This is a genomic window from Bacillus sp. CH_70, assembly GCF_038007045.1.
Lineage (GTDB): Bacteria > Bacillota > Bacilli > Bacillales > Bacillaceae_G > Bacillus_A > Bacillus_A cereus.
Genome location: NZ_JBBOWL010000001.1, coordinates 1,785,586 through 1,843,256, shown reverse-complemented (window position 1 = coordinate 1,843,256; position 57,671 = coordinate 1,785,586). Strand labels below are relative to the sequence as shown.

Genomic DNA, 57,671 nt, shown 5'->3' with positions numbered 1-57,671 from the left:
AGTAGAAAGTATTGTTATCGTAATCGTCTTACCATTTATACTTGCACACGCTACAAAATTCATTATGAATAAAATGAAAAAAGCTGAAACTCTCGAGAATAAACTCATTCCGTTTTTCAGCTCTGCTCAAATTGTATTTTTAAGTTTAGCAATAGTAGCGATGTTTGCATCACAAGGTAAATATTTACTGCAAAATATGAATGTCGTTTTATTATTACTCGTTCCTGTTCTATTGTTCTTCATCATTAATTTTTTACTAGGACAATTTATCGGGCGCATCATGCATTTATCTTACAAAGATACAGTAAGTCTAAGCTTAACAACGTTAGCAAGAAACTCACCTGTTGCACTCGCTATCGCTGTAACAACTTTTCCAGACGAGCCTCTTATCGCACTTGCACTCGTTATTGGACCGTTGATTGAGTTACCGGTACTAGCTTGTGTTTCACAAGTTTTGTTGCTTATTAAGAAAAAACGGCAATACGCATAATAAAAAACCGTCCCATTTTGGGACGGTTTTTATTATGGAAAGATTACATACAACACTTATTTCTTATTTATCAATACAAATGAAATTACCGAAACTACAAACGTAATAATACCAATTGTAATAAAGTGAAACTTTAATCATTGGGGGTTTTGTTCATCCCCCAATGATTATTAGCCCTCACCACTCCCGCATTAACAGATCCTTTCTAATTAAAAATGATAGGAAACGTAAATATAACGAAAGCTGCCCAAAGTCCGTATATTGGCAAAAACTTCGTAACGGCATCTTGGATAGCTTTTGGTCCTGATTTATTTTGCAAGAAACGCATATAGGCAAACATAATCCAAATGAGATTTGCCCAAATCAGTATGTTTATTCCTAAAACAGCAAGTCTATTAGGCGTAATCCCGTAAGAAGAAAGTCTAAATACTATGGCTGACAATGCGACAGTGTCAATAATAAGCGCCAGAACAATTAAGGAAAAATTTATATAATCTGAAATATTCTTTTTCTCGTCCGAGTCACTTTCAACGATAGAAAATATGGTAACAGCCAATACAACAAGGAGGATTCCGTTGAAGGCCATTAGGAAATTGCGATCCAAGAACGGATTTTTCCCGACCCAAATTACCGTTATAAGATAGATAAGCAACGTGATCAGGACGAGAGGACTAAAAATTTTAGATATGTATGGTGTAATATTTTTAGCAAACTTAAGATTCATTGATACTAAGTATGCAGCCACAATAGCGAGAGCCGCTGCTCCAAATAAAACAACATTACTAAAATAGAATTCTCCTATATCTAAGTCAACAAAGCTAAATAAACGCATGGTGAATACTGCTAGTATCATTCCGCTCACTGCCATGCTCCCGTAGAGAAGACAATATTCTAAATTAAATTTAATATAGGCTAATCTTGTACTGCCTTTTAAATATTCATTTCCTGTAAACGCAAGCCCTACTAAGACCCATAAAAATATAGGAAGATGTAAATAAGCAAGGATGGTACTGTCTTTATAATTTACTGGCAACGTATTAAGATACATCCCGGAAATTAGGAACAACGCTGCAAGGGAATAAATAATACTTTTTTTGGGAGTATTATTGTAAACAAAATAAGCAGCAATAAAGGGAATTACACCAAAAGCCAAGTTAATTGGAGCAATTGCTTCCTGCTCAACAAATTGGAAAATGATCCTGGTGCTTATGCCGGCCAGAATAGCTAAAAGGCCCATGAATAAGAAACCTTTTTGAAACAAAGATGTTTTTTCTTTATTTACTTTCTCCTTGAAATGCAACCTTTCATACCAAGCACCTAGAACCTGAGAATCAGGGTTTTGGTCCCATGCTTGTGAGAATGCTTTTTTAAAAGCTTTCGGATCTTTTCTATACATCTTCTCCAACTCATGGGGGTTATCCATATTTTTAACAATCAAATTGTTAATGTTCATAGTTATACCTCCTCTAATTTTAAAAATAAGGTTGTTACCTTTTAACAAAAGCACCTCACTCATTTATTATGATTTTGATTTTAATACAATATTTATCGTTTTACAATAAAAAATTATTATTTAAAGGATTTTTTTTATCGTTAAATTTTAAATAAAAGAAAAAACAAAAGAGCATGACAGTTTTATGTCATGCTCTTTTAACAAATTAATTCTCAAATACAAAATTAATCTTATTATCTTTCCACTCTAATTTCGCATCAAACGTTTTCTCGCCCTTTTTAAAACCTTTAATTAAATCAGTCTTTTCACCTTTTAAGAGCTTTGTCATATTCTTTTGCGAAATTGTTTTACTTAATATCTTCTTTGAAATGGTGAAATCACATTGCGTTGTATTATAGTTAGAACAACCGTAAAACGTTGACTTATCAATTACATCACCATCACATTTTTTACAGCTACCAACCTTTTTACCCGTTGTAAATTTCGATCCTTTCCGTTCAATCGATTCAACATGTAGTCCCGTGAAATCCCACTTCTCAGACATTTCCACTGCGTCTTCAATAATTTTAGCTGATAGCTTTTTCGTCTGTTCCATAAATGTAGCTGGTGAAGCTGTACCTTCACCAATTTCCGCAAGACGTTGTTCCCATTTCGCAGTCATTTCCGGTGAAGCTAGTATTTTATCACCAATTGCGGTAATTAATACTTTTCCTTTATCAGTCGCATACACTTGGTTTTTCTTTACATCTATATACTTACGGTCTTTCAGCATCGTAATAATACCTGCGCGAGTCGCTTCCGTACCTAAACCTTCTGTTTTCTTTAATACTTTCTCCAGCTCTTCATTCTCTAAATACTTACCAGCTGTTTTCATTAACGTAATAAGTTGTCCTTCTGTATAGCGCTTCGGTGGCTGTGTTTTTCCTTCTTTCACTTTCACCTTTACAACTTTTCCTTCTTCGCCTTCAGCTACAATTGGAAGAATGGTTTCGTCATCTTTATCGTCTTGGAAAATAACTTTACGCCAACCTTCTTGAATTTGCTGTTTTCCTTTTGAAATGAATTCAGCACGTTCATCTACAAGCGTTACAATCGTTGTATAGTCAAAGATTGCAACTTCATAATGAGCTGCAATAAGCCTTCTTACGATCATATCGTATATTTTCTTTTCATCACCTGATAGTCTGCTTGGGTTTGTAACTTGCTCTGTCGGAATAATTGCGTAGTGATCTGTTACTTTCTTTTCATTTACATAACGCTTGTTATTCATAATGGATTCAACCGGAGCCGGTAATAAGCCTTTATATTCATCAAACTGACTCAACTTCTGTAAAATATCAGGGAACGTCGCTGCTTCTCCTTGTGTAACATAGTTAGAATCTGAACGTGGATAAGAAACAATCCCTTTTTGATATAGTGCTTGCGTTATATCAAGCGTCTTTTTCGGTGAAAACTTAAAGGCTTTATTTGCCGTTGCTTGCAGTGATGATAAGTTAAATAAAAGCGGCGGCTGAAACTCTTTACGCTCCGTTTTCATTTCCTTCACAACAGCCGGTTTCCCTTGGCAAAATGCCGCAATTTTATTCGCCATATCAGGATCTTTTAAGCGGGATTCATTATCCTTTTCCCATTTTCCGTCATATTTCTTTCCTTCTATATTAAAGGTTGCAAACACTTCCCAGAAAGGCTCTGACTTAAAGTTTTCAATTTCTTTCTCTCGCTTTACAATCAATGCTAACGTTGGTGTTTGGACACGACCAGCAGAAAATACATCATTCATTCCTTTTTTCTTTAACAAAATACTAAAGACACGTGATGCATTCATACCAACAACCCAGTCAGCGCAAGATCTTGTGTATGCTTCGTAATACGTATTAATTGTATCTGATTCATCAAGTAGATTTTTAAATCCTTGGTAAATAGCTTGCTTCGTTAAAGATGAAATCCATAGACGTTTCATCGGCTTTTGCACGTTACAAAGATTAATAATATTTCGTACGATCAGTTCCCCTTCACGCCCAGCATCTCCTGCGTGAATGATTTCTGTTACCTGTGGATTATGTAACAGCTGTTTCACAACGTTAAATTGCTTATACTTTGACTTTGTTACTTCAAATTGAAAACGTTCTGGAATCATCGGTAATGTATTAAGTGACCATTTTTTCCACTCTGCGTGATAATGCTCTGGATTACATAACTGCGTCAAATGACCAATTGCCCATGTACAGTACGCTCCATTTGGAAATAACTCATTCGCTTCTACCTCTAAATATCCATCTTTCCGGCGATATTTAAACTGTGAAACAAGAGCCAACCCTTGATCTGGTTTCTCGGCAATAATTAATTTCATTTTATAACTCCCTATCTGTATTCCAGTGTTACTTTCATTGTCTATATGTTTAGAAGCGATGATAAAACAACAATCTTATTTATCATTCGCGGTTTGTCTCGCAAATGGGAGACCTATAATATTATACGCTTATTCTTTATGGCTTCACAATAGAAACTCATAATATAACAATTTCTTTCACATGCTTATAATTAAAAAAGACGCCCTAAAAAATCAAGCGTTCCTTTGCTTACATCTATGAAATTGTGCAGATAATATGCAGATATTAATAAGCATAAGTACCCTCCATATAAACATATGATGAAATGAACGATAGGACAAGGAGGTATCATAATGTTTGCTTATACGTTAACTACCTTAACACTTTGCTGTACCTCGATTCTTATTACATCCTATATTTCTAAACGTAAGGGTACCCTAATGGAGTATATGGTATTTATTATGTCTTTTAGTATGAGTATCGGTTTAAGTATTGGTTTTTACTTAGGCATTCTCTTTAAGGGGGAATTACTATATTCTACTTTGCTTGCTATTTTAATTAGTGGTTTTATCGGTTTCTTAATCGGTCTACGTTTTCACCTATATACTGCTTTAGAAGGAATGTTCTCTGGATTAATGGCAAGTATGATGGGAGCAATGATTACAGAAATGTTAAACGCTCAACAAGCTCATAATATATTGTTCATTAGCCTTTTACTTACTATAACGATTACTATGTCCTGTGTGATTCAATTATTATCGGAGAACTTTTCTACTTTTATCCAACAGCGTTTTTTGTTATTACTTTCAATTAGTGTAGTAATTATCGTTGCCGTATTCGCGACATTCCCAGATCATACTCCCTCACCTTCATCCGGGCATGATCAACATATACATTAGTACTTGCAACAAAAATGAATAAGCAGCTATCCATAGGATAACTGCTTCCTATTATTCTGGCTTATTAGGAATGTTTTGGTTTGGAACATAGTCAGATTTATAATCTGTATAGTTCACTTCCGTTACCATCCCTGCTGAAGCATGGTGTAAATCGTGACAATGGAACATCCACTTACCCGGATTGTCTGCTACAAAGGCTACTTCATATTCTTCACCCGCTTTTAAGTTCAATGTATCTTTTACAATTGGAGAACCTTCTATCGGTTTTCCATCTTTACTCAACACCTGGAAAAAGTGTCCGTGTAAATGCATTGGGTGATCATCCATTTTAGAACGATTTACCAATCTCACTTTTACTAAATCACCCTTTTTCACTTGAATTGGGTCAATATCTGGAAATACCTTTCCGTTAATTGTATATACCATTTCATTTCCATTCATTTGCGTATTTAAGTCCATATTATATGTGGCAGTATACTCTTGATTTAACGTGAAATTACCTAATTTTTTAGTACCATATTTCATTATATCTACTTTCGGTAATTTTTCTTTTTCGTCAGTTTTATCTTTCATCTCTTTGCTGCCATCATACTCAATAACAGCTTTCATTCCTTTTGCACCTTTATTTTTTGAATGGTCTTCAACATACCATTTCCCAGGATTATTAGCAGTAAATTCAATATCATAACGTTCACCCGGTGCGATTGAAATTACTTTATCCTTTATAACTTTTGGATCGTTTATTGGTTGACCATCTGTCGCAATTACTTTTATATCATGACCGTGAACATGTATATCATGTGATAGATAACCAGCATTAACGAGTCGAAGACGAACTTTATCTCTCTTATTCACTTTCAATGGCACTACTAAATCACCGCTTTTTCCATTGATTGTGAATAAATCATACATACTCATATCATGACCTTCCATCTTCATATTTCCATGGTCCATTCCTTCCATATTACTAGAGTCTTTTTTATCACTGCCCATGTTCATATCAAAATGATCCATGCCGTTCTTATCATCATTCTTTTCCCCATTTTCATTACCTTTAGATTTATTACCTATTTGCCCTTTTGTCATTTCTTTTAACTGCTTATTAATTTCTTCTTTATCTGTAACCCATTCATCCAACATTAATGTGTAATCTTTATCATATTTTTCCTTTGTATCTTCTACAATGAGCGCTCCATACAAACCTCTATCTAATTGATTTACAGAATCTTGATGCGAGTGATACCAGTACGTTCCTGGTACGTTTGCTTCAAATTCGTAAGTGAAACTTTTTCCTGGTTCAACTGCATCTTGTGTCACACCTGGAATTCCATCCATGTTATTTGGGACAGGATATCCATGCCAATGAATAGATACTGGTGCAGATAATTCATTTTTTAATGTCACTTTCACCTTTTCACCTTTTTTCACCCGAATTTCTGGACCAGGAGATGAGCCATTAAATGTCCAGACTGGAACAACAACACCGTTACTTAATTTTTGCTTTTCTTCTTTCGCTATTAAAGTAACTTCTGGTCCTTTTTCAACCTTCAATGGTGTTGTAGCTGTTTCAGTCTGTAGTGTTTTTTTATCATTCATATTTTTATGATCATTTGTTGTATTTGTCGTCACAGAACAGGCAGCAATTAAAAATATTACAGAGACTGTAATGACTGCTAATACAAATCGCTTCATGGAAAATCCCCCCTTTTTCTTTTTCAAAATCATTATAGAAGTTGATTTTCAAGAAAATAAGGAGATGTAATTAGATCTTACGTAAGCTAATTGGAAGATTACTAAAAGCGGAGACATTACAAGAGGCGAATATTTTAGAAATACAAAATGCTTTCCTTGTAGCGACTATATTAGCCGTTCTCGTATTTGTTTTGACGTTATTTCTTAAGAAACAATAACACTGCTATTATTAAATAAGAAAAATGTAGCTAAAATGCTCTTCACAAAAGAACTTAGATTTTTGTATAATAAGAACTAATGTTCTTTACAGACAATGGACTCAAATTACACAAATATATCAAATAGAAGAGGATTGATATACGATGAAAATTGATAGACCAAAAATTTCACCAGAGTTATCTTCAAAGAATTTTCAAGATATTTTTTATGAAGAAGATCCAACATTAGAAGTGTGTGAAATTATAGACTCCACTTTCGAAAATGAATCTGTAGATAGAGTGCGATTGTATGATGCAGTGATAAAGAATTGTAAATTCACTAATACAGATTTTAGCAATATTGATATTACAGATGTTTGTTTTGAAAACTGCGATTTATCAAATGTTAATTTAAGCAATTCTTCTGTTCATAGAGTCGAATTTAAAAACAGTAAATTAATCGGGGTTAATTTTGCAGAATCTAGCTTAGGAAATGTTAAATTTGAGAATTCAATTTTGAATTTAGCGGCATTTGGAAATTCTAAACTAGAAAAAATTATATTTAATGAAACTTCATTAAATAATGCAGATTTTTTTGACTGTAAACTTAAAAAAGTTGAATTCCAATTATGTAGTCTTGATGAAGCTAATTTTGATCAGACATCACTGAAGGGGATAGATATTAGTTCTTCTACCTTTGATACACTTACAGTTTCAGTGAACGATTTAAGAGGATGTAAAGTATCAACATATCAAGCTGTTCAGTTTGCTACTTTATTAGGATTAATAATTAAAGATTAGTATTTCGAAGAAAAGAACCCTATCCCGAATCATGGATTTTTTAATTGTCCACGATTCGAGATAAAGTTCAAATAAATTAGTGATGACTCTTTTATTATTTAACTACAGCTTGGTTTCCTTTTACATGTTCATTATTTACACTCATAAATTCTTCAATTTCTTCAACTTCTCTAATGATATCTTTTGACAAGTTTTCATACCCGTCTTTCGTTACAAGAATGTCATCTTCAATACGAATTCCAATTGATTCTTCTTCAATATAAAGACCAGGTTCAATTGTTATAACCATACCTTCTTCTAACATTCTATCTTTATATGTTCCTACATCATGTGTATCTAAACCAAGGAAATGGCTGACACCATGATAATAGTATTTTGATAACTCTTCATCTTCTTGAATTAAACCAATTGCTTTACACTCTTCTGCCAGTACCTTTTTTGTATGCTCATTTAATGCAGCGAACTTTAATCCCGGCTTAATAATCTCTGTTGTTTCTTTTAATGCTTTTAATACAATATTATAAATTTGTTTTTGACGACTAGAGAATATTCCATTTGCCGGGAATGTATAACTAATATCAGCGTTATAGTAGTCTTTTTGAGCACCTAAATCTAGCAATACTAAATCACCATTTTGAATTTGTGCATCATTATCTTCATAATGAAGAACCGTAGCATTTTTCCCACTCGCCAAAATTGTATTGAACGCATGATGCTTAATGCCAGATGATTTCAGTGTAAAATCAAATTGAGCTTCTAATTCATACTCCATCATGTCTGCTTTTGCATGCTTAAGTACGTTGTAAATACCGTCTTTCGTTATAGCAATCGCTTCTTTAATAATTTCAATTTCTTCCTCGGTTTTAAAAACTCGTAATTCACAAATGTTCGGATATACATTACCAATTGTTACGTGTGGATATTTTTCTCTTACATGTTTAGCAAATGCTAATGTTTTTGTCTCCGTACCATTCCACTCGCGACGTTCTATATCTAAATATAGATGCTTCGCATTTTCTGTAAAGAGTATATTTGATACTGCTTTTTCAAAGCTATCTAAATATAAAACTTTCTTTATACCTGAAATTCCCTCTGCTTCTTCGCTAGAAACTGTCTTCCCAACCCATTTTTCCATTACTGGATCTGATTTTTCAATGAAAAGTGTCTCTTCTACACTATTCCCAAACTTTTTCAGCATAAAAATAACATTTGGTTCATCGATTCCCGTTAAGTAGTAAAAATTACGATTCGGTACAAATTTATAATGTGCATCAGCTGACATATGCGGTGCTTGTCCCGCAAATAAAATCGTAACGGATTCATCAGGTAATGTTTTCGTTAGTCTTTCTCTATTTTGAGCAAAAAATGTTGATTTCATAATAATCCCCCTAGTGTTCTATGTATACTTGTGAAACTAATCATCAATACAATTTATTCTATTATTGTTATAATTTTTCGTCAATTAATTATACTCATAGCGAAAGGAGAATTTTCATTACTCGGGCCTCTTCCACGCTAAATTATGCATACCACTCCACAATTTCTTGATATTTATTCCATATACTTAAAATCTCATATATAGGAAAGGAGCCATAACTTTGAAACATTATGTAGCAACAGGGTTAGCAATTACTTCTTTATTAATAATTTCAGGATGTTCTAGCAACGTCGAAACAGCACCAGTGAAAAAAGAAACGGTGCAATCTCAGCCAAAAAATATAGAAACAGCAAATACGAGTCCGCAAGACTTCTATAAAGAAATTACATCTGGAAAAATCGAGCACATTCACGGAATTGGCTATGCAGGAAATATGGCTGGGGTTTCTATCGCCACTCATAGCGGGATAAAAGTTTATCAAAATGGAAAATGGCTTGAAACTAAAACTGGACTACATGATTATATGGGCTTTCAGGCAACGAAGAACGGGTTCTTTGCCAGCGGTCATCCTGAACCAGGTGCAAATTAAAAAAATCCTTTAGGATTATTGAAAAGTTCTGATGGCGGTAATACCCTTGAAAAGCTAGCGTTTTATGGAGAATCCGATTTTCATAACCTTGCTGTCGGATATAATACGGAAGCAATTTATTTATACAACGAACGCCCTAATTCTGAATTACAACAAGGTTTTTATTTCAGTACGAACAACGGACAAGAATGGAAAAATAGTAAGTTAAAAGGTCTTTCAAGTACGATTCATTCCTTTTCAGTACATCCGAATCAATCTAGTGTAGTCGCGGTAAGTGCTAAAGACGGTGTTTACTTATCTACAGATTACGGAAATACATTTGAACTATTCGCTAAATCACTTGAATCGACCGCAATTACATTAAGTAATGAAGATGTTATTTACGCCCCTATTAATAAGCAAATCGTAACGAAGAAATCAATTGCTACAAATGAAGAAACAAACATACAAATTCCACCTTTAGATTCTAAAGATGCAATTATGTATATTTCACAAAACCCTCAAAATTCAGCCGAAATCGTATTTGCTACAATGAAATCAAATGTATTCCTCTCTACAGATGAGGGTAATACGTGGAAGCAGATTGCTAATGAAGGAACATTCCAATTTAAGTAGAAGGGTGAATATAACGTGTTTTCAACAATAAGTGAATGGAGCTATCAACTCATGTCTCCTTTAATGGATGCCGCGAATGCTACGAAATCTGTACCTCTTTTATTTTCGTTTTTATTAGGCATAGTAGGTACCCTTGCTCCTTGCCAATTAACAGGAAACATTAGTGCTATTACACTTTATAGCAACCAATCTTTACAAAAGGGACATGTATGGAAACATATACTTTTATTCATTTTAGGAAAAATAATGGCTTTTACGACGCTTGGACTATTAGTATGGTTTTTAGGAAAAGAGATTCAGCAAATATTGACTTTGTATTTTCCATGGTTACGAAAAATGATGGGACCCCTATTAATTTTAATGGGGCTACTGTTGTCCGGTATTATAAAAAGAAGATATTTCTTCTCGATTAAATTTATACGAAATCAAAATGAAGTTGGTTCATTTTCACTCGGATTCTTCTTTTCCTTAGCTTTTTGTCCGACTATGTTCGTTCTATTTTTTGGAACGTTAATCCCTTTATCTTTATCATTTAATTACGGGTACTTGTTTCCAACGTTCTTTTCGATAGGAACTGCTCTTCCTATCGTCGTATTAATGTCCTTCATCTCCTATCTGGGATTAAACGGGGCATTACTAAAGAAGAGCAGGAAAATAGGAAATAGCATTCAGCGTATAGCTGGTTTTCTCCTTATTTTAATCGGATTTTATGATACTGCTCTTTATTGGTAATACATACAAAAGATAAGCTCTAGTGAAATGAGCTTATCTTTTGTAATATTATATTCATTTTTTCTTTTGCTGTAGTTGAGCTAATAAATTCTTAACAAACGCGAGAAACAGCGGGTCATTCTCTTTTTTAGGTGACCATTGCATAATAAGTTGTCGTGGAATTGTAATTTCTATCGGCTGTACAATGAAGTCATGAATAATTTGCTTATGTAGTCCTGATAACGGAACGATTGTTATGCCATTAACTTGTATAGTAAGTGCTAATGCTGAACTAATTGATTCTGACTCCATCACTTTATTAACTGTTATTTCATTTTTCATCAAATACGGTTCGAGCACTTCTTTGCAACCAGAAAGTGGCATAATAAAAGGATAATTTTTTATACCATTAATAGTAAGGTTAGGCGGAACTTTTTTTGAAGAAACCATAACATACGGATCTTCACCAATGACATCATAATGAAATCCTTGTATTAAATTTTCTTTTATAGAAATAGAAAAATCTGCACTACCTGATGATAGCCAATCTAACACTTCTTGATAGCTTCCTTCTCGAACTGCAAGTACATATTGACTATGATCAATATTCCCTAGTTGAATACACTCCGCCAAACAATATACAGTAACGGAAGGATACGTAGCTAGTACAATTTTATACAAGCTTTTATTCTTCAACTGGAAAGCTGTTTCCTCAAGTTTTTCATACTCCATTAGAAGTCGATTCACACCAACTAAAAATTCTTTGCCATTTTCAGTTAGAATCGTTCCTTGTCTAGAGCGATCAAATAACGTTATAGCATATCGTTTCTCTAATTTGTTAATAATATGGGTTATTGCTGGCTGTGTCATATGTAATTCCTTTGCTGCCAGACTAATACTATTTAAACGAGCCACATATGTAAAGACTTTAAAATCAAAAACATTCATTCTGTTCTCCTTATATAAAATATATTTATATCATCTATAAATAACCTTCATTATATTTATGAAACCACTTCATTTACACTGAGTATACATCATCAATATTACAAATAGATGAAACTTATATACCCTAGAGGAGTGTTGATTAAATGAGTACTTACATTTTAGTACATGGAGCATGGCAAGGTGAATGGGCATGGGAATTAGTAAAACCTCAACTAGAGGCTTTAGGTCACACTGTTATTACACTAGACTTACCTGGAAGTGGGAAAGATACAACTCCTTCACAAAATATAACGTTAGATTCCTATGTTGATGCAGTAACAGCTAATATAAATCAACAAAATGAAAAGGTTATTCTTGTTGGACATAGTATGGGTGGAATCGTTATTACTCAAACTGCTGAACTTATACCAAATAAAATCGATAAATTAGTATATCTTTGTGCTTTCTTACCACGAAATGGAGAAAGTCTTGGTAGTAAATTAGACGGAGAAGATGGCCCGCAATTCACTATAAATGAAAATGACTTGACTGCTGAACTTATACCTAATCTAATTGAACAAACATTTTTAAATGCTACAGAAGACGGTTCTATTAAAGAAGCATCTTTTAATCAAATGCGTCCTCAACCACTAGGACCCTTCCAACAAGAGCTGAAAATATCTGAAGAAAACTTTGGAGCCATAGATCGCATTTATATTGAAACGACTCTAGATAGAGCGATTCCAATTGATTTTCAGCGCCGAATGAATACAGAAACACCTTGCAAGAAAATTATTACTTTAGAAGCTAATCATTCTCCATTTTTCTCTAAAGCATCGGAACTTGTTCATTACTTAAATGAATTAAACTAAATTTTTCATAGAATAAATAGACACTCACAGGTGTCTATTTATTTTACTAATTAAAAGCTATCTTTACTCTATCTACATTGCCATGCCCTTTTGCTTCATCTCCCACTTTTTATACAGTAGTACTGCACCAAATAAAAATACTCCCGCAACAAATGAAGCTACTGGTAACATCTTTATCATTCCATCTGGAAATACGAGCGGCAATAATGGAAATGCATACACTGCTGGAATACGTACACCAACAATTTTTAATAAAATAAGCATTAATATCATATTTAATAAAGTGACTACAATCCATGAATCAATCGCAAAGTACAATATTGTTCCAACAGTTGCAGATGTAGTTAATACTACTATTTGTTTAAAAGCCATTTTTTCATTGTACATCGGCTTTTGAAGTGATTCATATACAACAACTAATATTGGTGGAATAACTGCTAATTGTTCATAACCAGTTATCCAACATAAACTAATCCATACGAAATTTAGTATGAGAAATACAGTCATATATTTATACTGTATTTGCACTTTTCGCTTAATACCGTTATTCAATTTAAATATAAGAACACCAACCATTAAAATAAATGTTAAAGCGAATACCGCGATAACAAATGACCATTCCGTCGCATTTGTTACTAATGGTAATAAACCTGTCGCAATAGATGGTGCTAAATTGGATTGAATTACACGTAAAAAAAGCATCATGAATACAAGCGTTAAACTTACTTTCCCTAAATAAACAATATCCATTTGATTCACCATAAAACCAATCACAGCTGTTATTGAAGGTGCAATGAAGATTTTTTCTGGTTGCCTTAACCATCCTGGCTCACGATACGCCCATAAAGCAATTGCCATCGCTGCTATTTCCGGCAGAATAACTTCCGGATCATTTAATAACACACCCGCTGTTACCATGGCTAAAATAAATAAAATAGCAATCGTATATGAGATGATTGTTTCTTTCTTTGAAATTACTGCATTCATTATTACATACTCCTTTGTGCTCATTTCTTTCATAATGTAAAACAACAAATTTTATACCCTACTACGGTATTGTATATTAACATCTTTTCTATTTCAAGTATCATTAAGTTATTCACATCCTTTTTCACTCCATACCCTTACAAAAAAGAAATTTTTATAGACGTTGACACTTAATGAAAGATAGGTTACAATAACTATACATTAGTAAGCAACTAATGTAATTAATTCTAACTAGAGGTGAAAACAAATGCAAAACATTTTATTCCGTATTAATGAATTATCAAAAAAAGAAAGAACATCTGGATTAACAGTTGATGAAAAACAAGAACAACAAATGTTACGTCAAAACTATACAGAAACATTTCGTGGAAGCCTAGATTCCATTTTATTAAATACAAAAATTGTTGATTCGAATGGTCTTAACGTTACACCAGTTGCATTACAAGATGCTCAAATACGTTTAAAATTAAGCAAATGAGTTCCGCGCTAAAGAATTTCAATAAAACATAAACAGAGCTGGATTTCCTATATAGAAATTCCAGCTCTGTTTATTGTCTTTTCTAATTTAGTAAACGAGCGATACATCGCAATTCTCCACGACACAATCATCGCAAATGCTAGTAAGAAAAACATGCCGCTTAACTCTGCCAAATCAATTGATTGGCTTAAATATGACTTTAATGCCACGCGTACAGCTAATAAGCCTACTAAAATGAATATGAATGCTTTTGACGGTTTCATAAATATATGTTCGCCTTTTATTTCGAACTTAGTTGTTTTAATAAGAAAAATAGAGAAAATAATCCCTATACTAATTGCCTCGACTATTTCTAACGATGTTAATCGAAAATCTGGTAAAAAGTACATCATCGCGCCTGTACTCATAAAAATTGGTGGTAATATAAGTTTCTTTTTCGTTACCGGCTTTTTCGCTGCTTTAAAACGTAGAAACATTACCCCAACAGCCATACAAACTGCTACGACACTTGATAAAAGTGCTATCATACTTTCCACTCCTATCTATTTAAATGACTTTTTTAGCAAAATCATAAACCATAAGTAACTACATGCCGCATTATAGAATTTCTTCATTATATTCCTCCTGCTGTAAACTTTCCATATTCGCTGCAATCATTTTACGCAAAGTTTATGAACGGAATATGAACAAAAAAGCCATTCTGCAATGAACTGCACCCCAATTGTTAGACACAGTCTAACAATTGGAGGTGCAGTTTTTTGTATGACAAAATTTACGAAGGATTTAAAGTTAACGCTCGTTCAAGGATTTAATCCGAAAATAATTTCTCAAGCAGAATATGCAAAACAGATGCATATTACAAAGGCACAATTTCAATACTGGTTACGCTTATACGAACTCCATGGAGAAGAAGGTTTACACGAGGTCTATACAAATTACACCGCAGAGTTTAAACTAGACGTACTAAATTTTATGGCTCAATCGGGTATATCGTTAATGGATACAGCGGCTATCTTCATGATTCCTTCTTTTACAACGGTTTATCAATGGAAGAAGCAATTTGAAGTAGGTGGCTTAGATGCCCTTGAACCAAAGAAAAAGGGGCGTCCATCCATGAAAAATAAAAACACAAAACATGATACTAAAAAGATTCCGGCAGAAGGTTCAGTTGAAGCGTTACAAGCTGAATTAGAACGCTTACGTATGGAAAATGCGTATTTAAAAAAGTTGAATGCCTTAGTTCAAAACAAGGAAAAATCACCAAACAAGACAAGGCACAAGTAGTCTATGAATTAAGGCATGAGTTTCAAGTGAAAGAATTAGTAAAGTTAGCGGATATCCCTCGAAGCACCTATTATTTTTATGTAAAACAAATGGATAGAATCGATCCAGATGCCGATTTAAAAGTAGAAATTAAAGCGATTTATGATGAACACGAAGGTCGTTATGGATATCGTCGTATTCGTGATGAGTTAGCCAATCGTAATCAAATAGTGAATCATAAAAAAGTGCAACGAATTATGAAAGAGTTAGGTTTAAAATGTCTTGTACGTATGAAAAAATATAAATCTTATAAAGGAACAGTCGGTAAAATTGCATCTCATATTTTAGAGCGTAAATTTACGGCAGATACGCCAAATGAAAAATGGGTAACCGATATTACAGAATTTAAATTATTCGGTGAGAAACTTTATTTATCACCTGTATTAGACTTGTATAATGGTGAAATCATTACCTATACAATTGGCTCTAGACCGACGTATTCACTTGTTTCAGAAATGTTAGAGACAGCATTAGAAGGTTTACCTGAAAATCACCAACTAATGATGCATTCAGATCAAGGGTGGCATTATCAAATGAAACAGTACCGTCACGCATTACAAAAAAGAGGTATCGTACAAAGTATGTCTCGTAAAGGCAACTGTTATGACAACGCAGTAATGGAGAATTTCTTTGGAATCATGAAGTCTGAGTTTCTCTACATAAAAGAGTTTGAAAGTGTAGAGCACTTCAAAATAGAATTAGAAAAATATATAGATTATTACAATACAAAACGGATAAAAGCAAAATTAAAAATGAGCCCGGTGCAATACCGGACTCATTTTTATCAAGCTGCCTAATGAAATAACCGTGTCTAACTTTTAGGGGTCACTTCACAATTAATAATTGCAAAATGGCTTTTTAACTTATTTTAAATCGTCAATTGTGAAAGCACCTGGAAGTAATTGCTCAACAGTCACTTCTTTTTCATCACCTTTTACATTCGTTAGTAATACAGTCATTTTCGGATCACAGAATTCAGCAATTACTTGTCTACACGCACCACATGGTGAAATCGGTCCATCAGTTTCTCCTGTAATAACTAAGTAACTAAAATCACGCTCCCCTTCTGATACCGCTTTAAATATTGCTGTTCTTTCTGCACAGTTACATAAACCGTAAGAAGCATTTTCTATATTACAACCAGTATAAATTTTCCCTTCTTTCGTAACTAACGCTGCGCCAACAGGAAATTTAGAATACGGAATATACGCTTTCGATAACATCTTGTTTGCTTCTTCAATATATTTTTTCTTATCCATATTATTTCCCCCTCAAAGTAAATGAAATGATGATTAGTCAGTAATAACTGTATGAACTAATTTAGGAGCCACTGCTGTTTCAGCGATAGAGATGTTCTCATAAATTTTTGCTTTTACATCTTCTACATTTTCACGGTTTGCGTAGATTGTTACGAAAGGCTCGCCTTCTTTTACTGCATCGCCAACTTTTTTACGTAACATTAATCCTACTGCTAAATCGATTTCATCTTCCTTCGTTGCACGACCTGCACCAAGTAACATAGCTGCAATACCAATCTCATCTGCAACAATGTTAGAAATAACACCTGAAGTTTTAGCAGGTACATCAATTACATACTTCGCTTGTGGCATTTTTTCTGGATTGTCTACAATTGAGCTATCTCCGCCTTGATTGCTTAAGAACTCTTTAAACTTCTCAGTTGCTTTTCCGTTCTTCATCACTTCAATTAGCATTTCACGAGCTTCTTCTAATGTATTTGCTTTTTTCGCAAGTACGACCATCTGACTTCCTAATACGAGTACTAATTCTGTTAAATCTTCTGGACCTTCACCTTTTAACGTATCAATCGCTTCTTTCACTTCTAGAGCGTTACCAATTGCAAAACCAAGTGGTTGTGACATATCTGAAATAACAGCCATAGTTTGACGTCCTACATTATTTCCGATACGTACCATTGCATGTGCTAATTCTTTTGCATCTTCTTCTGTTTTCATAAATGCACCAGCACCTGTTTTTACATCAAGTACGATTGCGTCAGCACCAGCTGCAATTTTTTTACTCATAATTGAACTTGCGATTAAAGGAATTGAGTTAACAGTTCCTGTTACGTCGCGTAATGCATAAATCTTTTTATCTGCAGGTGTTAAGTTTCCTGTTTGTCCAATAACAGCTACTTTGTCACGGTTTACAATATCAATGAATTGTTCTTTCGTAATTTCAACGTGGAATCCTTCTACCGCTTCTAATTTATCAATTGTTCCGCCTGTATGTCCTAAACCACGACCAGACATTTTTGCTACTGGTACATCTAAAGCAGCTACTAATGGTCCTAATACTAATGTTGTTGTATCACCAACACCGCCAGTTGAATGTTTGTCTACTTTAATTCCTTCAATTGCTGATAAGTCGATCGTTTCTCCAGACTCAACCATCGCCATCGTTAAATCTGCACGTTCGCGATCTGTCATATCTTTAAAGAAGATTGCCATTGCAAGCGCACTCACTTGATAATCAGGAATACTTCCGTCTGTATATCCATTAATAAAGAATTTGATTTCTTCAGTCGTTAATTCTTTGCCGTCACGTTTTTTTGCAATAATATCTACCATTCTCATTACAATCACCATTCCTTTTTATATTATATAAATCTATTAAAATAATAAGCCAACGATTGTTGCTGATAAGAAACTTACTAATGTTGCACCGAATAGTAATTTCAAACCAAATCTTGCGACTACATTCCCTTGCTTTTCATTTAAGCTCTTAACTGCCCCTGCAATAATCCCAATTGAAGAGAAGTTTGCAAATGAAACTAAGAATACAGAGATAATCGCTGTCGTTCTATCTGAGAAATTAAAGTTTCCTTGTGCTAAATCTGTCATAGCGACAAATTCATTTGATACTAATTTTGTTGCCATAATATTTCCGGCATTAACTGCTTCATGCCAAGGTACACCCATAATAAATGCAAATGGTGCAAATGCATAACCAAGAATTTCTTGGAATGAAATACCGATTACACCTTTAAATACTGCATTAATGAATGCGATAAGAGCAACGAAACCGACTAACATAGCTGCTACTGTAATCGCAACTTTAAATCCATCAATAATGTATTCCCCTAATACTTCAAAGAAGGTCTTCTTCTCTTCTTCTTGTACTTCTAACATATCTTCTTCCTCAGTAACTTCATATGGGTTAATGATAGAAGCAATGATGAAACCACCGAATAAGTTAAGCACTAAAGCGGTTACAACATATTGTGGTTTTAATAACACCATATATGATCCAACGATAGACATAGAAACTGTAGACATTGCTGATGCACATAATGTATACATTCTTTTCTCTGGCAATAACCCTAGTTGTTTCTTAACTGAAATAAATACTTCAGATTGTCCTAAAATCGCAGATGCAACAGCGTTATATGATTCTAGTTTCCCCATTCCATTTACTTTACTTAATGCTAGACCGATAGATTTTACAATAATAGGTAATACTTTAATATGTTGCAAAATACCTATTAAGGCTGATATAAATACGATTGGCATTAATACACTTAAAAAGAACGAAAACTCTTTTTGATTTACTAATCCACCAAATACGAAATTCACACCGTCAGCGGCATATTTTAATAGCTCTCCAAAACCATCTGCTATTCCGCTAATTAATATATTCCCTACACTTGTATTTAATAATAGAAACCCCAAAATGAATTGTAATATAACCATCGTTATGATTGGACGATATTTGACTTTCTTTCTATCATTACTAGCAAGCCAAGCGATACCTAAAATCAATACGAGGCCAAAAACACCGATTAAGTATTTCATAAGCCGTTTCCTCCCATTCGTATCCGCTTACATTTTTTTCAATTATTAAAGCAATAGATATACTTTAAACGTATATCTATTGCTTTAACCTTTTATCGATTAGTAGTTATCTGTAGCACCTTTTGCATCATTTAATACGATTGCAACACTAGCACTTGCTCCAACGCGAGAAGCTCCAGCAGCTACCATTTTGTCTGCATCTTCACGTGTACGAACACCGCCAGATGCTTTTACACCAACGTTTGGTCCTACTGTTTTACGCATTAATGCGATATCTTCAGCAGTTGCTCCGCCAGTTGAGAATCCAGTTGACGTTTTTACGAAATCAGCACCAGCTTTTACTGATAATTCACAAGCGCGTACTTTCTCTTCATCTGTTAATAGGCAAGTTTCAATGATTACTTTTACAAGAGCTTTTCCTTTTGCTGCTTGTACTACTTCATAAATGTCTTTTTCAACAAGTTCGTTATCGCCATCTTTTAAAGCGCCTACGTTGATTACCATATCAACTTCAGTTGCACCTTTTGCGATAGCATCTTTTGTTTCAAATGCTTTTGTTTCAGTAGTGCTTGCTCCTAATGGGAAACCGATTACAGTACAAACGTCTACATCATGTCCAGCTAGTTCATCAGCCGCTAATTTTACCCATGTTGGGTTAATACAAACAGAAGCGAATTTATATTCCTTTGCTTCTTCGATTACTTTCATAACATCTTCTTTAGTAGTATTAGCTTTTAAAATTGTATGGTCAATTAACTTTGCAATGTTCATTATCTTCACTCCTCATATCTTTTAACAACTTCATTCTAACTCTTAGTTGAACAAATGTAAATACACTTTTGAAATTTTGTTCATTCTTTTTTAAAAAGCATTTTCTTGTAGTAAATAAAGCGCATTCTAACAAAGAACAGTTCATATATAATCAAATTTTCTATGTTAACAATGGTAGTATGTATCTCCATATCCATAATTATTTTTAAAAAGGCAAATTGTGTTCAAAAAAGACTCCTATCATTCATACATAACAAAATAAAAGGAGTTCTCAATATGTTAATTTTGAGAACTCCTTTTATTTCTAACCTTTTTGATAATGTAACAGTTCTTTTGCTGTATGCTGATCGATAATTAATACATTTGCATACCCGCCACGTAACGCACCATCAATTGCTTTTATTTTTCTATTACCACCTGCAACTAAAATAGAGCGTTTCTTTAATTTCAGTTCCTCTAACTCAATTCCAATTGTACGCTGATTAATCTCTTCGCTACTAATATTTCCGTCTCCATCAAAGAAACGTGAACAAATGTCACCGACCGATTGTTTTTTGAGTAAACTTGTTTCATCCTTATCGAAATAACCTAATCGGAATAATAGCGCTTCGTCTCGCACTGTTCCTACAGTGAAAACTGCAATATTCGCTTGTTTCCCCATTTCAATAATGTGATGAATATGTCGATCCTGCTCTACTAATTCTTTTGTCACTGCATTATCAAATATAACTGGAAGAGGTAGATTTCTTGGCGTCGTTTGAAAAGCATCTGCAAATAAAGCTATCGTCTCATTCGCATATGTATTTACACTCGAATGACTAATACCGCCTTTTAACTGGACAACCTCTACCCCTTTTACATGTTGCGGTACGATTTTTCTAGCGATTTCATACATCGTCATTCCCCAGCTTACACCAACAATATCACCGTTTTTAACCGTCTTTTCCATATACTCAGCAGCATATTTACTTATATACTCTGTAATCGTTGCATATTCCGGTACTGGAGAAAATACAACATGTGCCTCTAACAAGTTGTACTTTTCTTTCAGTAAATTCCCAACGTTATCTAAATCCGCAAATGGATCGGCGATGCTAATTTGAACAAACCCTTTTTCTTTCGCGTACTTTAACAATCTAGAAATCGTCGGTCTTGAAATATTTAATTTGTTAGCAATTTCTTGCTGACTATAATCTGATTGATAATATAATCTTGCAACTTCAACGCTTAATTGTTGTTTATCTTTTTCCATAGTAACTCATTACAAATCCCTTCCTGTATTTCCCTTTCGTTACAAGCATTATACAGCTTTATGCAAAAAAATTCGACTACCGAATTTTATCTAACTGAACTTCTATTCCACTTATTATATACAATGAAACCTTATTGTGTAGATTTACAAACCCAATATAGAAACACTTAAAACATATAAATCGGTTTATATGTAATTCTTTATTGCTTTTTCTGTAGTAACGATAACAAAGCCGTTCAATAAGAAACATGAATATCGTCTAAAAAGCTATTCAAATACCCCTCATAAACAAAAGATACTGTTCATAAGGGGTATGTATTCAATTTAAGTTTATAAAAATCGGATGGAAACACTGCAAGTTCTCACTTATTTAGAATAAGAGAAAAGATGATGTTTTATTTGTTCAATAAAATAATGATGGTGTATATTATCGTTAGATACGCGACTTGCCATAATAGCTCCCTCCATTGAAGATGCAAGAAAAGAAGCGAGCGATATAATATCTATATCTTCTTTAAGTTCTTGTTTCTCTATTCCTTCTTTTATGAGAGAAGCCATTAACATTACTGTATCATCATAACCTTTTGCTGCTGCTTTTTGTAATTCTGGAAATACTCCAGTACTTTCAATTGCGCTATTAAGTAATGGACAGCCTCCAGCAATAGGAGGATTATTAGCTGCATCTTGGTATACAAGGAAAATTGCAAGGATTTTATCGATTGCTGTCTTTTTATTTTCCATTGCTTTATGAAAATGACTCCACATAATCTCACCACTTTTGTCATAGGCAGCAAGGACAATTTCTTCTTTACTTTTGAATCTACGATAAATAGATCCTTTAGGTAGTTCAGTAGCTGTCATTATATCCTGTATGGATGTGCGAGTTATCCCATTAGTATTAAATAAATATAAAGATGTTTCAATAATTTTTTCTTTAATCTTATCAACTTTAGTCATACTTTGTAATCCTCCTAATAAAAACGAGCTTAATATTCCAGGTGATATTTACCATCTATTTTCTTGAATTTTTTTGTAAGTATAAATAAGTTTGGAACAAAAATATATTATGTGAACCTCAAACAATACAGTTTGAAAAGAGGTAATCAAATTGTTTTATCTATATCATTCAAATGAATTTTCTGTCAAAATTAACATGTCCAATTATTTAATTCAGTCCTGTTATACAACTAATTTCACCTACAATCGTAGAAGGTGTAAAAATATATAGTTAATTTTAACGTATAGACTATGATTATTATATATAATTTTTATTAATATGTTTAGCTAAAGTGTTTGAACCACCCCACTCTCACTTCATTCTACAAAAGATTAATCATTAATGATTATTGGAATTAAATTGTAACAAAGCAACTGAGATATAAATATATTTGCTTTTTACCATTTTGATTTCGTTAAAAGGGTTTAAAAAACTAGAAACTTGTAGTATCATTAGATTTCGATTCAGACCGAACCGTCCGGTTTTTAATATAAATATATTTAGAAGGAGAACGTTATGCAGAAAGAAAAATCAAAGATTATAGGTAATTTAATTACGGGGGCAATAAAGTGAACTTTATAAAAATGAATAAAAAAGAAATTATTATGCTAATAGTTTATACAATGTTTGCACTACTCCAAATTGGCTTGTTCATATTATTTGGCCTATCACTTTTAACTAACAGTAATCTAGTTGAATCAGAATTTGCTCTTAGTGCCATCGGTTTGACTGTACCTGCTATTGTAGGAATAATTTTCTTTAGGAAAGAAATTATTGAAAGTTTTACTTATTTTAAAGAGAAAACAATTTTGAAAATAGTAAGTATTCCTATGGTGGTTTTATTTACGGTAATTGTGGAACAGTCTGTTATGCATTTTCTAGCAACTGATCAGCCAGAGAACCAAGAACAGCTCCTTGAAACAGGTACGGGGATACCTCTTATTTTTACATTGCTAGTATTTGGTATTCTAGGGCCATTGCTTGAAGAAATTGTGTTTCGTCATATAATATTAAATCGTTTTTCACATTATATTGGTACTGCTATTGCATCTATCATTTCGATTATAATTTTTACAGTTCTTCATACGAACCAGCTTTCGGATATTGCTATTTATTTACCTGGCTCAGTGATACTTACTGTGGCTTATCTTATTTCTAACAGATCCATTGCATATGTTATGGCGATACATATGTTAAATAATTCTATTACTTTTATTCAATTACATATGTCATAACAAGACATATGTAATTGAAGGTTTTGATGCAAAAATACTCTATGTTTCTATCAAGTATTTTTGGCACCAGAACCACTTTTTCTAAGGCATAAGAAATCTTATCAAAACTACAACTTATTAGGAGAGTGTCAGTCATGATTGTAACAACAACTTCTGGAATTCAAGGTAAAGAAATTATTGAGTATATCGATATTGTAAATGGTGAAGCTATTATGGGTGCAAATATTGTCCGTGATTTATTCGCTTCAGTTCGTGATGTTGTCGGTGGCCGTGCTGGTGCTTATGAAAGTAAGCTAAAAGACGCTCGTGATATTGCGATGGACGAAATGAAAGAACTTGCAAAACAAAAAGGTGCGAACGCTATCGTTGGTATTGACGTAGATTACGAAGTTGTACGTGATGGAATGTTAATGGTTGCTGTAAGTGGTACAGCTGTACGTATATAAGTAAATTAAAAAACGGTTCCCCCCCTTGGAATTTATACTTTGAGGAGGGGCCTGGTTCTGTTGCAGATTTTAAAGAATAAAAAGAGATGTTGATAAAGCATTATACGTCGAAAAAACACAGTTTGAGTGTAAACTGTGTTTTTTTATATAGAGGCCTCATCCCATCACTATCAAGCTAAAATTTTGTGTTAACTTGTACAAAATGTACATTTTTTACTTTGGGGTAATTTTGAATCCTTAAGCTTATGGGCATGTGCTGGTACCCTCTAATACTGTACAAATTTTTTATAAATGGTTGTAAGGTTCTACGTTTTTGACCATTCTGTACAACGATAACTTTGGTTTATTGATTTCACCTGTAATCTGGTAGCCTATCCTCTGATACAATTTAATGGCAAGTTGGTTCTCTTTCTTTACCGTCAGAGAGCATTTGGCAAAGCCTTGCAGCGAAGCTTGTTCCTCAGCAAACTCAATTAATCTGGTACCTATCCCTAGTCCTCGACTTTCGGGCAGTAAGGCAATTGTTCCGATGTGAAACTCGTCATCTTCTCCCTCCTTCAAGGTAAACATGGAATAAAGCATTTTGATATTCAGAATGTTATAAACAATAAAACCCAGCTTTCGGAACGAAAGCAGCTGTTTAAAAGTGGGCCAGGCAAGACGATTTAAAACGGGTATGGGATAGCAAGTAATCATCCCTAAAGTTTTCCCGTCCATTTGAGCTTCATAAGCGTATTGATGACTAAAACGGTTGTTCTCCTGCCGCCATAGCTTACAAAATGTCCAATCGACTGTGTTCTTCTCCTCAGATCCTGCAAGTGGAAACGCCATGTATTCCAATGCCATTACATTTAGCTGGGCGCCGACCATGGATTGATGAACAGCCTTTACAATAGAGATTTTATTCATTATCCTATTGCTCCTTTTCACTTTCTATATTATTAATATTAATTATCATGGATTTGAATCAGTTCACTTCCCTCTCAATTCATCCTTAGCTTTGAAACCATAATAAAATGTATTTAAAACAAGCTCTGCAGCAGATTTTTTAGCCACATTTCCTTCATGTACCTGTTCCCAGGTATGGAAAAGCAGAGCATAAAGCGTATTCAAAATCCATTCACTGCTAACTGTTTGCTGAAAGTAACCTCTTTGTTGTAGCAATTCAATAACGCGTCTTAAGGGTTCCCTCAGCTTCTCTTCTGCTTCACCTAATTCTTTGTTGTTAAATACAGATGCATCATGACCTAGAAAATAGATTTTGTCACCTAAAGGGATTAACGCTTCAATGAGTTCCGGGATATAGTTTTCGCTTCTTTCCTCATCCAGTGGAATCTGGTTTACAGTATCACTTACCAGTTGTATAGCCCGATGCCCCAAGAACAGCATCAATTTCTCCCTGCTTTCGACGTAGCGATGGAGTGTAGCAATTCCAATTCCCGCATATTCCGCAATTTCATTCATCGAAGCAGTAGGATTTTCAACAAGCAATATAGTAGCTGAATCAAGAATTGCATTAAATCTCGCTTCCTTCAACGCTGACAAGTCTTTCTTCATCGTCAATCTCTCCCTTTTTCTGTATAAAGTCGTCATTTTTGATAGATAAATATATCATTTGATATTATAATAAACAATCTCAAATAAAGTGTCCAGCTGCTGAATGTAGCTTTTCAAAAAGAATTTATTCCTGAAACTGATAGTACTTTGAATGTTTCATTTTTAGCATTTCATTATTTAGATAACGATGAAGAAATTAAATTCTTTAATGTAATACATACAAGAGCCAAAGGAAATGGTAGGAGTTACTTTCTGCATAAAGTTATCGGTTTATTTTAAAATTCACTTCCGGGTATTTGGTTATCAGCCTTTTAAGGGTTGAGCCGTCATCCTTCTGTTTTACATACTGGTCAAAAAATGCCAGGCTGAATTCGTTAATAATACGATGAACTTCCTTTGGATTTTCACCTGGGCTCTGCAACAGAGGTGAGAACAAATGTAAATCGGTAAAGCTTGTATGATCCGTATGAGGAATGACCATTGACATACCACCGCCAGCTAACCCGCGTCCGTATCGCTCCCTCACTTCAAAGGGATCTGCTTCATCAGGCTCTTCTGCATTCATGAGCAGAAATGGTTTTCCAATGCCACTTTCAGGCAAGATTTCACCATACAATGTACCATCCATATTGATAGCTGCTTTGACACGAGAATCTTTTGCAAGTATTTGTGCTGCGGTAGCTCCACCGTAAGAGTGGCCAAACATTCCAATTCGCGAGGTATCCAGTCTTCCTGTAAAGAAACCGGTCTCATCGTTTTCGTTAAGTTTCTCTATCTGATTAAGGACAAAGCTGACATCTTCCTCCCATAATTTTATGTGACTATCTCCTTCATCAGTTAAATTGATGGGCTGTACGTAAGCAGTTCGACCACCTGGAAAGACGGTAGCTGCAGCATCAAAGGTATGATCGATACTTAGAACAATATATCCTTGACTAGCCAACTCCTCAACTTGAAACGTGTTTTGATTACGAAAACCATTAAAACCATGAGAGAAGAGTAATATGGGATAGTGATTCTCTGAGTCTGAGAGTTGTAAATCCATAAACGAATGAGACTTTACCAATTCCATGTGGCTGAATGCAAATGCAGGAATAGACAATGTTTTTTCCAATCCCTTGGAGAGCTCATTTATGTTACGAATATAAGGTTCTGGATCCCCCTTGCTTTTTTCAGCTGCAGGATACCAAATTTGCACCATCAGTTCGCGCCGATCGTTTGGATTTTTTGAATATGGTTCATTTCTCTGATGATCAACCCAATGATATAGCTTCGTACCGACCCTATGTGGACCAGTTGGTTCTTCAAATGAAAATACTGGCATAAGTAAGGGTAGCGCAACTGCTACAGACAAATAGATACATAGTAACGAAGTCTTAACTATGAATATACCCGAACTTCTAAAGCCCTTTTTCCGCCCAGCTAATAAATAGCATAAAATTAAGATAACTGGGGATACATATGCCGGAATCATCTGCCACCTAAAACCTTCTGCCAATAACTGAACTGTAACCATTACAACGGCAATCAAAGTAGCTAATTTAGACCACTTTTTCGTTTCTCTGCCTATTAACAGTATCCAACTCAATAGACTAAAATTCACTACTATCAAAACAACTTCCCAGAAATTCATTGGCCTATCTCCTTTGCATGCATTTTACTTCTAATTAAAGAGGTTTTTTTCAGCCTAAGCAAAAGCAGGTGAAACACCTATATAGTTGCACCAATTATGCTTAGTAACCGTTTCATCCACTCTACTCCTTTATTTAAATTAAAAACTTAAAATGCCCAGCTACCTTTACGGAAAATTGCTTCTACAGTTCCATCTGGTAGAATACCGTCAATGTCCATCTCACTGCTGCCAATCATAAAGTCCTCATGTGTTACAGAAATATTTGCCCCTAACGTTTCAAGCTGATCGTTTTCTAAATCTCTTCCACCCTCTAAGCAAGTTGGATAAGCTTTACCAATCGCTAAATGGTTCGATGCATTTTCATCAAACAATGTATTAAAATATAAAATTCCCGATGCTGAAATTGGTGATTCATGTGGTACAAGTGCTACTTCACCTAAATAGCAAGAGCCTTCATCCACATTAATAAGCTCTTGTAATAAATCATGTCCTACCTGTGCTTCAGCTTTAACAATTTTTCCTTCTTCAAATGTCAGTTTAAAGCCATCGATAATATTCCCTTGATAAACCAATGGTTTTGTATTGCTTACATAGCCATTTACACCTTGTTTCATCGGTAACGTATAAACCTCTTCTGTCGGCATATTAGCCATAAAGATAGTATCATCAGGAGTTTTACCACCTCCAGTAACCCATTTATGCTGTGGTGCTAATGCAATTGTTAAATCAGTACCTGGCGCTGTATAGTGAAGCTTCATATATTTTTTATCGTTCAGTAGGACCGCACGAGATTCTAAATTTGTTACATGTTCACGCCATTTTTCAATAGCACTGCCGTCACCAATACGAACAGCTTTAAAAATAGCCTCCCATAATGCTGGTACTTGATCCTCAGTTGCTAAACCTGGGAACACCTTCGATGCCCACTTTGGTGAAGGAACTGCTACCATCGACCAAGCTATTGAATCCTTCATTACGGCGTTGCGATTGTTTCTCAGAGCAGCTCCTGCTACCTTTTGATAGGTAGCTAGACGATCAGATGAAATACCTGTAAATTTATCAGGATCTGTAGCATCTATCATTAATAGCGCTCCTTTACGTTCGATCAGCTCATCATTCATTTTGACTATCCACTCTGGGAAGCGATTAAATTCTTCATCTGAGGCATAATCAAAGTAAGCACGTTCCATTTCTTCATCCGAAAAATTAACATGAACACGCCCTGCCCCAGCCTTATAAGCCTCTTTCACAATTATACGGGCGAAATCCAATGCATCCACTGATGTATTGACTAATAAGTATTGCCCTGGTTGAATATTGACACCGATTTTCACCGTAAGTTCTGCATATGCTTGTAATTTTTCTTCAAAAGTCATATTATTTACCTCGCTTTTATTAAATTGGTTTTGAATTCCCCTCACTAACTTACTTTCTGAACAGGTTTTCTCAGAATTTCCATTTCTCATTTTTTATTAGAACATGATAACAACTAATGGATTTTTTCTACTACTCATATATTTAATTTCTAAACTTTGATTCAATTAATATTGATTTGTTTTTCAAAAAATCTAATCGAAGGGTATCAAACACTACATAAAGTTATAGAGTTCTTTATTGTGAAAGCTCACTCAGTTCTTCCCAATCTTTTCAATGCTACTGCACCTAAAGACTTACCATCAATGGGGCGTTTAACATTCTCAATCACTCCTTTATCTTTACAAAAGCATTTTTGATAGATAAACATATCATTTGACATAAGATTAAATCATTTTAAACGAATTATCAAGCCATAAAATTTAATTTTTAAAAAATTCGGTAAAAAAAACCATATAAAAATGGATTCTATCAAAGGGAGCGATAACGGAAAAATTTTTACGCACACATGGATACGAAATTACTACTCAAAAAAACCCCCTTACATTTATCTGCAAGGGGGTTTTCTTTTTATTCATTTTGCAAATAAACAAACGTGTTTCCACTTTACCTATTTTTTCATGTTTACATTATCCTATCTAGATGAAGCTATCTCCTAGAGGTAACGCCACATGCCCATCAAGTTAAGAGTTAAATTGCCCCCATAGAAAGGAAAACTGAATCGGATTGTATGAATAATTATGAAGAGATAGAATTTTCGTTTTGGAGATATTTCAAAAGTTTAGCTTGATGGGTATGTGAATCTCCTCTCTATAACAAATATTTTTTAGTAAATGTTAAAAATTTTACGAGAATGTAATTTTTTAACATTTTAATTTTTCTCAATTGTATAACTTTATTTTTGAACTATACTTAATTCGTAATCCCAAAATTAGGAAAGGAGCTTTGAGATAGGACATTTATCTTAATTGTTTACTTAGAGGAGTGATTTAAGAAATCAATGAAGGTAATGTGTTTCTAAATTAATCAGGAAGGGAACTTGAAGTGTTACTATGCTTTTTTTTACTCATCTAAAAATATCATCAACATTTTTTTATAAGTGTGAATTTAAAAAATCCACTTTCGGCATTAGTGAAAAAACTGATATTTCGTATGTAAGTAATAATGAATTTTAACGAAGGGACTGATCTATATGAACAGAAGAAAGAATTGTAGATTACAAAAAACTATAAAGGTGTTTGCAACATCTGCTATTTTAGCAACCACGTTATTTACACCTATTATGTCAAACAATTTAGACGTACATGCTGAAACTGCACAAACTGCAACTCAATTTGAACAAAGAGAGTTTGACCTTCCAGGTACAGGAAGTTTTTGGGATGAAGCAAAAAGAGAAAAAAGAAGTGAGCAAAAAAATTATATGCCAACAGGCATATATGTGAAACCTAATGAACAGGTTACAATTACAGTATCAGGAACGCAAAAGATTAGAGCCATTATTGGGACACATCAATATGATAAAGAATGGGGAAAAGAAATTGATCTTTCACCTGGCTCTAATACCATCTCTTCACCAAACGGCGGCGTATTAGGGTTAGATAATTTTCAAAGCACAGGAACAGTTAAGGTGCAAGTAACGCAAGGCGGTAGCCCTATTCCTTTCTTTGTATTAGGGAAACACACAAAAGCAGACTGGATTGCCATGATGAACAACTATCCAAATGCACATGCAGTACAATTGAAATCAGAACGAGCGGTGCTAACTGTAACTCGTGATAGTGCCAATAAATATATTGTAAATCAAGATCCTGTGCCCCTATTAAATAAATATGATGAAATGATTCGAGCGCAAGACAAGTTAGCAGGGCTATCTGAAACAGATCCTAATCCTTTACATCGTTCAACTCGTCGTATTTGGGCCTTTGTAGAAAATCCTAACGCACAAAGTTGGGGCATGTATGCAAGTTGGGATGGAGCCGTCTTTACGACTGCTGGTGAAGCTATCAAAAGTACTTTAAATGTCAATGAGTTTGGGTGGGGACAAATGCATGAAGCGGGACATGCACGACAACAATATCCATGGACGTGGAATGATTTAAGAGGTATGGGTGAAGTAACTAATAATCTATATTCTTTAGCTGCATTCAAGAAAATATACCCAAATATACCAACACGTTTAGATACAGAGGGAGACTATAATAGAGCTTTTGCGTATTTAAAACAAACAAATAAGGAATATAAAAATATTGACGACCTGTTTGTAAAACTTGTTATGCTTTGGCAACTTCATTTGGCATATGGGGATGATTTTTATCCAAATCTCCACAAATTATATCGTGAGATACCAGAGGATCAACTTCCCAAAACAGACGAGGATAAAATACAGGCATTTATTTACAATACATCGAAAATAGCAAAACAAAATGTACTGCCATTCTTTGATAAATGGGGATTGAAAGCAACACAAGAAACGAGACAAAAAGTAGAAGCTTTAAACAACCCAACATTAATTGCACCTATATGGGAAGCGACGGATGCTAAACCTGTTAAACCACTTGCTGTATTGTCAAAAAAAATAATGAAGGCAAGTGCAAATAGTGAGGAATCAACGGGCTCAGCTAGTAAGGCGATAGATGGAAAAACAGATACATTTTGGCATAGTACTTGGACACCAAATCAATATCCTTACAATTTGACACTAGAACTTGGTGATACACGTACCATTTCACAATTGGCATATCTTCCAAGGCAAGATTGGTCAGAAAATGGCCGTATTTTAACTTACAATATTTATACGAGTGTAGATGGCATTACGTATGACAAAATATCATCAGGAACATGGGAAAATAATAGTGATAAGAAAACGGCAACATTTACCCCAGTTACTGCAAAGTATGTAAAAGTGGAAGTAACGAAAGGACAGAATGGATTTGCTTCAGCAGCTGAAGTAGATATTTTAGGGTATTAATTATTTTCACTTGTAAATGAGTATATGATTACAGGGTGGATTTTGAAATATTTTGAGGATCTGCCCTGTGATATTTTTTGCGTATTTCATGTTCTGTTTTCACTTTATAATTTCTGATAGGAAATTAAGTGAATAAGTTTCAGTTAATACTAATAAAGTAAAAGTCTATAATGATTCTTCAAAAATTTCTTCCTCAAAAAATCTTTTTTGTTTCAACATTTTTCTGACTACTTAGTTTTTCAAACACTGCTTCTGCTTCTTGACCATAATCTCTAAATGTACCTCCAGCAACAGAATCGATTTCTAAATATTTTTCCTTTGAAATCAGATTAGGAGTTAAGGAACCCTTATTCTCATCTCCTACTAAAGACATGTACATAAATATAAGTAGAAATATAACTAATAATCCTATGTTATTTTCCCTATTTATTGTCTCCTGTTCTAAAAAAACAGTTTCTGTCTATCATACCAACAATAGGGAATGTCCTTTTAGAATTTATAAAAAATATAAAAATACATGACAAACTTATATATAATTGCAAGTTCAACCCTTACAAAAAAACAAGATAAAAAAATAAACAGCAGAACTAGTCCACTGTTTACTTTGCCACACCTTCATGTAATTTTTCTGTATAATCCTTTACATCTTTCCAGCTATCTTTCGCTGTATGTAAATCTTCTTTTATAAACGTAAACTCTTCTGGACTAATTCCTTTTACGTTTTGTAGTAAATTATTATATTTTGCACCTACTGTATACCATTGATTTGATATGTTTTGTAGTGCTGTAATTGCTGCATCAATTGTTTCTGTCATGTTTGTTGTTTTATTTTTTACATCAGTCAAAATTAAGACTTCTGCTTGCGCTCCTGAAATTCTATCTTTTAAATTAGCGATTTCTCTTTCTGCATTTGCGATATCTTTTTTCGCAACCGCAATCATTGGCCCGCCAGCAAGACATGTTATTAATGCTACGCAAAGTACGCCACCAGCAATGACCATATCATTACTCTTTTTAATTGAATCGTTATATGTATTTATTTGTTGCTCTAAAGCTGGAATACCAGCATTCGTACTTGCCAATATCGCTGTTAACTGATTTGTATCCTCTTTGAAACTATTTGTATCTTTCGCCATTCTATCGCGAAAAGTTTTCAAATTCCCTAATAATACATCTACCTCATTTTGATTCTTTACAATATCCGCATACAACTTTTCTAAATCCGCTTTTAATTTTCCGCTATCCTTTTGATCAATCGCTATTAACATGTCATTATAATACGATTGAAAAGTATTATTGTAATTTATAATATTTTGATCCGTTTTCATAATTTGAGGCTTCATATTATTTAACCAATATGCTGCATTAACTTTTGCATCTCTTTGATGCTGAATCATATTCCCTTTAAATTCACTATTAATCGAACTTATTTTACTTAAATCCGTCTCTTGTTGATTTTGAATTAATTTTGCATATGAATCCATTGCAAATATACTTGATGTTGTTTGTGCCATTACATCTTGGAATCCAGCTGGTCCAAGAGAATAGTTTTTCACATTTTCTTGTAGCACCTTTACATTTTGTTCTGCTGCAAAAGGATGTAAAGGGAATGCGTTACTCGTTGCCACCCCAGCAATCATTACCGCTAAAAGACATTTTTTATAAAAACTTTTCTGCATATTTTTCACCTATTCTCTTTATAAGGATATCAAAAGCTCCTGCTCACAACTGAACAGGAGCTTCAAATCATTCATCAACACTTAACGCTCTAACGATTCGTATTCGATTATGCTTTTTTCGTATCTACTACTTTAATATCTTCAGCATAAATCTTTTCTGCATAGTCTTTAATGTTTTTCCAGCTATCTTTCGCAATGTTTAAATCTTCTTTAATGAAAACTAGGTCGTTTGGACTAATAGAATCTACATTTTGAAGTAAAGAATTGTATTTTGATCCCATTGTGTACCATTGGTTTGAAATATTTTGTAACGCTGTAATTGCAGTATCAATTGTATTTGTTAAATACTCTGTTTGTGTTTTAATGTTCGTTAATCCTGCTACTTCTAATTGCGCAGTTGTAACTTGTCCTGTTATCTTTTGAATTTCTGCTTGTGCATTATCAAGCTCTTTCTTCGCTAATACGATTCCAGCTGTACCACCGCCTACAGCTGCTGCACCACCTGCAATTAATGCTACTCCTAGCGGTGTTCCTGCGCCCGTAGCAATAACTACTGCACCACCGATAATTGCAATTGGTCCTAGAGCTGTCGCAACAGATGAACCGATAATAATTGCATTATATTTACTAATTGCTTCATTGTACGTTGTAATTTGATTTTGCAGAAGCGGAATTCCTGCATCTTGACTAGCTAATATAGATGTAATTTGATTTGCATCACCCTTGAAGTTTTGCGTATCCGAAGTCATTTTATTTCGGAATTTCTTCAAGTCTTCTACTAACTGATCCACTTGCGCTTTATTTTCATTAATACTACTTGATAATCTAGTTAAGCCTTTCGTAAGAGTCGCTTTATCCTTTGCATCAACTGCAGCAACTAAAGTATCATAATAGTTTTGGAATTTCGTATTGTAGTTAATGATATTTTGATTCGTTGAAATAAGCTGTGGTTTTAATACATCTAACCATTGCTTCGCATTTCCTCTAGCTGTATCTTGGTGCTGAATTACTTTCCCTTTTAAAGCCGCATCAACAGACGATACATTTCCAAAGTTAACATTACCTTGTTTAATAATTGTTAAAGCGTACAGATCCATTACTAAAGCATTTGAACCTGTTCTTTCCATTGCATCTTTTAAGCCTTCTGGTCCTAATGAGTATTCTTCATAGTCATTATAAGCTTTTGCTACCGCATGAACTGGAGCTTGTTTCACTGTGCTTTCAGCTGCATACGTATGAGCTGGCATAATGTTTCCTGCTGCAAATACTGCCATAAGTGCTGATAGAGCCATTACTTTATATGGTTTTTTTGTCATTTTTCTTCTCTCCCTATATCGCTAATTATTTTTCTGCTTAATGTACTTCAACGTTTGTAACGTAATCTTCAAATTGATTTGTTTGTTTATTCATTTCATCACTTACTTTTTTAATTTGATTGAAATGTTTTTGAAGTAAACTACTGTCTGTATACGTGCCTTCTTCAACATTCTTTTGAATTTGGATCATATTATTGTTTAAAACTTTCCAGTCCGTTAATAACGTTTCTAAAGTTGTAATTTGACGATTGATTAGTTCTGTAAAGCTACTTACTTGGTCTTCAACAAATGTAATTTGTGTCGCCTCTGCTTCAGTTTGTGATAACTTTTGAATAAGTGGTAGTAGCTCTTTTTGCTTTTGCTGAATGCGAAGAGCTGCTTCTCTCGTTTGACTATCTGCAGCATTTACAATTTCATTACTTAAAGTACCGATAGAAACAAAATCGATTGTTTTCGTTTGTGCAGTTTGATTTGTGATTGTAAATACTTGTTTACCGATATTAATAGAACCTTTAATGATTTCTTGAGGTCTATTCAAAATAGTAGTTAGTTCAGCTTGAATTTCCCCTTGAATTCTTTTAATATCTTCTCTTAATTTCACAATATCTCCACTTGATCCTTGCAGTGTTTTTATTGCTTCATCGGCTTTAATTGATAAGTTGTTACTATCTTTGTCTAATACTGTTTTAAATCGATTTAACTCTAATAAATCTTGCTCCATACTCTCTTGGATGCTTTGTACTTGCAATTGTAATTTTCCATATGCACTCATAAAATCTGCTTTTGCTTGCTGATCTTCATTTACGTTTCCTGCTAGTTCATAGAGCTTACTATAATAGCTATTAAATCTAGTGCTGTATCTCATCATTTCTTGATTTAAGTCAATTAGCTTCGGATTATATTCATCAATCCATTCTCGTACATTCGCCTTTGCAAACTTTTGATGATTCGTTAAGCTACTCATCGCATTTACCTTAATGTCTGGCTGTTGCAAAATAATTAATCCGTATGCTTGAATAAGCGGTGATTGTGATCCTAACATTCTAATTGAATTGGATAATGTATTTGGAGCAATTACATTTTGCGCATATACTGTTTTCACTTCTGTTTGCCCCTCCTTAGCGTAAGCGCTTACAGGAATGAAGCAACTCGTAGATACTGCTGTAACCAATAACCCTGTAATTAAAGTCTTTTTCACTTTAACTCCTCCTATGTATTAGCAACTATTACTATCGCATTTTATTATTCTATTTTCTTGCCCATAATTTGAGATGGTTAAAATAGAGAACGTTCTCACCGCGATCCATGTATGAACTACCTCTCTCGTATTGCTACAGTACTTACTTATCGTCACAAAACATTTTATTATTTTTCATATGTGTTTAGTATGAATAACATTGTATAAATTTTCTATTTCATAGAAATTCCCACATTCACATAGTGAATATATTACGTAAAAATATTATTCATTTCAAACTAAACAACATGCGTAAATATGAAATTTCGTTTTGTTTTCATATATGTTTTGTACTGTAAGGTCATTTAAACACAGCTGTTTATATAACGTAAAGAAGTATTTTCATTCCCTTTATTTTCAAGCTTTCATGTCCTTATTTCAAAATATAATCCGATTCACTTTATTGATTGAAATATCTATATATCACAACAGAAAACACTACTTGCAAATAACTGATAAAATTATATCGATATAACTTTTAAACTCATATGCAATTATGCATAGCATATACACAAAAAGGATAGCTTCATTTTCACGAAGCTATCCTTCAAAAATCTTCTTATTTTTTCAAATGATATGGAACTGTCGTAATAACAACATTTCTTTTATAAAGTAAATACGCACGTATGAGTAAACTGGATTGATTATGAAGAATGTTATGCCAACCTTTTTTCGGAATGAACTGTGGTATAACGACCGTAACGCGGTAATTCGATTCACTTGCCTTATATTGCACTGTATCAATGAACTTCGTTAACGGCTGAATAATACTTCTATAATGAGAATGTAATGTAACAAGCCTTACTTCAGGTTGCCACACCTTCCATTTCTCTTCAAATTTCTTTTCCTCTTCTCTGTCAAAAGCAACATATACAGCGATAACTTGATCTGCCGAAAGAGATTTCGCATAGTTCAATGAATTTTCTACTACATGCGTCATACCTGCTACAGGAACGACAATTACATTCCCCTCAATTGGAATAAGAGGTTCACAAGTTTTTAAACTTAATTGATCACCCACTGCATCATAATGCTTCTTAATTCGATGAAACAAGAAGATAATAGCAGGTAAGAAAATAAGAATCGACCAAACTTGTGCAAATTTAGTTAAAAAGAACATGCTCATTACGATAAAACTAATAACTGCACCAATTAAATTAACCGTTAATTTTAAAACCCATCCTTCAGGTTTTTCGCGAAGCCACTTTAATACCATCCCTGTTTGAGAAAGTGTAAATGGAATAAATACCCCTACTGCATATAACGGAATTAAATGTTCTGTTTGTCCTTGGAAAGCTACAATTAAAATAATCGAAGCAACTCCAAGTATTATAATACCGTTTGAGTAACCTAGACGGTCTCCTCTAATCGTAAACATTCTCGGTATGAATTTATCTTTTGCGAGGTTAACCGCTAATAAAGGAAATGCAGAATAGCCTGTATTAGCTGCGAGAATTAATATTAAAGCTGTTGTACCTTGTATGAAATAGTACATGAAATTACGTCCAAATGTTTGTTCAGCAATTTGAGAAACAACTGTTACTTCTTTACTCGGCGTCACTCCGTAATAATAAGCTAAAAATACAATTCCTGAAAATAACACAGCAAGTAATGCACCCATTGCAAGCAATGTTTTTGCAGCATTGTTTGGCGCAGGATCTTTAAAGTTCGGAATTGCGTTTGAAATTGCTTCAACACCTGTTAAAGCAGAACTACCTGATGCAAATGCTCTTAGTAATAAAAATAAACTAATTCCTGCAACCGGTGTTCCGATCGGCGTGTGTAAAGTTGGTGAAACGTGACCAGTCAAAATGTTATATATGCCTACACCAATTAATATAAATAGTGCTAAAACAAATAAATAAACAGGATATGCTAAAACGGAAGCTGATTCCGTTACTCCTCTTAAATTTAAGATGGTAATAAATATAACAAATATAATCGCAATGATTACATTATGTGCATGTAAACTAGGAAAAGCAGATGTTAGCGCATCTGTACCTGCAGATACACTTACCGCAACAGTTAAAATATAGTCGACTAATAAAGATCCTCCAGCAATTAAGCCTGGATTCATCCCTAAATTTTCTTTTGATACAACATACGCTCCCCCGCCATGCGGATAAGCAAAAATAATTTGACGATAAGATAAAATAAGGGCTGTCAATAATACTAATACCCCAACAGCGATCGGAATGGAATACCAATAAGCGATCGCTCCCACACCTGCTAAAGCAATTAAAATTTGTTCTGGACCGTAAGCAACTGATGACAATGCGTCAGAAGATAAAATAGCTAAAGCTTTCGTTTTATTAAGCTTTTGTTCTCCAAGCTCTGTTGATTTTAACGGTCTTCCAATTAAAAATCTTTTAATAGATGAAACCAATGCTGTCCACTCTCCAATAATTTTGTACGAACTTTTCTGCTTGTTACAGCCAGTAAACTATTTCTTCAGAAAACAAAAAATGTCTACAAGCCATAGCGAAATAGACTTGTAGACATTATTTTTTTTGTCGCACAAGCTCCACCTTCCTTCTCAATATAACGCTTACGAGGTTAGCTGTCGGATTCGGGCCTATGAGTAGCCCTACCTTTTTCAAGGATTCACCCCATCGGATTATGTACTAATCCGTAAAAACGGGTCCCCCGTACCATGCGGTTTCAGCGATTTAGAAAATTGAAACTGTGGATTATAATACTCCTTTATTTTCAAAAAGTAAACAAAAATTTTTAATAAGAAAAAAATTAAAATGATTGCGCATAATCCGCTGAGAAATATACATAATGAATATTAAAAATCCGCAAAGGAGACCCATATGTCTAAAGAAAAGAAGCCTATTTTTTCCGATTCATATTTAGATGCAGTAGCAAATGAAATTAATCAGTTATATGGTAAACGTGAACAGGAAATAAATTTGACAGATAGAACAAAAAGAAATAAATAATTTGTCATACAAAAAAATAAAAAAGATAGCAATACACTTATATATTGCTATCTTTTTTATTTTTTCATACATCTAATTCTATTACAGATTTGTTAAAGGTCATCTCTTCATACACCTTTAAATTTTGATATATAGATTCTAATAATGGTGCCGCTATAGAAAATTTCTCTGCTACATCTAGTAAATATCCTTGCAAGTGCTTCCCTTCAATAAACGAACCCTTTTCCATATCACGTTGCATTGATGACTTCATATCATACGAAATTTTATCAATCGTTTTCATATGTTCCTGGGCAATATTAGCCTTTACTGGAGCTCCTAATACTCTCATGATTTGTACAGATTCATCAAACACATTACGGATAAAATCACGGCCGCCTTCACTTTCACGGATTGGTCCAATTGGTGCACGCATTAACGTTGTCACACCTGACATTACAGTAATAAATAAATATTTATGCCACATATCTTGCGTAATATTTTCACTTAAAACAAAACTAGATTTCGTACCTGAAAATGCTTTAGAAATATGCTTTACTCTCTCTGAATTTTGAGACTTAATTTCTCCAAACACAAGTCTGTTGGCGGCGCTAGTTTGTACAATTTCTCCTTGATCGTTTAACGTCGTCTCGATAAAGCATAAACCGCCAATTACTTTTTCTTCGCCGAATTCTTTTTGTAATAGCGATAAATGAGCGATACCATTTAACAATGGAATGATTACAGTATTTTCGCCAACAAACGGCTTCAAATCTTGAATTGCCTCGTTTAAGTGATACGCTTTTGTTGAAAATAAAATGACATCAAATGGAGAAGTTCGCTCTTCTTTCGTTATTAATTTCGGTCGGAAGGAAAAATCCCCGTTAACACTTCGGATTACAAGTCCTCTTTCCTCTAATTGTTTTTTCCGTTTACTACGAACAAGAAACGTGACATCTTCTCCCTTCTCGACTAATCTGCCACCAAAAAATCCTCCGACTCCACCAGCGCCTAATACTAAAATCCGCATACAGCATCCCCCTTTTCAAAATACAATTTTATAACTTTTAGTATACATAACATTATACATGTTCCCTGCTAAATAAGCTGAATTTTCACTCTCAATTGAGTATAAAAGAGTGGTTATTTTCAAATAAATTTGGGCATGTTGTTTCTATAGCATATATGGAAAGGACACAATGTAGATGGAGGCAATACAATCAATTGAGGAAAAAGGTGTAGCAACAGCTATATTCCAATTTATATTCCCGTTTTCGTTTAAAGCTGGATATGAACAAAATATGTTCCCTTTCTTACAAAAAAACGATTTTCGTCCTTTTCGGCTCGATCATCTCGATGATGAAAATACATATTATGGGGAGTTTAAAGTTTCACATCAAAATATGGAAGCATACTATCTTTCATTTACAAATAAAATTCTCTTTCCTCATTCAGAGCATCAAAAGGGCTTGCAACGTTATTCAAAGGACCTTAACTTAACTGGACATTTAACAACAAACCTTATTTCAATCCCATTCAAGATACACTCTATTGATGTAACACTTTGTCCTTATGAACTTGGCTTCTTAACAATTCGAACAAAAGTAAACACTGCTCCAAACATGACTTTATCTGAAGCAATCGAATTCGCTGCTCGCTTCCGTGTACTTGAAACTAAAACTGATACAAATGAGTCTATTTGTATTGAATGTAACGGAAAAAAGTATTCCCAAGTTGAAAAATTCATTTTTGGTTATTTATTTCATGGCGTAACTGATTTCTTTGAAAAGAAGAGATTAAGAAGTTCATACTTTCAAACCTTCCCTTTCTTTGAAGACCAAAGAATGTACGTTCAAACTTTATTGTCACTAAAAGAAGGTATGGAACTTAATGAAGTGGATGTTTATCGTACTTCCAGTCTTTCCGGATTAACAAGTGATGGTAAACCATATGTAAGTGCAAATAACATTCCTTACATTCATGACTATTTAAAAAAACACGCTTACCAGAGATGGGCTCCAAATCGTTATTTCATTATGGAAGAACATATTTTTACATGTGTAACAAATGAAGGCGAACGCGAAATCTCTAAACTTGCTAGTCAAATGTACGGAGAATTTTATTACGCTTTATTATTAAACCTATTTCATAAAATTGTTTTATTAAAAATGGCAAACGCCTATGCTGAGCTAAACATTGAACAAGATACTAATGAAATAGAGAAATTAATTTATTCGATCAATTCGTTCACTGCTAATTATTTTTCTTTAGAATTAGTATCCCAATCACAAAGTGAAGATATTTTCTTCCGCTTAAGAAAACTTTTTAATATTGAGGTTCTATACTCGAACGCGAAACAAAATCTTGATAGTTTGTTTAAATATCAAGAAAATGTCGCCTCTAAAAAAGATAGCCTTTTATTATTAATTTTAACGCTCTACTCTGTAGTGGGCCAAATGTTAGGGTTTACTATGATTGACCTTTTAAGAAACACCGATTCAAACAAAATATCGTCCCCTCTTGAATTTTTCGCTCTATTAATTGCGATTAGCGGCATTGTCATTTCACTTATTTTAGGAGCCCAAAGTTTATATCAATGGGGTCTACAGCATAAACAAAGAAAAGCTTGGGTAAAACAAACGGTACTTTCTGCCGTTAAAGAGAAAGAGGATAAAAACTAAAGAAGGTTATTTTCAAATTCTTGGTGTGCTGCAGTAAGTGAAATTTTTATCAGCGATTTTTAAATATATCGACTTACCGACAAAAAACGACGAATGACAGGACTGGATAATAAAAAAAGGGTACTCCAAATTAAAACTTGGAATACCCTTTTTTATTATACGAATTCAGCTTACTTCCCAGCTTCGATTTTCTCTAATGCAGTAGCTACTTGCTCTTCCGTTAATTCATGTTGTATTACGTAGCGGTTACGTGGACTTACACGACATTCATGAGAACATGCACGTAAATATTTCGCTTCGTTTTCTTCAGAACATAAAATTTTCTTATTACATTCTGGATTTGAACAGTTTACATAGCGCTCACATGGTTCACCTGTAAAGTGATCTTTACCAACGATAACATGTTCTTTTTGGTTTACTGGAACAGCGATACGCTCATCAAACACGTAACATTGTCCATCCCAAAGCTCACCTTGTACTTCTGGATCTTTTCCGTACGTTACAATTCCGCCGTGAAGCTGACTTACATCTTCAAAACCTTCACGAACTAACCAACCAGAGAATTTCTCACAACGAATTCCACCTGTACAGTAAGTTAAAATCTTTTTACCTTCAAGTGTTTCTTTGTTTTCTCTAATCCAATCTGGTAATTCACGGAATGATTCGATATCAGGTTTAATCGCACCTTTGAAGTGTCCTAAATCAAACTCATAATCATTTCGTGCATCAATGATAACTGTATCTTCTTGTTTCATTGCCTCATAAAAATCTTTTGGCTCTAAATACTTCCCAGTTATTTCGTGTGGGTTAATGTCATCTTCTAGACGAAGTGTAACTAATTCTGGACGAGGACGTACGTGCATTTTCTTGAATGCATGCCCTTCTTCTTCATCTATTTTAAATACGATACCATCAAAACGTGGATCATTATTCATTGCTTCCATGTATTTCTCTGTTTGCTCTACAGTTCCAGAACAAGTTCCGTTAATACCTTCTTTTGCTACAAGAATTCTTCCTTTTAATTCAAGTGAATTACAAAATTCTAAATGCTCTGCAGCAAATTCTTCTGGGTTTTCAATTGTTGTGTACATGTAATATAGTAATACTCTGTATGGTTTTGTAGTTGCCAATGTATTTCTACCACCTATCTAATTTTTAAAATCATGTATAAGTTAACGTTCATATCAAAACATATATAATAAGAAAATGAATCCCATTTTCTTTTCTTTATACTATTTTCTATCAGTTAACAAAAATAAAAAACAAGATTACACATCATAACACTATGGTTATGTTGTAATCCCAATATATTATATATCATACAATTGCAATTCCATCAATTAATATGCTGTATTATCAGCTTTATGTTCACATAAATTTCAAAAACAGCCCTTTAATTCACTATGTTTCCCCATGTCACCACACCATAAACTCCCAATTCATTTTACATTATCACACCATCCATTGCATAAAGGCATATAATTTGCATTAAGGAAACTTTCGTGTTCAAATGAAATTATCACATAACATATTTAAATGTATTGAAATAATGAGTAAGAATAAATACAATAATTTCATCAAGTTAACATTTTAAAGGGGAAAACTACTATGAATAAAGATATAACAAAAGATAAACATCTCCCTTCTGAAAGTACAACTGTACAATCAGCTCACTTAGCTTTAAGTGGAGAAACAAAAGGCTGGAAAAGACTGTTACCATTTTTAGGACCCGCTTTTATCGCGTCCGTTGCTTATATTGATCCTGGCAACTTTGCTACAAATATCGCAGCTGGTTCACAATATGGATATTTACTATTATGGGTTATACTCGCTTCTAACTTAATGGCTGTATTAATCCAAACTTTATCGGCTAAATTAGGAATTGCTACAGGAAACAATTTACCCGAAATAGCTCGTGAAAACTTTCCAAAGCCTGTGTCTATCGGCTTATGGATACAAGGTGAACTAGTTATTATGGCTACAGATTTAGCGGAATTTATTGGAGCTGCATTGGGGCTTTACTTACTATTTGGAATCCCGATGCTACCTGCCGCTTTAATTACAGCAGCCGGATCATTTATTATCCTTGAATTTCAACGTAGAGGATTTCGTCCACTAGAAGCTATTATTACAGGAATGATTTTCATTGTAGTAATCGCTTTTGGGATTCAAGTTTTTTATGCAAAACCAGAATTAAGTCCCCTTCTTTCAGGACTATTTATTCCAAAATTCCAAGGTGTGGACAGTATATTACTTGCAGCAGGGATTTTAGGTGCGACAGTTATGCCGCATGCAATATACTTGCATTCTGCATTAACACAACGCCGCGTGATCGGAACAACTGACGAACAAAAGAAAAAGATTTTTCGTTTCGAATTTATCGATATTATTATTGCAATGGTTATCGCTGGAGCAATTAATGCGAGTATGTTAATTGTTGCAGCTGCACTATTTTTTAAAAATGGTATGCATGTTGAAGATTTAGATGTTGCTTACACTCAATTTACCAACTTAGTAGGTCCTGTATCGGCTGCATTATTTGGGATTGGACTTTTATCAGCAGGACTATCTAGCTCTTCTGTCGGTACAATGTCGGGTGATATTATTATGCAAGGTTTCATTCGCATGCATATTCCGTTATATTTACGCCGATTTATTACAATGATTCCACCACTAGTTATTATTGCTTTAGGTGTAAATCCAACTTACGCTCTAGTTATGAGTCAAGTTGTCTTATCATTCGGTATTGCATTTGCACTTGTACCACTTATTATGTTTACAAGTAATAAAAAGATTATGGGTGCACTCGTTAACCACCGTATAACAACATTTATCGCATGGATAATTGCTGCTCTCGTTATCGTTTTAAATATCTTCTTACTGTATCAAACATTTGTAGGGTAATGAAAAAAGGGTATTCCAATTTTTATTTGGAATACCCTTTTTGGATGAAATGATTTTCTTCTAGTTACCACTTATGTATGCCCCTCTTTCCGGCATCATGACACCATTTTCAGTTCGAAAGTAAAGTGGCAATCCTTCCGCAAAAAACATACTTACCTTGGACGGATCTTGCCTTTGATGATGAATATGTAAATGCGGCTCACTTGAACTTCCTGAGTTACCGACTTGAGCAAGAAACTCTCCTTCATTTACATGTTGTCCTTCTCTCACATTAATTGATCCTTTCTTTAAATGGGCAAGAATTAAAAATGTGCCCGTTTCATCTAGTCGTAAATAAATATGATTCCCAGCCATTGACTGAAAATTATCCGATCCCGGAACTAAATCTTGTTCATTATTATTAATTGATACAACCGTCCCAGAAGCTGGTGCCATTACTTTCGCTCCATATATTCCGTAATCCTCTAACTTACTACTTTTCACTTCAGCAGGTGGAATGAGAATATCATATGCCCACCTTTCATTTGGTTTTATAACGTGATAGTTCATTTCTAACCGATCACCACCCCAACCTATTAATGCTCGCTCATTCAAAGGAAAACGAACTACTGCTTTAGGACTCATAGATTGTATATCTGCTGGATAAGCAATTCTACCTATATTAGCAAACCAACCGACAGGCCAAGCTCCAATGATAGAAAACAGAATGATTAAAAATAGCGTTCTATCTATCCGCTTTCTAAAAATGCCTTTCCAAAAAAATATTATTACTGATCCTATCAAGAGGAAAACTGAAATAAAACTAAAAGCCTGAATACTCCACCAAACAAAAACTGATGTAACACCATTAGCTACATAAACTAAGATCCAACTTATAATTAAAAAAGAAACTATAATTACTAATAAAAATTTCTTCCACATGTCGCATCCCTACTCTCATATCCTTTTTCTCAATGATACAAAGTAAAAATTACGACATATAAAAGAAATACTTACGACTTTCTTACTTTTTTATACTGCGGTAATTTCACAGTAAAAACTGTTTCTTTATCGTTACTACGTACAGTGATATCCCCTTGATGAAGATTGGCTATACTTTTTGAAATTGCAAGTCCTATTCCTTTCCCGCCCGTATGAGAACTACGTGATTTTTCACTACGATAAAACTTCTCAAAAATGTAAGGAAGGTCCTCTTTCGGAATGCATTGTCCAAAATTTTTAATTTCTACTTCAACATTCATTGTTTTATTGAAAATTTCAATTGCAATTTCCTTTCCATCTCTCCCGTACATAATACTATTACCTATTACATTTTCAAATAGTCTCACTATAAGTGTCACATCAACTTCTACATGTAGCACTTCATCACTTTTAATATAAAAGCTCATATTGGCATCATCTAATTGTGGTACAAAGTCAATCATGATTTGTTCAATTAATGCTTTCATATCTACTTCATCTTTATGTAATTCAATCTCTCTATAATTTATTTGACAGTATTCTAATAAATCATCTACTTGATTTTTTAATTCATAACTTTTTCGCTTTAATATACTTACATACTGTTCACATTCTTCTCCATTCGAATGAAGTTTATTTCCTAACAGGTCCGCATAACCGATTAAAGATGTTACTGGCGTTCGTAAGTCATGAGAAATATTACTAATCATTTCATTTTTCATTTCCTGTGATTTTTTTTCATTTTCAATAGACTCTTTTAAGCTTTTCGCCATTCTATTAACATTTGCCGCTAGTTCACCAATCTCGTCATTTTTCAAAATAGGTATATGTATTTCAAAATTACCGTCACTTATTTCCTTCACGTTCTTGTTAATTTGAGACAACCTTTTCATCAGTGTTTTTGTCATTAATGCAAAGTATGTTGTAGTAAAAATCAAAAAAACTATAAAATATAAAAATGAATATTTTTCCTCTAAAACATTAACCTGACTATATATATTTCCAACCAAAATTTGAAACACTATTATACTTACAGTCGCTAACAAGATGCTACATATGAATGCGATAAAAAACTTAGCTCTAATGCCTTGTAATGATTTAATCTTCAATTTTATATCCGACTCCCCAAACATTTTGTATAAACTTCGGTTCTTTTGGATTCTCTTCAATTTTATTTCTCAATCTTGCAATATGAACCATTACTGTATTATTACTTTCATAGGCTCTTTCGTTCCAAACGCTCTCATATATTTCTTCAATTGTGAACACACGATTCCTTGCAGCTGCCATTAAGTGTAAAATATCATATTCAGTTTTCGTAAGATTGATTCTTTCTCCATATAACATTACTGTTCTCGACACTTCATCTATTTCTAAACCTCTAATATTTATTTTCTTTTCCATTACTTGGGGAGCATTTTGATTGAAATATGTATACCTTCTTAATTGGGCTTTCACTCTTGCTATAAATTCAATTGTACTGAACGGCTTCACAATATAATCATCTGCCCCAGTACTAAATCCAATTACCTTATCTACATCCGATGATTTCGCGCTTAAAAACATAATTGGTAAACTATGTTTCTCTCTAATCCTTCTACAAAGTTCTATACCATCCATTTGAGGCATCATAATATCCAAAATAGCAAGTTGAATACTGTTATTATTTATTATTTCTAAAGCCTCTTCTCCGTTATGAGCACTAAAAACTTTAAAACCTTCTTGTTTTAAATTCACATTAATAAATTGAATAATATCTTTATCGTCATCTACAATTAATATCGAATTTTTTTCCATTTCCAAACCTCTTTTTTGAAATATATTCCACATCTAAGTTTATCATAAATCAAATCTACCCTTACACCTTGAATAATCTTTATTTTCAGATTAAATTATATAATAACAAATACATTCTATTTTCATGTGAAAAGGAGCGAAAATATGTTTCCTTTATTAAAAACTGAAAGACTTATTTTAAGAGAACTTACCGAAGAAGATGCACCGCGTATACTACAATGCTTTTCTAATACTAATGTACTGCGCTATTATGGCCAAAAACCGTTACAAGATGTTGATCAAGTGAAACAAATCATTCATAACTTTAAGTTGAGTTACAATGCAAGAAACGGTATAAAATGGGGAATCGAATTAAAAGACAAGAAAGAACTCATCGGTACCATTGGTTTTCACGATTGGTCTTCTGAGCATAAACGAGCCAATATAAGTTATGCCTTTTTGCCTGAACACTGGGGAAAAGGCTATGCGACTGAAGCTGTTTCTGAGGTTATATCATACGGTTTCCATACGATTCATTTAAAGCGGATCGGGGCAATTGTATTTCTTGAAAATGAAGCTTCCAATAAAGTACTATTAAAATTAGGCTTTGAAAAAGAAGGTGTTCTAAAAAATTATATGTATCAAGATGATATCCCATATGATACGAATTTTTACGCTTTATTAAAATCAGTTTAATAGAATTTATGTGTAAAAAACCTTACTTTTAAAAAAGTAAGGTTTTTTGTATTTATTCATTAGCAATATAAGCATTCTTATAAGTATAAATACCACCAAATTGATGCTTTTCAATTCCTTTTACATAATCCTTTTGTACATATGCTGAGCCAATATGATAAAGCGGTGCCACAGCTGCATCTTCTAATAATACCTGCTCGGCTTCTCGCAACGCTTCCCATCGTTTTTCCGTATCTAGTACAAAATCCGTTTTCGCTTTCTTTATTAATTCATCGTAACGAACATTAGAATAATTCATTTTATTATTCGGATTCCCTGTCGTAAATAACTCTAAATAACTAATTGGGTCTTTATAGTCAGGTCCCCAATTTGCCATAGTTATATCGTAATCACCTATTTGTTCTAACTGTAATTTTTGCTTAAATGGCTGTTGTTTAATTTGTATCGTTAACCCTTGCAAATTCTTCTCTAAATCACCTTTTATATATTCTGCCATACGTATTGCATTATCTTGTTCGAACGTTAAGAACTCTAGGTTTACTTGTTCTACCCCAAGCTCTTTTTTCGCTTCTTCCCAAAGTTTTTTCGCATTTTGCAAATCATATGAAGAAATATCTCCATTTTCTTTTCTAAAATCTTTACCAGTCACTTCATTTACATGACCAACTGGTACAAGTCCACTTGCAGGTTTTGCTCCGTTATTAATAAAGTGAGCAACGAAATCATCTTTATTTAACGCTAATGAAATAGATTGACGCACCTTTTTATTTGCTAACGCGTTATTTTTTTCATTAAAACGAAGCATAGCAATTCCAGGATCACTCGACATATGTAATTCCTTATTCCCTTTATACTTGTCTACAACTTGCGAATTAATAGGTACTCGATCCAAATCTCCGGCTTCATATAAATTTACAGCTGTCATTGTATCCTTTAGGATATGAAAGTTTATTTCGTCTAATTTCACTTTCTTTCGATCCCAATATGTAGCATTCTTCTTTAATTGAAACTCTTGTTCATGCTTCCATTTTTCTAATACAAATGGACCGTTATATATGAGATTACTAGGTTCCAATGCATAATTGTTTCCTTGTTCTTTCAAAAATGATTCATGCTGTGGTAAGTATATAGGTAGTGCTAACAACTGTAAAAAATACGGAACTGGCTGTTCGAGTTCAACTTCTAACGTATAATTATTTATCGCTTTAACCCCAAGTGCATCAAGAGGCATTGTTCCCTTATTGATCTCTTTCGCATTTTTTACATAAAAGAGCATGGACGCATATTGAGAGGCTGTTTCAGGGTTAATTGCACGTTTCCAAGCAAATATAAAATCATTTGCTGTTACATTATCCCCATTTGACCATTTTGCATCTTTACGCAAGTCAAATGTATATTTCTTACCATCTTCACTTCTTTTAAACGATTTTGCTATGGCTGGAGTAGGCTGATCTTGATCGTTTAATACATATAACCCTTCAAATATATTCTGCATAATGTGTGCTGATGTACCATCTGTTGTTTTCACAGTGTCCAGAGAAGGAATTTCTTCTGATACTGTTACATTTAACACTTGTTTTTTAACCTCTATGTCACTTTTATCCGCTTTATTATTACAAGCTGTTAATAATAAAGATGTAACAAGTGCCATTACCATTAAATGGCTCTTTTTTCGCTTCATGAGTTGTTCTCCTTAAATATAAAATATTATAAAGCGTAATATATTATAGCAGAAATACTAACAGAAAGATGCGACATTCTTTTGAATATTTATTCGTTCAAGAAAAAAACTATCCTTTTAAAAGGATAGCTTTTTCAACTGCCACATAATTATCTATCTTTGTAAACCTCGTTTATAACGACTTGCTTCAAATATAATACGCTCTTCATCTAACGTTTTACATTCGCCATTCCAAACGACACGTTTTCCGTTAATAATTACATCACTTATATCTTTTCCACTAGCAGCATATACAAGGTGTGATAACACTTCATCCGCTGGTTGTAAATGCGGCTTATTAGACGGGTCAATCGTAATAAAATCAGCACACTTACCAGCTTCTAGTGACCCTGTTTGTTTCATCCCGATTACTTCCGCAGCTCCTTTTGTCGCAAGAGAAAGAGCTGTTTCAACTGGTAATGCTGTTGCATCTTGGTGAATACCTTTTTGTAATAAAGTCGCTATGCGCATTTCTTCAAACATGTCTAAATTATTGTTAGATGCAACACTATCTGTTGCAATTCCTACTTTTATTCCTGCTTCTAGCATCGCTTTTACATTCGCTATACCAGAACCTAGTTTTAAATTACTATTTGGGTTATGTGCTACTCGAACATCATGTTCTGCTAAAAATGCACGCTCATCATCATTTAATACTACACCGTGTGCAATAACTGTTGGGCGTTTAAACAATCCGCAGCTCGCTGCATATTCTACTGGACGTTTTCCGTACTGTGCTTCAATATCACATACTTCACGCTCTGTTTCAGAAAGGTGGATATGAACCATTGTTTGATTCTCTACTGCAATACGAGCACACTCTTCTAACAATTCTGTACTACATGTATATGGACTATGTGGTGCAACCATCGTAGTTAACATGCCACTTTCTTTATAATAACGCTTCACATATTTCTCAGCTTCTTCAATCGCTTTCTTTTCATCGTCTTTCGTTCCGAAGCTAAATAAAGTCCTTGAAACAGCAGCTCGCATCCCGCTCCTTGATACCGTTTCCATAATTGCGTCTTGATCTACTCCAATTGGATTAAACATGTCAGAGAATGATGTTGTACCACTTTTCACCATCTCAAGTAATCCTAATTCCGTACTAGCGACCGCAAGCTCTGGAGTAAATTGACTTTCCAGTGGCCAAATTCTCGTCTCCAGCCATGGCTGTAATAACATATCATCTCCAATACCTCTTAGGAGACTCATTACAACGTGTGTATGTGTATTTACAAGCCCTGGTAAAACCCACTTACCTTTCATGTCAATTACTTCATCTACTTCAAAATCATTTGCAAATTCTCCGCTCTTTACATCTATAATTTGATCATTTTCTACAATGATATATCCATTTTCTATCACTTCGTTTTGTTCATTCATCGTTACAATTGTAGCGTTTACATAAGTTGTTTTCAAAAATATTTCCCCTTTCAACTCTATGAAGTTCCCTTTAATAAGTTACCACCATTATAGTAACTTATTAAAGATTAAGAGTCAAAAGATAATTTTAATTCTTTCGTTATTTTTCCCTTCAAAATGCTATATTGTTTTTCATTTGTATCTGCAAATGCTTCTTCCCGATTTGACTTTTCATCCATATAATTCAATTTCCCATTGAATTGAGTCTCTGTAAAATCAAATCTCTGCCCATCTATAAAGTTATAAAAGTGCCATACCTCTCTTACTTTTGTCTTTTTAATTTCTCCTCCGTATATGTCTTGAACGACAAGAGCTGTAACACCACATTGTCCCTTTGCTGGGTTTTCAATTATCCACTTTGAACTTGTTTCAATTGACCACGATTTTATTAGTGCTTCATATATTCTTTTTTCCTTTACATCATCCATTCTAATCTTCCCCTACTATTAATAGTTTTACACATCATATTTCAAAAGAGGCAGTAAACGACCCTTAAAGACAGTTGATGGTATCTCTCCTATTAACTGTGCTCCCATTTTCAAGTAATATCCTTTTGCATTCGGATCACTATCAATTGTAAAACTTTTTAATCCTAGTTCATTTGCTTTTTCTATTACATACTCCCAAAGTATTTTCCCGTAACCTTTTCCTTTGTAATCAGGATGAATGTACAAGAAATCGAGAGCTTTATCATTACGTAAAAATGAGAAAAAACCAATCTTCGCATTATCGTTTTCTAAAACATATACAAAATTATTTTTTATGTATTCTTCTGTAATTGTTAAATCTTCCTTACAAGCAAGTATGAATTCTTCACTATAATTCCACGTTGCTTTTGATTGTAGTGCGAGTTCACTTAATTCATTTGCTTCACCTAATAACGCTTCTCTTATCTTCATGATTCTTTCTCCTCACTTTCGATATGTAAACTACTAAATTGATTCGGAAAGCACTTCAAAAAACCTTTTATTTTCATAAATTAGAGCTTACTTTTATAATTCTTTATTATAATCAGTACGATTTTCAACAAATTTTTTAAAGAAAAAGAACGCCATCCCTAAAAGTTGGCGTTCTCTTTTTCTAAAATTTAATCTTCAAGCTCACTCATTCGTTTTACTATTTCGTACGATACAAACCTATACAGTTTCTACTACCGCTTCAAGCATTGTTCCATTTTTAGCATAGTTCGTATGCCAAGAAAAAGCTTTTTCTAAAATATGAGGAGTTTGTCCACCTCTTATTTTTGCTTCTTCGTAATAAGCTCGTAGCTGTTCACGATACATTGGGTGTGCGCAATTCTCAATAATAAGTTCCACTCTTTCTCTTGGCGCAAGTCCCCTTAAGTCGGCATATCCCTGTTCAGTGACGATAACATCTACATCATGTTCAGTATGATCTACATGTGAAACGAAAGGAACGATACTTGAAATGTTACCACCTTTCGCAATCGATTTAGTAACAAAGATAGCTAGGCGGGCATTTCTTGCAAAATCGCCAGACCCACCAATACCATTCATCATTTTTGTACCTAAAACGTGAGTAGAGTTAACATTTCCGTATATATCTAATTCTAATGCAGTATTAATTGAGATTAATCCAAGGCGACGAATAATTTCAGGATGATTGGAAATCTCTTGTGGACGCATCATTAATTTGTCACGATATTTTTCAAAGTTAGAAAATACTTGTTGCATTTTCTCTTCAGAAAGCGTGATAGAACAACAAGAAGCAAAATTGACTTTTCCAGCATCCATAAGATCAAAAACTGCATCTTGTAAAACCTCGGAATATACTTCTAAATCTTCAAATTCTGAACCTAACATTCCATGCAATACGGCGTTAGCCACTGAACCAATTCCTGATTGTAACGGCGCTAAACGATTTGTTAATCGGCCTACTTTGACTTCTTCTCGAAGGAATTCTATTAAATGCTGTGCCATAATAACAGTTTCTTCATCCGGAGGAACAATTGTCGATGGCGAATCCAATTGATTCGTAAACACAATTCCCTTTACTTTTTCAGGATCAATTGGAATACCGATTGTTCCAATTCGGTCATCCGTTTTCACAAGCGGAATTGGAAGCCTCTCTCCTTGTTTACCTGGTTCATATAGATCATGTAGCCCCTCTAATTGCGCGGATTGAGCCATATTCATTTCAATAATAATAGACTTAGCATTTAAGGAAAACGCTAAGGAATTTCCAATTGAAGTGGTTGGAATAATCATTCCGTCCTCTGTAATCGCAACCGCTTCCAAAATAGCGAAATCTATATCTAGAACGTCAGCACGAAGTAACTCTGCTGTATGAGATAAGTGCTGATCTACAAATAAAAAGTCTCCGTTATTAATTCCTTTTCGCATTGTCGCATCAGCTTGGAAAGGCAATCGTTTCCCTAAAATTCCTGCCTCAGCAAATAATTTGTCTACATCCGAGCCTAAAGAAGCCCCAGTATAAACATTTACTTTAAAAGATTCATCATTCTTAACTCGGTTTACAAGCGCAAATGGGACTGCTTTCACATCACCTGCACGTGTAAACCCACTTAAGCCTAAAGTCATTCCACTTTGAATCCAGGAAGCTGCTTCTTCAGGTGTAACTACCCGATCTTTTAGACGTTGATCTCTGATTCTATCTAAATTGTTCTCCATATGTAATCCCTCTCTCATTGAATATTCATAATTATTTTACACATTAACACTATCAAAATAGGGATTTTAGTATACAATGCCGAAAATTCAGACAAAACAGCAAATCTAGGTTCTAAAGCAGAAAAATTTAGAATCCTAGAAGCTTACGGAAATAACTAGCGTATGATTGACTAACTGGTACCCTCTCACCATTATCCATCGAAAGTACAAAAGTAGAATGGGTATCAGGATAAATCGCTTTAATATGATTAACATTTACAATAAACGAACGGTGACATCTAATAAATGAATCTTTCGGAAGCAAGTATTCGAATTCTTGTAGAGAGTATTTATGTGTTCCTGATAACTCTTCTGAATTCACATACGTCTTTTTATCTTTAGCCTCTAAATACATAACCTTTGAAAAAGGAACCGGAATCCAGCCGTCTGTTGTTTTTAAAGTAACGACTGACTTTCCATCCGTTAAAGCTGGATAAATTGCCGTTACGCACCCTTCAAGCTTTCCATTGTTTGAAAATGGTACAGCCATTCCATGATAAGGAATACCAAAAACATCCCGATTAATAAACTCAGATGTTTTTTGATTCATCACCATCGATTTATGAGCAATCGTTCCTTCCTTTATAGGATCCCCGACACTAATCTTTAAATCAATTCGTTTACTTGGCCGATAGTAAATATATTCTTTCGTATTCGAAACAGCAATTGAAATTTCATCTGAAAATAATTCACCAACAACATCTAGTAATAAACCTAACGTTCTATCTTCCATTCTATTAACACCTCATTCACTATTATACTACTATTATGAACAGGCATCTGTTGCTTTATAAAAAGTTTGATTTTAAGTTACTTTTAAAATTAGTTTTATTCACTATTACTTCGTTACTACAAAAAACCTCACTTCAGAAAAGTGAGGTTTCCTCTCATACAATATTTCTTTATTTTTTGAACGACTATAGAATAAGATTTATTTTTTATTAAGTAAAGTGAATTTAAGAATTTATTGCCCCTATTTCTGTATAATAAATAATCCCAAACTACAAACAGTTTGGGATTATCTTTCTCATTTATTATGCGCATCTAACCACGAAATTAAATCTTTAAATACTTCATCCTTATTTACTTCATGAAACATTTCATGTCTACCATTTTCATATAAACGTAGTGTCACGTCTTTCACACCACATTTTTTATAGTTTTCATATACTTCTTTTACACCTTTCCCCATATCGCCAACAGGATCACGATCACCAGAGAATATATGTATTGGAAGATTCTTTGGCGTCTTCTTGTATTCTTCTAGTTTATTTACTTCTAATACTCCAGAAAATAATTCTCGGTAAAAACTCGTCGTACAAATGAAACCACATAACGGATCCGCAATATATTTATCAACTTGATTATTATCTGAAGATAACCAATCAAATTTTGTACGATTTGGCTTAAAGTTCGAATTGAAGTTTCCGAAAGATAAAAAGTTTAACATTGGACTTTTCGTTTTTGCCCCGCGCAATATCATTTCGATTGTTGCTACTTTATGACCAATAGCTCCTAAAAGCCCTGGATTTCCACCTGTTCCTGAAATTAGAAATCCATCATATAATTCGCCTCTAAGTTGTACAGCACGTCTTGATAAAAAAGAACCCATACTATGTCCAAGTAAAAACAAAGGACTTGACTGCTCTTCTTTTATCCTTTCTGAAACAAAGATAACATCCGATACAACTTGATTCCACCCTATATTTGGTTCAAAATGACCATAATCTTCTTCTTTTTTTACTGTTTTCCCATGTCCTTTATGATCATGCGCATAAACACCATACCCTGCTTCCAATAAAGCATCTACAAATTCTGTATACACCCCTGCATGCTCTGTCATGCCATGTGCAATTTGAATAATTCCTCTCGGATCTCCTTCTGGTAACCACTTACGCAAATAAATTTCCGATCCATCCAATGCCGTAACGAAACTTTCCTGTACATTCATTTCGTCAGCCCCCAACTCTATTATGTATAGCTTTAAGAAAATGAATATCCATTCACTTTTCTTATTTTATATTATATGTAATTGCTTTCATTATGACAAATGATGTATTTTTCAGACTTGCTTTTAAACTAATTTCTTGACGAATTAAAAATAAAATTATATAGTTACTTACATAAAGTAATTATATAATTTTTAGGAGGTTTCTACTATTATGATGCCATCACTATTTTTAGCACATGGTTCGCCTATGCTCGCTATTCAAGATACAGACTATACACGATTTTTAAAAACACTTGGAGAAACATATAAACCGAAAGCAATTGTTATTTTCACTGCTCACTGGGAAACTGAAGTATTAACGATTTCCTCATCAGATAACGAATATGAAACAATTTATGATTTTGGAGGTTTCCCCCCTGAGTTATACGAAATCAAATATCGTGCGAAAGGCTCTTCTAGCATTGCATCTATGTTAGAAACAAAATTTAGAAACAAAGGTATTCCAGTCCATCATAATATGACGAGAGGTTTAGATCATGGTTCATGGACACTCCTGCACCGCATGTATCCAGAAGCAAATATTCCTGTCGTGCAAATATCAGTAAATCCATTCCTTTCTGCAAAAGAACAATTTGAAATTGGAGAAGCACTTAAAGGACTCGGACAAGAAGATATTTTAGTAATCGGTAGTGGCGTTACCGTTCATAATTTACGAGCACTGAAATGGAATCAAACTACACCTGAAAAATGGGCAATTGAATTTGATGATTGGATTATTAAACATATGCAGAATAACGATAAAGATGCATTGTTTAATTGGGAGAATAATGCTCCTCATGCACAATTAGCCGTACCAAGAGCAGAGCATTTTGTTCCTTTGTTTATTGCAATGGGAAGTGGCGAGAATAGCGGTGAAGTCATTCACCGTAGTTATGAGCTTGGTACATTAAGTTATCTCTGTCTTCGATTTTAAAGAAAAAGGATGAAGCACATGTTGCTTCATCCTTTTTCTTTTTCATTCACTTAGTTAACTAACTTCCAAACGTTGTTTCTCTGATACTTCTTCGTTCTTATTATGAAAATAAACCCAAATACACGCAATAAATAATAGTGATGATGTAGAGAGGAAAACATATTGGAAGCCTGCATGCGCTGCAATTTGTCCCCCGAGCACTGGACCAATCATATTTCCTAAAAACTGAAACGACTGATTATATCCAAATATTCGTCCCGTAACATGGGTTGGTGTATGTTGTTTTAGTAGAGTTTGTACGGAAGGCAATAATCCTGCTTGGGCGATACCTAATAAAAATCGAAGAATTAATAGTTGCCACGCTGAGGTTACAAATGCTTGCGGGATAAAAATAATTCCTGCTGCAAATAACGCTACAACTAACGTTTTTTGAGGACCGATATGATCTGATAATCTTCCTAGTCTTGGTGCTGCCAAAATAACTGCTAATCCTGTCGCTGACATAACTGCTCCCGCAATTGTTTCAATATGTGCAGTATGAGGACCTACTAAATTTTTCACGTACAATGTAACAATGGGTTGAACTGACATATTAGCAAGTTGAATAATAAATGTTGTTACAAATAAACTAATAATTAAATGCTTCGCTGGGACCATCGTCCATACTTTTTTCGGCTGTGTTTTTTTTGCTTGAGCAGAGTGATTTTCTTCATGCAGGAAGAAAAAAACGATGAGAAAGGAAAGGAATAAAAAAGCTCCTGTAACAAGAAAGACATGACGCATTCCAATTAACTCAGACAAATAACCTCCAAGTAACGGCCCAAGTAACGAACCGCTCACACCACCAGTTGAAATTGTGGAAATCGCCCAACCTGAATGTTCTTTCGGAGTTTCTGCTGCAATAAATGTCATCGCTGTTGAAAGGAAACCAGATACTGCTCCCATTAAAAAT

Annotated in this window: 50 protein-coding genes, 1 pseudogene and 1 riboswitch (2 of these 52 only partly in view); of the genes and pseudogenes, 16 read left to right on the top strand and 35 right to left on the bottom strand. The window is 33.9% G+C overall.

All coding sequences use genetic code 11. The features are described 5' to 3' along the window. On the top strand, positions 1-490 hold the 3' portion of the coding sequence (locus tag N2V79_RS09480; RefSeq protein ID WP_069355415.1) for an arsenic resistance protein. Its footprint begins 476 nt before the window's first position; the window shows 490 of its 966 coding nt (coding positions 477-966); its start codon lies off the left edge, out of view; its stop codon occupies positions 488-490. A gap of 205 nt (positions 491-695) precedes the next feature. Here N2V79_RS09480 and N2V79_RS09475 read toward each other — a convergent pair whose 3' ends face one another. Continuing rightward, positions 696-1,943, bottom strand: a complete 1,248-nt coding sequence (locus tag N2V79_RS09475; protein ID WP_069355413.1) for a DUF4153 domain-containing protein — start codon at positions 1,941-1,943, stop codon at positions 696-698. Between the two features lie 205 nt (positions 1,944-2,148). Next, complete coding sequence (gene topB, locus N2V79_RS09470; RefSeq protein ID WP_000766771.1) at positions 2,149-4,293, bottom strand: DNA topoisomerase III; 2,145 nt, start codon at positions 4,291-4,293, stop codon at positions 2,149-2,151. A 333-nt stretch (positions 4,294-4,626) separates the two neighbouring features. Between topB and N2V79_RS09465 the strand changes: the two genes are divergently transcribed. After that, positions 4,627-5,172: a hypothetical protein gene (locus N2V79_RS09465; RefSeq protein WP_000458538.1), complete on the top strand. Its 546-nt coding sequence runs from the start codon at positions 4,627-4,629 to the stop codon at positions 5,170-5,172. A gap of 51 nt (positions 5,173-5,223) precedes the next feature. Here N2V79_RS09465 and N2V79_RS09460 read toward each other — a convergent pair whose 3' ends face one another. Continuing rightward, a complete protein-coding gene (locus tag N2V79_RS09460; RefSeq protein WP_340719799.1) occupies positions 5,224-6,864 on the bottom strand; it encodes a multicopper oxidase family protein in 1,641 nt (546 codons plus the stop codon). Positions 6,865-7,226: 362 nt separating this feature from the next. On the opposite strand from N2V79_RS09460, the gene N2V79_RS09455 reads away from it, so the two are divergent. Then, positions 7,227-7,862 carry a pentapeptide repeat-containing protein gene (locus tag N2V79_RS09455; protein WP_000687268.1) on the top strand — a complete coding sequence of 212 codons (636 nt, stop codon included), beginning with the start codon at positions 7,227-7,229 and terminating at the stop codon, positions 7,860-7,862. A 94-nt stretch (positions 7,863-7,956) separates the two neighbouring features. Here the strand turns inward: N2V79_RS09455 and N2V79_RS09450 are convergent, their stop codons facing one another. Then, entirely contained in the window at positions 7,957-9,240 is a 1,284-nt protein-coding gene (locus N2V79_RS09450; protein WP_000842977.1) for an aminopeptidase P family protein, read from the bottom strand. A 220-nt stretch (positions 9,241-9,460) separates the two neighbouring features. On the opposite strand from N2V79_RS09450, the pseudogene N2V79_RS09445 reads away from it, so the two are divergent. Then, positions 9,461-10,444: pseudogene (locus N2V79_RS09445) on the top strand (F510_1955 family glycosylhydrolase). A 15-nt stretch (positions 10,445-10,459) separates the two neighbouring features. After that, positions 10,460-11,176, top strand: coding sequence for an urease accessory protein UreH domain-containing protein (locus N2V79_RS09440; protein ID WP_340719798.1), 717 nt, complete (start codon positions 10,460-10,462; stop codon positions 11,174-11,176). 54 nt (positions 11,177-11,230) lie between these two features. Here N2V79_RS09440 and N2V79_RS09435 read toward each other — a convergent pair whose 3' ends face one another. Next, positions 11,231-12,103 carry a LysR family transcriptional regulator gene (locus N2V79_RS09435; RefSeq protein WP_069355410.1) on the bottom strand — a complete coding sequence of 291 codons (873 nt, stop codon included), beginning with the start codon at positions 12,101-12,103 and terminating at the stop codon, positions 11,231-11,233. A 143-nt stretch (positions 12,104-12,246) separates the two neighbouring features. Here N2V79_RS09435 and N2V79_RS09430 point away from each other — a divergent pair, with 143 nt between their 5' ends. Continuing rightward, positions 12,247-12,954, top strand: a complete 708-nt coding sequence (locus N2V79_RS09430) for an alpha/beta fold hydrolase (RefSeq protein ID WP_340719797.1) — start codon at positions 12,247-12,249, stop codon at positions 12,952-12,954. A 72-nt stretch (positions 12,955-13,026) separates the two neighbouring features. Here N2V79_RS09430 and N2V79_RS09425 read toward each other — a convergent pair whose 3' ends face one another. Then, a complete protein-coding gene (locus N2V79_RS09425) occupies positions 13,027-13,941 on the bottom strand; it encodes a hypothetical protein (RefSeq protein ID WP_340719796.1) in 915 nt (304 codons plus the stop codon). Positions 13,942-14,188: 247 nt separating this feature from the next. Here N2V79_RS09425 and N2V79_RS09420 point away from each other — a divergent pair, with 247 nt between their 5' ends. After that, positions 14,189-14,419: a DUF896 domain-containing protein gene (locus N2V79_RS09420; protein WP_001179618.1), complete on the top strand. Its 231-nt coding sequence runs from the start codon at positions 14,189-14,191 to the stop codon at positions 14,417-14,419. Positions 14,420-14,466: 47 nt separating this feature from the next. Here the strand turns inward: N2V79_RS09420 and N2V79_RS09415 are convergent, their stop codons facing one another. After that, positions 14,467-14,946, bottom strand: a complete 480-nt coding sequence (locus tag N2V79_RS09415) for a CcdC family protein (protein WP_069355409.1) — start codon at positions 14,944-14,946, stop codon at positions 14,467-14,469. Between the two features lie 235 nt (positions 14,947-15,181). Here N2V79_RS09415 and N2V79_RS09410 point away from each other — a divergent pair. Further along, positions 15,182-16,539 (top strand): IS3-like element ISBce18 family transposase gene (locus N2V79_RS09410; RefSeq protein WP_284558962.1). Its coding sequence is split into 2 segments (ribosomal slippage): positions 15,182-15,638 and positions 15,638-16,539, totalling 1,359 coding nucleotides; the frame shifts between segments, so codons are not numbered across the junction. Positions 16,540-16,605: 66 nt separating this feature from the next. On the opposite strand, the gene N2V79_RS09405 is transcribed toward N2V79_RS09410, so the two are convergent. The 6 genes from N2V79_RS09405 to N2V79_RS09380 all read right to left on the bottom strand — a co-directional run bounded on the left by N2V79_RS09405 (position 16,606) and on the right by N2V79_RS09380 (position 22,534). Then, positions 16,606-17,001, bottom strand: coding sequence for a cytidine deaminase (locus N2V79_RS09405; protein ID WP_069355408.1), 396 nt, complete (start codon positions 16,999-17,001; stop codon positions 16,606-16,608). A gap of 33 nt (positions 17,002-17,034) precedes the next feature. Then, the gene (locus N2V79_RS09400) at positions 17,035-18,336 is read right to left on the bottom strand and encodes a pyrimidine-nucleoside phosphorylase (protein ID WP_001983022.1); all 1,302 of its coding nucleotides are present in this window, start codon (positions 18,334-18,336) and stop codon (positions 17,035-17,037) included. 36 nt (positions 18,337-18,372) lie between these two features. Next, complete coding sequence (locus N2V79_RS09395) at positions 18,373-19,554, bottom strand: NupC/NupG family nucleoside CNT transporter (RefSeq protein ID WP_000876188.1); 1,182 nt, start codon at positions 19,552-19,554, stop codon at positions 18,373-18,375. Between the two features lie 99 nt (positions 19,555-19,653). Further along, entirely contained in the window at positions 19,654-20,325 is a 672-nt protein-coding gene (gene deoC / locus N2V79_RS09390) for a deoxyribose-phosphate aldolase (RefSeq protein ID WP_001017441.1), read from the bottom strand. Positions 20,326-20,629: 304 nt separating this feature from the next. Then, positions 20,630-21,577 carry a sugar-binding transcriptional regulator gene (locus N2V79_RS09385; RefSeq protein ID WP_000409787.1) on the bottom strand — a complete coding sequence of 316 codons (948 nt, stop codon included), beginning with the start codon at positions 21,575-21,577 and terminating at the stop codon, positions 20,630-20,632. A 366-nt stretch (positions 21,578-21,943) separates the two neighbouring features. Beyond that, positions 21,944-22,534, bottom strand: a complete 591-nt coding sequence (locus N2V79_RS09380) for a TetR/AcrR family transcriptional regulator (protein ID WP_000169640.1) — start codon at positions 22,532-22,534, stop codon at positions 21,944-21,946. A 609-nt stretch (positions 22,535-23,143) separates the two neighbouring features. On the opposite strand from N2V79_RS09380, the gene N2V79_RS09375 reads away from it, so the two are divergent. Further along, complete coding sequence (locus N2V79_RS09375; RefSeq protein WP_053564757.1) at positions 23,144-23,809, top strand: CPBP family intramembrane glutamic endopeptidase; 666 nt, start codon at positions 23,144-23,146, stop codon at positions 23,807-23,809. Between the two features lie 134 nt (positions 23,810-23,943). Beyond that, complete coding sequence (locus N2V79_RS09370) at positions 23,944-24,255, top strand: heavy metal-binding domain-containing protein (RefSeq protein WP_000637505.1); 312 nt, start codon at positions 23,944-23,946, stop codon at positions 24,253-24,255. 285 nt (positions 24,256-24,540) lie between these two features. Here N2V79_RS09370 and N2V79_RS09365 read toward each other — a convergent pair whose 3' ends face one another. The 4 genes from N2V79_RS09365 to N2V79_RS09350 form a co-directional block, all read right to left on the bottom strand. After that, positions 24,541-25,164, bottom strand: coding sequence for a GNAT family N-acetyltransferase (locus tag N2V79_RS09365; protein WP_053564758.1), 624 nt, complete (start codon positions 25,162-25,164; stop codon positions 24,541-24,543). 63 nt (positions 25,165-25,227) lie between these two features. Further along, positions 25,228-25,812, bottom strand: a complete 585-nt coding sequence (locus tag N2V79_RS09360) for a TetR/AcrR family transcriptional regulator (RefSeq protein WP_000710981.1) — start codon at positions 25,810-25,812, stop codon at positions 25,228-25,230. A 262-nt stretch (positions 25,813-26,074) separates the two neighbouring features. Then, positions 26,075-27,445 carry an alpha/beta hydrolase family protein gene (locus N2V79_RS09355; protein WP_001012296.1) on the bottom strand — a complete coding sequence of 457 codons (1,371 nt, stop codon included), beginning with the start codon at positions 27,443-27,445 and terminating at the stop codon, positions 26,075-26,077. 146 nt (positions 27,446-27,591) lie between these two features. Beyond that, complete coding sequence (locus N2V79_RS09350) at positions 27,592-28,821, bottom strand: aminopeptidase (protein ID WP_069355405.1); 1,230 nt, start codon at positions 28,819-28,821, stop codon at positions 27,592-27,594. Positions 28,822-30,011: 1,190 nt separating this feature from the next. On the opposite strand from N2V79_RS09350, the gene N2V79_RS09345 reads away from it, so the two are divergent. Further along, a complete protein-coding gene (locus tag N2V79_RS09345; RefSeq protein WP_001081793.1) occupies positions 30,012-31,787 on the top strand; it encodes a M60 family metallopeptidase in 1,776 nt (591 codons plus the stop codon). Positions 31,788-31,980: 193 nt separating this feature from the next. On the opposite strand, the gene N2V79_RS09340 is transcribed toward N2V79_RS09345, so the two are convergent. From N2V79_RS09340 to N2V79_RS09320, 5 genes are all read right to left on the bottom strand, one after another. Next, positions 31,981-32,160 (bottom strand): hypothetical protein, encoded by a 180-nt coding sequence (locus N2V79_RS09340; RefSeq protein WP_000060529.1) that lies wholly within the window; start codon positions 32,158-32,160, stop codon positions 31,981-31,983. Positions 32,161-32,386: 226 nt separating this feature from the next. Beyond that, positions 32,387-33,466 (bottom strand): non-hemolytic enterotoxin NHE subunit C, encoded by a 1,080-nt coding sequence (gene nheC, locus N2V79_RS09335; protein ID WP_075719768.1) that lies wholly within the window; start codon positions 33,464-33,466, stop codon positions 32,387-32,389. 107 nt (positions 33,467-33,573) lie between these two features. Continuing rightward, positions 33,574-34,782, bottom strand: coding sequence for a non-hemolytic enterotoxin NHE subunit B (nheB, locus tag N2V79_RS09330; RefSeq protein ID WP_000162968.1), 1,209 nt, complete (start codon positions 34,780-34,782; stop codon positions 33,574-33,576). A 37-nt stretch (positions 34,783-34,819) separates the two neighbouring features. After that, positions 34,820-35,980 carry a non-hemolytic enterotoxin NHE subunit A gene (nheA, locus tag N2V79_RS09325; protein WP_029441994.1) on the bottom strand — a complete coding sequence of 387 codons (1,161 nt, stop codon included), beginning with the start codon at positions 35,978-35,980 and terminating at the stop codon, positions 34,820-34,822. Positions 35,981-36,578: 598 nt separating this feature from the next. Next, positions 36,579-38,405, bottom strand: coding sequence for an APC family permease (locus tag N2V79_RS09320; protein WP_000254901.1), 1,827 nt, complete (start codon positions 38,403-38,405; stop codon positions 36,579-36,581). Between the two features lie 144 nt (positions 38,406-38,549). Then, a riboswitch (cyclic di-AMP (ydaO/yuaA leader) is annotated at positions 38,550-38,696 on the bottom strand. A 139-nt stretch (positions 38,697-38,835) separates the two neighbouring features. On the opposite strand from N2V79_RS09320, the gene N2V79_RS09315 reads away from it, so the two are divergent. Beyond that, complete coding sequence (locus N2V79_RS09315; protein WP_000031873.1) at positions 38,836-38,964, top strand: hypothetical protein; 129 nt, start codon at positions 38,836-38,838, stop codon at positions 38,962-38,964. A gap of 64 nt (positions 38,965-39,028) precedes the next feature. Here N2V79_RS09315 and panE read toward each other — a convergent pair whose 3' ends face one another. Next, positions 39,029-39,973, bottom strand: a complete 945-nt coding sequence (panE, locus tag N2V79_RS09310) for a 2-dehydropantoate 2-reductase (protein ID WP_065228634.1) — start codon at positions 39,971-39,973, stop codon at positions 39,029-39,031. 175 nt (positions 39,974-40,148) lie between these two features. On the opposite strand from panE, the gene N2V79_RS09305 reads away from it, so the two are divergent. Further along, a complete protein-coding gene (locus tag N2V79_RS09305; protein WP_340719795.1) occupies positions 40,149-41,624 on the top strand; it encodes a hypothetical protein in 1,476 nt (491 codons plus the stop codon). A gap of 170 nt (positions 41,625-41,794) precedes the next feature. On the opposite strand, the gene trhO is transcribed toward N2V79_RS09305, so the two are convergent. Beyond that, entirely contained in the window at positions 41,795-42,754 is a 960-nt protein-coding gene (gene trhO, locus N2V79_RS09300; RefSeq protein WP_000246233.1) for an oxygen-dependent tRNA uridine(34) hydroxylase TrhO, read from the bottom strand. Positions 42,755-43,232: 478 nt separating this feature from the next. On the opposite strand from trhO, the gene N2V79_RS09295 reads away from it, so the two are divergent. Beyond that, positions 43,233-44,528 carry an Nramp family divalent metal transporter gene (locus N2V79_RS09295; protein WP_053564763.1) on the top strand — a complete coding sequence of 432 codons (1,296 nt, stop codon included), beginning with the start codon at positions 43,233-43,235 and terminating at the stop codon, positions 44,526-44,528. Between the two features lie 60 nt (positions 44,529-44,588). On the opposite strand, the gene N2V79_RS09290 is transcribed toward N2V79_RS09295, so the two are convergent. From N2V79_RS09290 to N2V79_RS09280, 3 genes are all read right to left on the bottom strand, one after another. Then, positions 44,589-45,449, bottom strand: coding sequence for a M23 family metallopeptidase (locus N2V79_RS09290; RefSeq protein ID WP_069355401.1), 861 nt, complete (start codon positions 45,447-45,449; stop codon positions 44,589-44,591). A gap of 71 nt (positions 45,450-45,520) precedes the next feature. Further along, on the bottom strand, positions 45,521-46,621 hold the full coding sequence (locus N2V79_RS09285) for a sensor histidine kinase (RefSeq protein ID WP_340719794.1): 1,101 nt from the start codon (positions 46,619-46,621) through the stop codon (positions 45,521-45,523). Continuing rightward, positions 46,587-47,285, bottom strand: coding sequence for a response regulator transcription factor (locus N2V79_RS09280; protein ID WP_000414517.1), 699 nt, complete (start codon positions 47,283-47,285; stop codon positions 46,587-46,589). The genes N2V79_RS09285 and N2V79_RS09280 overlap by 35 nt, the downstream gene beginning before the upstream one ends. A gap of 144 nt (positions 47,286-47,429) precedes the next feature. Here N2V79_RS09280 and N2V79_RS09275 point away from each other — a divergent pair, with 144 nt between their 5' ends. Next, the gene (locus N2V79_RS09275; RefSeq protein ID WP_000484220.1) at positions 47,430-47,960 is read left to right on the top strand and encodes a GNAT family N-acetyltransferase; all 531 of its coding nucleotides are present in this window, start codon (positions 47,430-47,432) and stop codon (positions 47,958-47,960) included. 52 nt (positions 47,961-48,012) lie between these two features. Here the strand turns inward: N2V79_RS09275 and N2V79_RS09270 are convergent, their stop codons facing one another. The 7 genes from N2V79_RS09270 to N2V79_RS09240 form a co-directional block, all read right to left on the bottom strand. Further along, positions 48,013-49,641, bottom strand: coding sequence for a peptide ABC transporter substrate-binding protein (locus tag N2V79_RS09270; RefSeq protein WP_053564766.1), 1,629 nt, complete (start codon positions 49,639-49,641; stop codon positions 48,013-48,015). 153 nt (positions 49,642-49,794) lie between these two features. Next, a complete protein-coding gene (locus N2V79_RS09265) occupies positions 49,795-51,120 on the bottom strand; it encodes a bifunctional S-methyl-5'-thioadenosine deaminase/S-adenosylhomocysteine deaminase (RefSeq protein ID WP_340719793.1) in 1,326 nt (441 codons plus the stop codon). Positions 51,121-51,173: 53 nt separating this feature from the next. Continuing rightward, positions 51,174-51,533, bottom strand: a complete 360-nt coding sequence (locus tag N2V79_RS09260; RefSeq protein WP_000342902.1) for a YunG family protein — start codon at positions 51,531-51,533, stop codon at positions 51,174-51,176. Between the two features lie 27 nt (positions 51,534-51,560). Further along, positions 51,561-52,004 carry a GNAT family N-acetyltransferase gene (locus tag N2V79_RS09255; protein ID WP_053564767.1) on the bottom strand — a complete coding sequence of 148 codons (444 nt, stop codon included), beginning with the start codon at positions 52,002-52,004 and terminating at the stop codon, positions 51,561-51,563. Between the two features lie 237 nt (positions 52,005-52,241). Next, entirely contained in the window at positions 52,242-53,756 is a 1,515-nt protein-coding gene (locus N2V79_RS09250; RefSeq protein ID WP_053564768.1) for an acetyl-CoA hydrolase/transferase family protein, read from the bottom strand. A 127-nt stretch (positions 53,757-53,883) separates the two neighbouring features. Then, entirely contained in the window at positions 53,884-54,528 is a 645-nt protein-coding gene (locus N2V79_RS09245) for a LytTR family DNA-binding domain-containing protein (RefSeq protein WP_029441983.1), read from the bottom strand. A 294-nt stretch (positions 54,529-54,822) separates the two neighbouring features. Beyond that, on the bottom strand, positions 54,823-55,746 hold the full coding sequence (locus tag N2V79_RS09240; RefSeq protein WP_340719792.1) for an alpha/beta hydrolase: 924 nt from the start codon (positions 55,744-55,746) through the stop codon (positions 54,823-54,825). Between the two features lie 211 nt (positions 55,747-55,957). Here N2V79_RS09240 and N2V79_RS09235 point away from each other — a divergent pair, with 211 nt between their 5' ends. Continuing rightward, complete coding sequence (locus N2V79_RS09235; RefSeq protein ID WP_016513025.1) at positions 55,958-56,719, top strand: DODA-type extradiol aromatic ring-opening family dioxygenase; 762 nt, start codon at positions 55,958-55,960, stop codon at positions 56,717-56,719. A gap of 54 nt (positions 56,720-56,773) precedes the next feature. Here N2V79_RS09235 and N2V79_RS09230 read toward each other — a convergent pair whose 3' ends face one another. Beyond that, on the bottom strand, positions 56,774-57,671 hold the 3' portion of the coding sequence (locus tag N2V79_RS09230) for a multidrug efflux MFS transporter (RefSeq protein WP_000179302.1). Its footprint extends 317 nt past the window's final position; 898 of the gene's 1,215 nt are visible here — the last part of the coding sequence; the start codon falls outside the window, past its right edge — the gene reads right to left on this strand; it ends in the stop codon at positions 56,774-56,776.

Bases quoted from the DNA above. Each gene is read 5' to 3' on its own strand.
- N2V79_RS09290 (WP_069355401.1), bottom strand. From the start codon at position 45,449: ATGTGGAAGAAATTTTTATTAGTAATTATAGTTTCTTTTTTAATTATA.
- N2V79_RS09460 (WP_340719799.1), bottom strand. From the start codon at position 6,864: ATGAAGCGATTTGTATTAGCAGTCATTACAGTCTCTGTAATATTTTTA.
- N2V79_RS09295 (WP_053564763.1), top strand. From the start codon at position 43,233: ATGAATAAAGATATAACAAAAGATAAACATCTCCCTTCTGAAAGTACA.
- N2V79_RS09425 (WP_340719796.1), bottom strand. From the start codon at position 13,941: ATGAATGCAGTAATTTCAAAGAAAGAAACAATCATCTCATATACGATT.
- N2V79_RS09260 (WP_000342902.1), bottom strand. From the start codon at position 51,533: ATGGATGATGTAAAGGAAAAAAGAATATATGAAGCACTAATAAAATCG.
- N2V79_RS09250 (WP_053564768.1), bottom strand. From the start codon at position 53,756: ATGGAGAACAATTTAGATAGAATCAGAGATCAACGTCTAAAAGATCGG.
- N2V79_RS09305 (WP_340719795.1), top strand. From the start codon at position 40,149: ATGGAGGCAATACAATCAATTGAGGAAAAAGGTGTAGCAACAGCTATA.
- nheB (WP_000162968.1), bottom strand. From the start codon at position 34,782: ATGACAAAAAAACCATATAAAGTAATGGCTCTATCAGCACTTATGGCA.
- panE (WP_065228634.1), bottom strand. From the start codon at position 39,973: ATGCGGATTTTAGTATTAGGCGCTGGTGGAGTCGGAGGATTTTTTGGT.
- N2V79_RS09360 (WP_000710981.1), bottom strand. From the start codon at position 25,812: ATGAAGAAAGACTTGTCAGCGTTGAAGGAAGCGAGATTTAATGCAATT.
- N2V79_RS09255 (WP_053564767.1), bottom strand. From the start codon at position 52,004: ATGAAGATAAGAGAAGCGTTATTAGGTGAAGCAAATGAATTAAGTGAA.
- N2V79_RS09450 (WP_000842977.1), bottom strand. From the start codon at position 9,240: ATGAAATCAACATTTTTTGCTCAAAATAGAGAAAGACTAACGAAAACA.
- N2V79_RS09385 (WP_000409787.1), bottom strand. From the start codon at position 21,577: ATGGAAAAAGATAAACAACAATTAAGCGTTGAAGTTGCAAGATTATAT.
- nheC (WP_075719768.1), bottom strand. From the start codon at position 33,466: ATGCAGAAAAGTTTTTATAAAAAATGTCTTTTAGCGGTAATGATTGCT.
- N2V79_RS09235 (WP_016513025.1), top strand. From the start codon at position 55,958: ATGATGCCATCACTATTTTTAGCACATGGTTCGCCTATGCTCGCTATT.
- N2V79_RS09415 (WP_069355409.1), bottom strand. From the start codon at position 14,946: ATGATAGCACTTTTATCAAGTGTCGTAGCAGTTTGTATGGCTGTTGGG.
- topB (WP_000766771.1), bottom strand. From the start codon at position 4,293: ATGAAATTAATTATTGCCGAGAAACCAGATCAAGGGTTGGCTCTTGTT.
- deoC (WP_001017441.1), bottom strand. From the start codon at position 20,325: ATGAACATTGCAAAGTTAATTGACCATACAATTTTAAAAGCTAATACT.
- N2V79_RS09340 (WP_000060529.1), bottom strand. From the start codon at position 32,160: ATGTCTTTAGTAGGAGATGAGAATAAGGGTTCCTTAACTCCTAATCTG.
- N2V79_RS09395 (WP_000876188.1), bottom strand. From the start codon at position 19,554: ATGAAATACTTAATCGGTGTTTTTGGCCTCGTATTGATTTTAGGTATC.
- N2V79_RS09420 (WP_001179618.1), top strand. From the start codon at position 14,189: ATGCAAAACATTTTATTCCGTATTAATGAATTATCAAAAAAAGAAAGA.
- N2V79_RS09240 (WP_340719792.1), bottom strand. From the start codon at position 55,746: ATGAATGTACAGGAAAGTTTCGTTACGGCATTGGATGGATCGGAAATT.
- N2V79_RS09370 (WP_000637505.1), top strand. From the start codon at position 23,944: ATGATTGTAACAACAACTTCTGGAATTCAAGGTAAAGAAATTATTGAG.
- N2V79_RS09475 (WP_069355413.1), bottom strand. From the start codon at position 1,943: ATGAACATTAACAATTTGATTGTTAAAAATATGGATAACCCCCATGAG.
- N2V79_RS09430 (WP_340719797.1), top strand. From the start codon at position 12,247: ATGAGTACTTACATTTTAGTACATGGAGCATGGCAAGGTGAATGGGCA.
- N2V79_RS09350 (WP_069355405.1), bottom strand. From the start codon at position 28,821: ATGACTTTTGAAGAAAAATTACAAGCATATGCAGAACTTACGGTGAAA.
- N2V79_RS09465 (WP_000458538.1), top strand. From the start codon at position 4,627: ATGTTTGCTTATACGTTAACTACCTTAACACTTTGCTGTACCTCGATT.
- N2V79_RS09280 (WP_000414517.1), bottom strand. From the start codon at position 47,285: ATGGAAAAAAATTCGATATTAATTGTAGATGACGATAAAGATATTATT.
- N2V79_RS09285 (WP_340719794.1), bottom strand. From the start codon at position 46,621: ATGTTTGGGGAGTCGGATATAAAATTGAAGATTAAATCATTACAAGGC.
- N2V79_RS09315 (WP_000031873.1), top strand. From the start codon at position 38,836: ATGTCTAAAGAAAAGAAGCCTATTTTTTCCGATTCATATTTAGATGCA.
- N2V79_RS09245 (WP_029441983.1), bottom strand. From the start codon at position 54,528: ATGGAAGATAGAACGTTAGGTTTATTACTAGATGTTGTTGGTGAATTA.
- N2V79_RS09405 (WP_069355408.1), bottom strand. From the start codon at position 17,001: ATGGATAAGAAAAAATATATTGAAGAAGCAAACAAGATGTTATCGAAA.
- N2V79_RS09455 (WP_000687268.1), top strand. From the start codon at position 7,227: ATGAAAATTGATAGACCAAAAATTTCACCAGAGTTATCTTCAAAGAAT.
- N2V79_RS09400 (WP_001983022.1), bottom strand. From the start codon at position 18,336: ATGAGAATGGTAGATATTATTGCAAAAAAACGTGACGGCAAAGAATTA.
- N2V79_RS09365 (WP_053564758.1), bottom strand. From the start codon at position 25,164: ATGAATAAAATCTCTATTGTAAAGGCTGTTCATCAATCCATGGTCGGC.
- N2V79_RS09355 (WP_001012296.1), bottom strand. From the start codon at position 27,445: ATGAATTTCTGGGAAGTTGTTTTGATAGTAGTGAATTTTAGTCTATTG.
- N2V79_RS09380 (WP_000169640.1), bottom strand. From the start codon at position 22,534: ATGACTAAAGTTGATAAGATTAAAGAAAAAATTATTGAAACATCTTTA.
- N2V79_RS09345 (WP_001081793.1), top strand. From the start codon at position 30,012: ATGAACAGAAGAAAGAATTGTAGATTACAAAAAACTATAAAGGTGTTT.
- N2V79_RS09435 (WP_069355410.1), bottom strand. From the start codon at position 12,103: ATGAATGTTTTTGATTTTAAAGTCTTTACATATGTGGCTCGTTTAAAT.
- N2V79_RS09275 (WP_000484220.1), top strand. From the start codon at position 47,430: ATGTTTCCTTTATTAAAAACTGAAAGACTTATTTTAAGAGAACTTACC.
- N2V79_RS09270 (WP_053564766.1), bottom strand. From the start codon at position 49,641: ATGAAGCGAAAAAAGAGCCATTTAATGGTAATGGCACTTGTTACATCT.